The sequence below is a fragment of the Kineococcus esterisolvens genome, assembly GCF_050871405.1.
Lineage (GTDB): Bacteria > Actinomycetota > Actinomycetes > Actinomycetales > Kineococcaceae > Kineococcus.
The window spans coordinates 1-44,953 of record NZ_JBJLRI010000031.1 but is presented as its reverse complement, the minus strand read 5'-3'; the positions used below and the strand labels follow the sequence as shown (position 1 = coordinate 44,953).

Annotated in this window: 37 protein-coding genes and 1 pseudogene; 22 read left to right on the top strand and 16 right to left on the bottom strand. The window is 75.7% G+C overall.

The features are described from left to right. Nucleotides 1-220 precede the first annotated feature (220 nt). Both ACRYR8_RS11570 and ACRYR8_RS11565 read left to right on the top strand, forming a co-directional pair. Nucleotides 221-655 carry a PRC-barrel domain-containing protein gene (locus tag ACRYR8_RS11570; RefSeq protein WP_432484698.1) on the top strand — a complete coding sequence of 145 codons (435 nt, stop codon included), beginning with the start codon at nt 221-223 and terminating at the stop codon, nt 653-655. A gap of 51 nt (nt 656-706) precedes the next feature. Then, nucleotides 707-1,243 (top strand): DUF421 domain-containing protein, encoded by a 537-nt coding sequence (locus ACRYR8_RS11565; protein ID WP_432484697.1) that lies wholly within the window; start codon nt 707-709, stop codon nt 1,241-1,243. Between the two features lie 165 nt (nt 1,244-1,408). On the opposite strand, the gene ACRYR8_RS11560 is transcribed toward ACRYR8_RS11565, so the two are convergent. Then, nucleotides 1,409-2,557 carry a glutathione-independent formaldehyde dehydrogenase gene (locus ACRYR8_RS11560; RefSeq protein ID WP_432484695.1) on the bottom strand — a complete coding sequence of 383 codons (1,149 nt, stop codon included), beginning with the start codon at nt 2,555-2,557 and terminating at the stop codon, nt 1,409-1,411. A gap of 373 nt (nt 2,558-2,930) precedes the next feature. On the opposite strand from ACRYR8_RS11560, the gene ACRYR8_RS11555 reads away from it, so the two are divergent. Further along, complete coding sequence (locus tag ACRYR8_RS11555) at nt 2,931-3,338, top strand: phage holin family protein (protein ID WP_432484694.1); 408 nt, start codon at nt 2,931-2,933, stop codon at nt 3,336-3,338. 75 nt (nt 3,339-3,413) lie between these two features. On the opposite strand, the gene ACRYR8_RS11550 is transcribed toward ACRYR8_RS11555, so the two are convergent. Together ACRYR8_RS11550 and ACRYR8_RS11545 are read right to left on the bottom strand one after the other, a co-directional pair. Then, nucleotides 3,414-4,568, bottom strand: a complete 1,155-nt coding sequence (locus ACRYR8_RS11550) for a S1C family serine protease (protein ID WP_432484693.1) — start codon at nt 4,566-4,568, stop codon at nt 3,414-3,416. A gap of 132 nt (nt 4,569-4,700) precedes the next feature. After that, a complete protein-coding gene (locus ACRYR8_RS11545; RefSeq protein WP_432484691.1) occupies nt 4,701-6,575 on the bottom strand; it encodes a glycoside hydrolase family 15 protein in 1,875 nt (624 codons plus the stop codon). Nucleotides 6,576-7,002: 427 nt separating this feature from the next. Between ACRYR8_RS11545 and ACRYR8_RS11540 the strand changes: the two genes are divergently transcribed. Continuing rightward, a complete protein-coding gene (locus ACRYR8_RS11540; protein WP_432484690.1) occupies nt 7,003-7,311 on the top strand; it encodes a DUF6343 family protein in 309 nt (102 codons plus the stop codon). 52 nt (nt 7,312-7,363) lie between these two features. Here ACRYR8_RS11540 and ACRYR8_RS11535 read toward each other — a convergent pair whose 3' ends face one another. Beyond that, nucleotides 7,364-8,332, bottom strand: coding sequence for a TIGR03557 family F420-dependent LLM class oxidoreductase (locus tag ACRYR8_RS11535; protein ID WP_432484689.1), 969 nt, complete (start codon nt 8,330-8,332; stop codon nt 7,364-7,366). Between the two features lie 433 nt (nt 8,333-8,765). Here ACRYR8_RS11535 and ACRYR8_RS11530 point away from each other — a divergent pair, with 433 nt between their 5' ends. Next, nucleotides 8,766-9,686 carry an NADP-dependent oxidoreductase gene (locus ACRYR8_RS11530; RefSeq protein ID WP_432484688.1) on the top strand — a complete coding sequence of 307 codons (921 nt, stop codon included), beginning with the start codon at nt 8,766-8,768 and terminating at the stop codon, nt 9,684-9,686. Between the two features lie 21 nt (nt 9,687-9,707). On the opposite strand, the gene ACRYR8_RS11525 is transcribed toward ACRYR8_RS11530, so the two are convergent. Continuing rightward, nucleotides 9,708-11,639 (bottom strand): sugar phosphate isomerase/epimerase and 4-hydroxyphenylpyruvate domain-containing protein, encoded by a 1,932-nt coding sequence (locus ACRYR8_RS11525; RefSeq protein ID WP_432484702.1) that lies wholly within the window; start codon nt 11,637-11,639, stop codon nt 9,708-9,710. 195 nt (nt 11,640-11,834) lie between these two features. Between ACRYR8_RS11525 and ACRYR8_RS11520 the strand changes: the two genes are divergently transcribed. From ACRYR8_RS11520 to ACRYR8_RS11510, 3 genes are all read left to right on the top strand, one after another. Further along, nucleotides 11,835-12,500: an HAD-IA family hydrolase gene (locus ACRYR8_RS11520; protein ID WP_432484687.1), complete on the top strand. Its 666-nt coding sequence runs from the start codon at nt 11,835-11,837 to the stop codon at nt 12,498-12,500. A gap of 190 nt (nt 12,501-12,690) precedes the next feature. Beyond that, on the top strand, nt 12,691-13,668 hold the full coding sequence (dapA, locus tag ACRYR8_RS11515; protein WP_432484686.1) for a 4-hydroxy-tetrahydrodipicolinate synthase: 978 nt from the start codon (nt 12,691-12,693) through the stop codon (nt 13,666-13,668). Then, a complete protein-coding gene (locus tag ACRYR8_RS11510; protein WP_432484685.1) occupies nt 13,665-15,350 on the top strand; it encodes a ribonuclease J in 1,686 nt (561 codons plus the stop codon). The genes dapA and ACRYR8_RS11510 overlap by 4 nt, the downstream gene beginning before the upstream one ends. 84 nt (nt 15,351-15,434) lie before the next feature. On the opposite strand, the gene ACRYR8_RS11505 is transcribed toward ACRYR8_RS11510, so the two are convergent. After that, nucleotides 15,435-16,214, bottom strand: a complete 780-nt coding sequence (locus tag ACRYR8_RS11505; RefSeq protein ID WP_432484684.1) for a sporulation protein — start codon at nt 16,212-16,214, stop codon at nt 15,435-15,437. 313 nt (nt 16,215-16,527) lie between these two features. Next, nucleotides 16,528-16,956 (bottom strand): ChaB family protein, encoded by a 429-nt coding sequence (locus ACRYR8_RS11500; RefSeq protein ID WP_432484683.1) that lies wholly within the window; start codon nt 16,954-16,956, stop codon nt 16,528-16,530. Nucleotides 16,957-17,026: 70 nt separating this feature from the next. Between ACRYR8_RS11500 and ACRYR8_RS11495 the strand changes: the two genes are divergently transcribed. The 3 genes from ACRYR8_RS11495 to gdhA all read left to right on the top strand — a co-directional run bounded on the left by ACRYR8_RS11495 (nt 17,027) and on the right by gdhA (nt 20,775). Continuing rightward, nucleotides 17,027-17,686 carry a cyclase family protein gene (locus tag ACRYR8_RS11495; protein ID WP_432484682.1) on the top strand — a complete coding sequence of 220 codons (660 nt, stop codon included), beginning with the start codon at nt 17,027-17,029 and terminating at the stop codon, nt 17,684-17,686. An 86-nt stretch (nt 17,687-17,772) separates the two neighbouring features. Further along, entirely contained in the window at nt 17,773-19,326 is a 1,554-nt protein-coding gene (locus ACRYR8_RS11490) for an alpha/beta hydrolase fold domain-containing protein (protein ID WP_432484681.1), read from the top strand. Nucleotides 19,327-19,425: 99 nt separating this feature from the next. Next, a complete protein-coding gene (gdhA, locus tag ACRYR8_RS11485; protein WP_432484680.1) occupies nt 19,426-20,775 on the top strand; it encodes an NADP-specific glutamate dehydrogenase in 1,350 nt (449 codons plus the stop codon). Between the two features lie 39 nt (nt 20,776-20,814). Here the strand turns inward: gdhA and ACRYR8_RS11480 are convergent, their stop codons facing one another. Beyond that, entirely contained in the window at nt 20,815-22,062 is a 1,248-nt protein-coding gene (locus ACRYR8_RS11480) for a glycoside hydrolase family 27 protein (RefSeq protein ID WP_432484701.1), read from the bottom strand. Between the two features lie 144 nt (nt 22,063-22,206). On the opposite strand from ACRYR8_RS11480, the gene ACRYR8_RS11475 reads away from it, so the two are divergent. Further along, nucleotides 22,207-23,538: a Gfo/Idh/MocA family protein gene (locus ACRYR8_RS11475; RefSeq protein ID WP_432484679.1), complete on the top strand. Its 1,332-nt coding sequence runs from the start codon at nt 22,207-22,209 to the stop codon at nt 23,536-23,538. A 27-nt stretch (nt 23,539-23,565) separates the two neighbouring features. On the opposite strand, the gene ACRYR8_RS11470 is transcribed toward ACRYR8_RS11475, so the two are convergent. Continuing rightward, nucleotides 23,566-24,735, bottom strand: a complete 1,170-nt coding sequence (locus ACRYR8_RS11470) for a heparan-alpha-glucosaminide N-acetyltransferase domain-containing protein (RefSeq protein WP_432484678.1) — start codon at nt 24,733-24,735, stop codon at nt 23,566-23,568. Nucleotides 24,736-24,826: 91 nt separating this feature from the next. Between ACRYR8_RS11470 and ACRYR8_RS11465 the strand changes: the two genes are divergently transcribed. From ACRYR8_RS11465 to ACRYR8_RS11440, 6 genes and pseudogenes are all read left to right on the top strand, one after another. Next, nucleotides 24,827-27,694 (top strand): FtsK/SpoIIIE family DNA translocase, encoded by a 2,868-nt coding sequence (locus ACRYR8_RS11465; protein ID WP_432484677.1) that lies wholly within the window; start codon nt 24,827-24,829, stop codon nt 27,692-27,694. A 96-nt stretch (nt 27,695-27,790) separates the two neighbouring features. Continuing rightward, nucleotides 27,791-28,606, top strand: coding sequence for an NYN domain-containing protein (locus ACRYR8_RS11460; protein WP_432484676.1), 816 nt, complete (start codon nt 27,791-27,793; stop codon nt 28,604-28,606). 31 nt (nt 28,607-28,637) lie between these two features. Beyond that, the gene (gene rimO / locus ACRYR8_RS11455) at nt 28,638-30,116 is read left to right on the top strand and encodes a 30S ribosomal protein S12 methylthiotransferase RimO (RefSeq protein ID WP_432484675.1); all 1,479 of its coding nucleotides are present in this window, start codon (nt 28,638-28,640) and stop codon (nt 30,114-30,116) included. Then, nucleotides 30,113-30,694 carry a CDP-diacylglycerol--glycerol-3-phosphate 3-phosphatidyltransferase gene (pgsA, locus tag ACRYR8_RS11450; protein WP_432484673.1) on the top strand — a complete coding sequence of 194 codons (582 nt, stop codon included), beginning with the start codon at nt 30,113-30,115 and terminating at the stop codon, nt 30,692-30,694. Before rimO ends, pgsA begins: the two co-directional genes overlap by 4 nt. Further along, the gene (locus ACRYR8_RS11445) at nt 30,691-31,230 is read left to right on the top strand and encodes a CinA family protein (protein WP_432484672.1); all 540 of its coding nucleotides are present in this window, start codon (nt 30,691-30,693) and stop codon (nt 31,228-31,230) included. Before pgsA ends, ACRYR8_RS11445 begins: the two co-directional genes overlap by 4 nt. 205 nt (nt 31,231-31,435) lie before the next feature. Beyond that, nucleotides 31,436-31,774: pseudogene (locus ACRYR8_RS11440) on the top strand (helix-turn-helix domain-containing protein); the annotation flags it as partial. A 238-nt stretch (nt 31,775-32,012) separates the two neighbouring features. Here the strand turns inward: ACRYR8_RS11440 and ACRYR8_RS11435 are convergent. The 6 genes from ACRYR8_RS11435 to ACRYR8_RS11410 form a co-directional block, all read right to left on the bottom strand. Next, nucleotides 32,013-32,570, bottom strand: a complete 558-nt coding sequence (locus ACRYR8_RS11435; protein WP_432484670.1) for a GerMN domain-containing protein — start codon at nt 32,568-32,570, stop codon at nt 32,013-32,015. Continuing rightward, the gene (locus ACRYR8_RS11430; RefSeq protein WP_432484668.1) at nt 32,567-33,985 is read right to left on the bottom strand and encodes a sensor histidine kinase; all 1,419 of its coding nucleotides are present in this window, start codon (nt 33,983-33,985) and stop codon (nt 32,567-32,569) included. Before ACRYR8_RS11430 ends, ACRYR8_RS11435 begins: the two co-directional genes overlap by 4 nt. After that, nucleotides 33,982-34,659 (bottom strand): response regulator, encoded by a 678-nt coding sequence (locus tag ACRYR8_RS11425; protein ID WP_432484666.1) that lies wholly within the window; start codon nt 34,657-34,659, stop codon nt 33,982-33,984. The genes ACRYR8_RS11430 and ACRYR8_RS11425 overlap by 4 nt, the downstream gene beginning before the upstream one ends. A 100-nt stretch (nt 34,660-34,759) precedes the next feature. After that, the gene (locus ACRYR8_RS11420; RefSeq protein ID WP_432484664.1) at nt 34,760-35,359 is read right to left on the bottom strand and encodes a hypothetical protein; all 600 of its coding nucleotides are present in this window, start codon (nt 35,357-35,359) and stop codon (nt 34,760-34,762) included. 125 nt (nt 35,360-35,484) lie between these two features. Next, on the bottom strand, nt 35,485-36,405 hold the full coding sequence (locus tag ACRYR8_RS11415) for a DNA-formamidopyrimidine glycosylase family protein (RefSeq protein ID WP_432484662.1): 921 nt from the start codon (nt 36,403-36,405) through the stop codon (nt 35,485-35,487). A gap of 36 nt (nt 36,406-36,441) precedes the next feature. Continuing rightward, a complete protein-coding gene (locus ACRYR8_RS11410; RefSeq protein ID WP_432484700.1) occupies nt 36,442-41,268 on the bottom strand; it encodes an ATP-dependent helicase in 4,827 nt (1,608 codons plus the stop codon). Between the two features lie 163 nt (nt 41,269-41,431). Here ACRYR8_RS11410 and ACRYR8_RS11405 point away from each other — a divergent pair, with 163 nt between their 5' ends. Next, nucleotides 41,432-41,653, top strand: a complete 222-nt coding sequence (locus tag ACRYR8_RS11405; protein ID WP_432484660.1) for a DUF3046 domain-containing protein — start codon at nt 41,432-41,434, stop codon at nt 41,651-41,653. A gap of 16 nt (nt 41,654-41,669) precedes the next feature. Here the strand turns inward: ACRYR8_RS11405 and ACRYR8_RS11400 are convergent, their stop codons facing one another. Further along, complete coding sequence (locus ACRYR8_RS11400) at nt 41,670-42,653, bottom strand: SMP-30/gluconolactonase/LRE family protein (protein WP_432484658.1); 984 nt, start codon at nt 42,651-42,653, stop codon at nt 41,670-41,672. A 270-nt stretch (nt 42,654-42,923) separates the two neighbouring features. Between ACRYR8_RS11400 and recA the strand changes: the two genes are divergently transcribed. The 3 genes from recA (at nt 42,924) to ACRYR8_RS11385 (ending at nt 44,889) form a co-directional block, all read left to right on the top strand. Beyond that, nucleotides 42,924-43,964: a recombinase RecA gene (gene recA, locus ACRYR8_RS11395; protein ID WP_432484656.1), complete on the top strand. Its 1,041-nt coding sequence runs from the start codon at nt 42,924-42,926 to the stop codon at nt 43,962-43,964. Then, a complete protein-coding gene (locus ACRYR8_RS11390) occupies nt 43,961-44,503 on the top strand; it encodes a regulatory protein RecX (RefSeq protein ID WP_432484699.1) in 543 nt (180 codons plus the stop codon). The genes recA and ACRYR8_RS11390 overlap by 4 nt, the downstream gene beginning before the upstream one ends. A 95-nt stretch (nt 44,504-44,598) precedes the next feature. After that, on the top strand, nt 44,599-44,889 hold the full coding sequence (locus ACRYR8_RS11385; protein WP_432484654.1) for a putative quinol monooxygenase: 291 nt from the start codon (nt 44,599-44,601) through the stop codon (nt 44,887-44,889). Nucleotides 44,890-44,953 lie beyond the last annotated feature (64 nt).

Sequence of the window (44,953 nt, the reverse complement as noted above, 5' to 3'; positions counted from 1 at the left end):
GTATAAATTTATTCTTCAGGCAGACACACCTCCCCCCGCCCCCCCCCCCCCCCCCCCCCCCCCCCCCCCCCCCCCCCCCCCCCCCCCCCCCCCCCCCCCCCGAGACTAGGAGGAGCGCCCAGCGCCCGCAGGTCCGCGGGACGGTTCAGCCGGCGGGTACGGGGTGGGGGACGAGAGCACCCGAGGGGGCGGGCGCGCCAGCCCGGACAGGAGGACGGACGTGGCCGAGCACCCGGCAGGCGTGCTGACGCGGCTGAGCGACACCGGCAGGACGGTGGCGGACCCGGCGCAGGACGTGCGCGGGCGAACCGTCCGCGACGCCGACGGATCGGACCTCGGCACCGTGGACGACCTGATCGTGGACCGCGCCGACGAGCAGGTGCGCATGCTGCGCGTCGAGCACGGCGGGATCCTCGGCATCGGGGCGGAGGTCGTCCTGGTGCCGGTGGAGGCGGTCGTCGCCATCACCGGGGAGGAGGTGCGCATCGACCAGAGCCGCCAGCGGGTGGCGGGTTCGCCACCCTACGACCCGGAGCTGACCGACCAGTCGGAGTACTACGAGGCCCTCTACGGCTACTACGGCTACGCACCGTTCTGGGCGCCGGGGTACGCCGGGCGACCGTGGCCGGCGGGCCCCGGGCCGGGACCGCTGTGACGGCTGCGCGGTTCCCGGTGACGGCGCCGTGGAACGGGTAGGGGAGCGGGCATGTGGTTCGACTCCTGGTCCGACCTGGTGCGCGTCCTGGCCGTCGGGGCCTCCGCGTACGTCACCGTCGTGCTCGTCCTGCGCTTCTCCGGCAAACGGACCCTGGCCAAGCTCAACGCCTTCGACCTGGTGGTGACGGTCGCCCTGGGGTCCACCCTGGCGACCGTCCTGCTCAGCTCGGACGTGTCGTGGTCGGAGGGGGCGGTGGCGCTCGCGCTGCTCGCGGCCCTGCAGTTCGCCGTGGCATGGACGACGAGCCGCCTGCCGCGGGGGCGCAGCGCGGTGACGGCCCGCCCGACGCTGCTGCTCTCGCACGGCGTGGTGGACGAGGCCGCCCTGCGGGACCAGCGGGTGACCCTGAGCGACCTGCGGCAGGCGGTGCGTGCCAGCGGCAGCGGGGACCTGGCGGGCGTCGCCGCCGTCGTCCTCGAGGGGGACGGGACGCTCAGCGTCGTCCCGGCCTCGAAGCTGGGGGACGGTTCGGCGCTCACCGACGTCCCCGGGGCGGGGCCGGACGACCGCCCCGGAGGGCCCTGAGGGGCGGTCCGGGGCGGTCGTCCGGCCGGGTGACCCCCGGCGCCGCTGAGGAACCCGGTCGGGGGGAGGCCCGCGGCCGGAACGGCCCGCGAGACCACGACCGGCGCTGCCGAGCGCGTCGGGGGGCGACGCCGCGCCGCGGCGCTCGGTCGCGGACCCGTTCGGTCAGGAACCCTGTCCCGGGTGCAGGAGCACCTTGGTCCAGCCCTCCTCGCGGGCGTCGAACCGCGCGTACCCCTCGGGTGCCTGGTCGAGGCTCAGCTCGTGCGAGACGATGAACGACGGGTTCGCCCGCCCGGCGATGATGAGGTCGCGCAGCTGGCGGTTGTAACGCATGACGGGTGCCTGGCCCGTGCCCATGGAGAGACCCTTGGTGAAGAAGGTGCCGTAGTCCCAGCCGATGCGGCCCTGCTGGGCGCCCTCCGTCGCCGCACCCGGGTCCTGCGGCACGTACACGCCCACGACTCCGATGCCGCCGGTGCTGCGCACCACCTTGACGAGGTTGTCCAGCACCAGTTCGGGGTGCTCGTCGCCGGAGGGGTCGTGCGCCTGGTACCCGACGGCCTCCACACCCCGGTCGGTGCCGCGACCCCGGGTCTGCTCCATGATCTGCTCGACGGGGTCGGCGGTGGAGAAGTCCACGCCGATCGCGCCGATGCTCTCCGCCAGCGCGAGACGGTCCTTCTCCTCGTCGACGACGAACACGCGCGCCGCGCCCTTGATGAGCGCGCTGTGCGCCGCCATCAGCCCCACCGGGCCGGCGCCGAACACCGCCACGTCCTCGCCGGGCACCATCCCCGACAGTTCCACGCCGTGCCAGCCGGTGGGGAACACGTCGGACAGCATCGTGAAGTCGTTCTCGTGCTCGGTGCCCTCCGGCAGTCCCAGCAGGTTGAAGTCCGCGAACGGCACCCGCAGGAACTCCGCCTGGCCGCCGTCGTAGGGGCCCATGTTGGCGTAGCCGTACGCGGCGCCGTCCACGCCTTCGGTGGGGTTCACCCGGAGGCAGAACGAGGTCCAGCCGTGCACGCAGTTCCGGCAGGTCCCGCAAGCGATGTTGAACGGTACCGAGACGCGGTCACCGACCTCGATCCGCTCCACGCCGGCACCGACGGCCTCGACGACCCCCATGTTCTCGTGGCCGAGGACCTTGCCCTCCTCCACGGGGGTGCGCCCCTCGTACATGTGCAGGTCCGAGCCGCAGACGTTCGTCGTGGTGATGCGCACGACGGCGTCGGTGGGGTTCTCCACGCGGGCGTCGGGGACGTCCTCGACGGTGACGGTCTTCGGGCCGCGGTAGACGACAGCCTTCACGGTTCTCCTCCTGGGGCGTGGTGATCGGGTCGTGCGCTCAGCTCGTGCGTGGGCGGCCGGCCGGTCGGCCACCACCCCCCACTACCCTCGCCGCCGACGCCCATGCGCGCGGTGACGGGCGACGTCCGGTGCCGGGAGGGGACCTCGAGCGGTGGGCCCGCCGCACCGGGACGGTGAGCCCGGACACGGCGGACGCGGTCCTGTTCGAGGTCGGGTCGCGCGCATCCCGGTACGAGCAGCGCTCACGCCACCGGACCCGGCCGTCTCCAGCGGCGGCGGCGCGGGTGACCGCGTACGGTGCCGGTCAGGGGACGGGCCGTCCCGGGCTCTGGCCCGCCGCGGCCCGCGGGAGGAGCACGAGGAGAGGGAACCCATGACCGACCAGCCCAACCGCACCGCCGGTCAGCTCGTCGACGAGCTGACCTCCGACACCGCTGAACTCGTCCGCGCAGAGGTCCGGCGCGGCCAGCAGGAGATGCTCGCCAAGGCGAAGGAGGCGTCGAAGGGCGCCGCACTGCTGGGTGGTGCCGCGGTCCTGGGGGCGCTGGCCGCCGGGACGTCCGCCGCGTTCGTCGTGCGGACCTTCGGCAAGGTGCTGCCCGCGCCCGGTGCCGCGTTCCTGGCCACCCTGCTCTACGGCGGTGGAGCGGCGGCCCTGGCGGTCGCCGGCCTGGAGGAGATCAAGCGCGTCGGCTCCCTGCTGCCCGAGGAGACGCTCGCCAGCGTCCGGGAGGACGTGCGCGCCGCCCGTCCGGGCGCTGCGGCCGGCACCACCTCCTGAGCGAGAACGGGTGATCGGACCGGGGTGGCCGCACCCGCCCGGGTGCGGCCGCCCCGGGCCCCGGAGGCCGGGCCCTCAGCCGGCCACGGCCAGCTCGCCGAGCTCGACCTGGAACGTCTGCTCCTCGCCGCCGCGCTGGACCGTCACCTCGGCCGTCTCCCCCACCTCGAGGTCCGCCAGCAGCGCCGACAGTTCCGCGGTGCTGCTCACCCGCTGACCGTTGAGGGCGGTGATGACGTCGCCCTCGCGCAGCCCGGCCGCCTCGGCGGCACCACCCGGTTCCACTCCCACGACACCCACACCGGCCGCCTGGCCGGAGGAGTCCGCGACCGTGGTCACCGTGACGCCCAGGGCGGCACGGTCGGTGTCGGTCACCTCGCCGTCCTCGATGAGCTGCGGAGCGACGTTCTTGACGGTGTTGGAGGGGATGGCGAAGCCGATGCCGGGGGCGGCGCCACCCCCACCGGCCGGGCTCGTGGCGGCCAGCGTCGGGATGCCGATGACCTCACCCTGCATGTTCACCAGCGCACCGCCGCTGTTGCCGGGGTTGATGGCCGCGGAGGTCTGGATCGTCCCCGGCAGCGTGGCTCCCGCCGGTGCGGCCTCGCTCGGCGGCTCGGAGACGGTGCGGCCGGTGGCCGAGACGATGCCGTCGCTGACGCTGCTGGAGAGCCCCAGCGGGTTGCCCATGGCCAGCACGAGGGTGCCCACCTCCACGGCGTCGGAGTCGGCCAGCGTCGCCGGCTGAAGGTCGGGTGCGCCCTCCACCCGGATCACCGCGAGGTCGTTCTGCGGGTATGTGCCCACCAGGGTCGCGGGGTAGGAGGTCGCGGAGTTCGCGAACTGCACCTGGAACTCCGTGGCGGACCCCACGACGTGGGAGTTGGTGACGATGTTGCCGTCCGCGTCGAGCACGACACCGCTGCCCAGGCCGTTCGTGGTGCGGATCTCCACCACGGACGGCAGGACGTCCCTGATCACCTGCTGGTACGACTCCTGCAGGGTCTCCGCCGGCGAGCCCGCCGGCGAGCCCGCCGACGAGCCGGCGGACGTGTCCGCGGACGCGCCGGCGGCGGCGCTCGTGCCGGTCGGCGTCTCGGACCCGCCGCCGTCGGTGCACCCCGCGATCGCCAGCGGGACGAGCAGGAACGCCGCCAGCGCGGCGCGGCGGCGCCGGCGGCCGTGCGTCCCGTCCTCGTCGGGGCGAGCGGTGGGCGAGGTGCTGCTCACGGGAACTCCCATCGTGGTGCGGGCCCCGCGCCCGGCGCGGGACCTCCTGTGCCGACGTGACCTTCGCAGGACGTCGATCCTGCTGCCCGGCGTACCCGGCCGCCACCGGGCCGCTGCCGGGCCGCCCGGTGCTCAGCCCTGCGCGGTTCCCCGTTCGGCGCTGCCGCCGCGCGGGGCGGGGGTGTCGCGCCCGGACGGTCCCAGGTCGGCCGGGTGGCTGCCGCCGAGGTGGCGGGCGGTGTTCACCAGGCCGACGAGGCTGAACGCCTGGGGGGTGTTGCCCAGGTGCCGGCGCGCGACGGGGTCGTACTCCTCGCTGAGCAGGCCGAGGTCGTTGCGCAGGTCCAGCAGCCGCTCGAACAGCCGGCGGGCCTCCTCGCGCCGTCCCGTGCCGTGCAGGGCGTCGGCGAGCCAGAAGGTGCAGATCAGGAAGGTGCCCTCCTCACCGGCCAGCCCGTCGCCGCCGTCCGCGCCGGTGTCGTAGCGCAGCAGGAACCCGTCCCGCTCCAGTTCGCGCTGGACCGCGTCGACGGTGCCCACCACGCGGGGGTCGTCCCACGGCAGGAAACCGACCTCGGGGATGAGCAGGGTCGCCGCGTCCAGGCCGTGCGAGCCGTAGGACTGGGTGAACGTGCCCCGTGCGGCGTCGAACCCCTGCTGGCACACCTCGGCGTGGATCTCGTCGCGCACCCGTCGCCAGGTGTCCACGGGGCCGTCCAGGCCGAACCTCTCCACGGCCTGCACGCCGCGGTCGACCCCCGCCCACGCCAGCACCTTGGAGTGCACGAAGTGCCGCCGCGGCCCCCGGACCTCCCACAACCCGTTGTCCGGCGCCCGCCAGTTGCCCTCCAGGTGGTCCAGCAGCGCCTTCTGCAGGTCCCAGGCCGTCTCGTCCGGTTCCAGGCCGGCGCTGCGCGCCACGTGCAGCCCGTCGAGCACCTCGCCCCACACGTCGAGCTGGAGCTGGTCGGCGGCGGCGTTGCCCACGCGCACCGGCCCGGAGCCCTCGTACCCGCTCAGCCAGGGCAGTTCCAGCTCGGTGAGCCGCCGGGTGCCGTCGATGCCGTACATGATCTGCAGCTTCGCGGGGTCGCCGGCCACGGCCCGCAGGAGCCACTCCCGCCACGCCTTCGCCTCGTCGACGAAGCCGGTCCCCAGCAGGGCCTGGAGGGTGAACGTCGCGTCGCGCAGCCAGGTGAACCGGTAGTCCCAGTTCCGGGTGCCCCCGATCTGCTCGGGCAGCGAGGTGGTGGCCGCGGCGACGATGCCACCGGTGGGCGCGTACGTCAGCGCCTTCAGCAGGACCAGGGACCGGCGCACCGCAGCGGTCCACCGGCCGGCGGTGTCCGGCTCCCCGCTCAGCGCGCGCGGGTCGTAGCGGAAGCGGTCCAGCCACTCGCGCCAGTACGACTCGGTCCCAGCCAGGGCCTCCTGCGCGTCCACCGGCTCGGGCTCGCCGGTCCACGACGGCGTGTGCGTCAGCACGAACGGCACCCGGTCGCCGGGCCCGACCGTGAACTCGGCGCAGGTGGCCAGACCCTTCCCGTGCAGGGGCACGGGGGTGTGCAGGTGAGCGGCGTCGGGGCCGGCGACCGCGCGCACCCCGTCCGCGGTGCGCTGCACCCAGGGCACGACGCTGCCGTGGTCGAAGCGCAGCCGCAGGTCCATCGAGACCGGTACCCGTCCGCGGACGCCCTCGACGATGCGCACCACGTCAGGGGCCTGCCCGCGCGGGGGCATCAGGTCGACCACCCGCACGGTGCCCTCGGGGGTGTCCCACTCGCTCTCCAGCACCAGCGCGTCGCCGCGGTAGCGGCGCCGGGTGCAGTCCCCGGCCCCGGTGGGGGCGATGCGCCAGCGCCCGGCGTCCTCGTCGCCCAGCAGCGCCGCGAAGCACGCGGGGGAGTCGAAGCGGGGCAGGCACAGCCAGTCGATGGAGCCGTCGCGGCCCACCAGGGCCGCCGTCTGCAGGTCGCCGATCAACCCGTAGTCCTCGATGAGGGCCACCGGTACTCCTCTCGTCGGTGTGCTGCGGTGCCGTGGGCAGCCTCTCGCGCCGTCGCCGCCACCGCTCGGGGAGCCCGGCTGCGGCGGGGCGGCGAGCACCGGGACCGCCCCTCGCCTCGAAGACCGCCAGGAGCACCGCGGCGTGCCAGTCGCCCAGCAGCGCCTCGCGGGCGTCCACGGCCGCACCGCCCGCGGGGGAGGGGCGCGGCGGCGCTCGCGGGTGCGGTGGTCGGAGCGGTCCGCGAGTCGGCGGTGAGCCGGGTCGGTGGCACGGGCACCCCCTCGGGGGCGGGGGCGGGGTCGGGGTCGGAGTCGGGGCACGCACCGATCGGTGCACCCGGGTGCTTGCGTACAGGCAAGGGGTGTGCGCGCGGAAAGGTGCGGGACCAGCGCGCATGGCCCACCGCCCGGGGGGTACGGATCACGCATGAGCCCTGACGAGCGCCGTCACCGGACCAGCCGCCCGGCCGACCCGTCGGTCCCGCCGGGGCAGCCGCGCGGGCGCACCGGCGACGAGCCGCGCACCGCCCGGTCACCGCTGACCCTGCGCCTGCTGCTGGCGGCCTTCGGGGCCGTCGTCTGCGGTGTGTTCGCCGTGCTGTGGCTGACGGCGGACGAGCCGCCCGGCGGGAGCAAGGGCCCCGGCATCGTGCTGCTGGGGCTGGCCGTCGTGGCCGTCGTCGACCTGGTCGTCATCACCCTGCGCCTGCGCCGCGGCAGGACCCGGGGCCGCTGACGGCCCGCTGCGGGCGGGGCCCGCCGCACCGCGTCGTGCGGTGGGCCACCGCTCACGCGGAGGGCGTGAGGCGCCGCAGCGGGGCGGCCAGCTCGTTCGCGAAGAACTCCAGGAAGCCGTCGGGGTCCGGGCCGGCGTTCTGGGTGACGATGTGGTCGAACCCGGCGTCGACGTACTGCTGCGCGTTGCTCAGGTAGCCGCCCACCTCCGGGCCGACCGCGAACTGCGCCCGCACGTGCTCCGCGGTGACCGTCTGCGTGGCCGCGTCGAAGTTCACCGGGTTCGGCAGCTCGGACATCACCTTCCAGCCGGTCACCGCCCACCGGCTCTTCTCCAGCACCGCGTCGACCGCGCTGCGCTCGTCCGGCGCCCAGGCCATCGGGACCTCCGCGTACGCGGGGCCGCCACCACCGTGCTCCTTCCAGCTGGCGACCATGTCGCCCTTCGGCTCGGTGGCGAACAACCCGTCGCCCAGTTCCGCGGCGATCCGCGCCGACGCCTTGCCGCTGGCGGCGACGGCGATGACGGGCAGTTCCTCGGGCAGGTCGAACACGCGCGCGTCCTCGAGCCGCAGGTGCTTGCCCTCGTAGGTGCGGTACCCGCCCTGCCACAGCAGCCGGATGATCTCCAGCGCCTCGCGGAACCGCTCGTGGCGCTCGGCGACGGCGGGGAAACCCCGGCCGACGACGTGCTCGTTCAGCCGCTCACCGGCGCCCACACCGAGGGTGAAGCGGCCGTCGGAGATGATGGCCATCGTCGCGGCGGCCTGCGCGATGATCGCCGGGTGGTAGCGCACCGACGGGCAGGTCACGCCGGTGACCAGGCCGATCCGCTCGGTCTTCGCGGCGATGGCCGCCAGCAGGCTCCAGGTGAAACCCGAGTGGCCCTGCACGTCGAGCCAGGGGTGGTAGTGGTCGCTCATCTCCACGAAGTCGTAACCGGCCCGTTCCGCCTCGACGGCCTGCCGGATGATCTCCTTGGGGCCGAAGGCCTCGGTCGCCAGCTTGTACCCGACGCGCATGCGTTCCTCCGTGCTCGACTGCTCGGTGGTCCCGCTCGCCCGGTCCGCCGGTGCCCGGCCCGTGCTCGCCCGGTGTGCGGAGTGAGCGGTCACGCGGTGGACCGGGTGCGGTTCGACACCGGCGACCCTAGGGGAGACGTGATCGACCAGCACTCCGGGCGGACCCCCGACCACGTCCTCGCCCCGCTGCGCGAACCGCTCACGACCCACGGGCCCGCCGACCCCGGGCACGGCACCGTCGTGGGCCCCGGTCCCGTCGTTGTCCGCACCGGCGCCGTCGCCGACCTGCTCGCGCAGCACCGCTGGTCCAGGGCGCCTGAGGACGCCCACGGTCCGGCGCGCCGCGGGCTTGCCCGGCGGCGGGATCCGCGACAACCTCAGCCGTGACCGGCTGGCCGGTCCGGCGGGCGGACGAGGGGATCGGGTGGGCGTCGTGACCAGAGCGGTGCGCTTCGAGCGGTTCGGTGGTCCCGACGTCCTGCACGTCGTCGACGTGCCCGACCCCGATCCCGGCCCCGGGCAGGTGCGGGTCACGGTGCGCGCCGCGGGCCTGACCGCGGGCGAGTCCGCCGCCCGGGAGGGGGCCCTCGCCGAGCTGTACCCCACCGCGTTCCCCGGCGGCGAGGGCGCGGAGTTCGCCGGCGTCGTCACGGCCACGGGTCCCGGCGCCGGCTTCGCCGTGGGGGAGGAGGTCCTGGGCTGGAGCGCGCGGCACGACGCGCACGCCGAGGCCGTCGTCGTCCCCGCGGCCCACGTGGTCCGCAAGCCCGCCGGGCTGCCGTGGGAGGCCGCCGGGGCCCTGTACGTCGCCGGGGTCGCCGCGCACGCCTGCGTGTGCGCGGTCGGGGTGCGCGACGGCGACGTGGTGGTCGTGCACGGTGCCACCACCGACGTGGGGTCCTTCGCCGTGCAGCTGGCCCGCCTGTGCGGGGCGGGCGTCGTGGGCGTCGCCGAGGCGGGGCACCACGACTGGCTGCACGCCCACGGCTCGGACGCCGTGGAACCCGCAGCGGACCCGGGGGAGCTGGCCCGCCGGGTGCTGGCCCGCACCCCCCGGGTGGACGCCCTCGTCGACACGACCGGGGCGGACCTGCCGGCCCTGGCGGGCGCGCTGGGTGTGGGCGCCCCGCGCGCGCTGTCCACGCTGGACGTGGAGGCCGCCGTGGAGTTCGGCGGGGAGTCCGCGCCCACCGCCAGCCGCCGCGCGGAGGTCCTGGCCGAGCTCGCCCAGCTCGTCGCCGACGGCCGCCTGCACGTGCCGATCGCCGGCGCCTACCCGCTGTCCGACGTGCGCGCCGCGGTCACCGCCGCCGAGCGGCCCGGCCGGCACGGGCGCGTCGTGCTGCTGCCCTGAGAGCGGGCCCCGCCCGTCCCGTCAGGCCGGAGGCGCGCCCTGCGCCGCCAGCCGCACCGGCACGTTGGCCGCGCCGTACCCGCGGTACCCGCCGACGCGCTGGAGGACCTCCACGAACAGTTCCCGGCTCACCGAGCGGGTGCAGAAGTGCAGCAGCTCCCCGTCGGCGTCGCGGTCGTACATCACGTGGTTCTCCCGCAGTTGCCCGAGGAACTCCTCCTCGAGCCCGTAGCGCGCTTCGAGGTCGTCGTAGTAGTTGCCCGGCACGGGCAGCACCGCGCCCCCGTTGCCGCGGAACGCCCGCGCCGCCGCCAGCGCGTCGGCGGTGGCGAACGCGACGTGCCCGGCCGCCGCCGGCCGGCCGCGCAGCATCGAGGCGGTCGGCGCCACGGTGAGCGCGATGCGCACCCGCCCGCCCGGGGAGCCGAGGGTCCGGGTGCGCACCAGGCCGGCCGGCCCCGGCACCACCGACACCGGGTCGGCCTCCAGGCCCAGCACCGACGCCAGGAACAGGGTGGCCGCCTCGAAACCCGCGAACGGCTGCGGCAGCGCGACGTGGTCCACCCCGTCCAGCGGGACCGCTCGCACCGGGTCCCCCTCCGGCGAACCCGCCGGGGAGCAGGGCGTGAAGTCCGCCAGCCACCCGCCGCCGCCCGGGACGTCGTCGCAGAACTGCACCCACGTGCCGTCCGGGGCGAGCACCGAGGGGATCTCGGCCTCGCCGGGGCCCACGGCCCGGTCCACGACCGGGGCCAGCAGCGTGCGGGCCCGCTCGTGCAGTGCGCGCGCCCCGCCGCTCACACCGCCCGTCGCCAGGCCCAGCGCGGAGATGCGTGCTCGCACGTCGTCGTGCCGCTGGTTGAGCACCACCCGCGCGTCGCCGTTCGACCACAGCTGCAGCGGGCCGCTGCGGTGCTGCCCGGTGCACGAGAAACCCAGCTGCGTCAGCAGTTCGGTCACCGGGCCCGACGTCCCGGGGGAGGAGGACACCTCGGTGAACGCCCACGTGCGCACGGTCGGCGGCCGGGGCAGCGACGGCGGGGGTGAGGCGGGCGGCAGGCCGGGACGGTGCCGGAAGGTGCGGTCGCGCAGGTGGCGCAGCGAACGCATCGCGTCGACGGCCGTGGCCGTGGGGTCCGCCTGCCGGGCGAGGTCGTTGAACACCTCCAGCGACACCGGGCCGCGGTAGCCGCTGCCGACCACCGCGGCGTGGAAGCGCTCCAGGTCGAACTCGCCCTGTCCGGGGAAGCAGCGGTGGTGCCGGCTCAGCGGGAGCACGTCCATCGACAGCCGCGGCGCGTCGGCGATCTGGTAGAAGAACACCTGCTCAGCGGGGATCGAGGCGATGTCCGCCGGGTCGTCGCCGCGCGAGAGCACGTGGAACGAGTCCAGGCAGTTGCCCAGCGACGGGTGGTCGGCGGCGGCGACGAGGCGGGCCGCGTGCCGGTAGTCCGACACGTGCGCGCCCCAGGCCAGCGCCTCGTAGGCCAGCCGCACCCCGTGCGAGGCGGCCACCTCCGCCGCGGCGTGCAGCTGCTCGGCCAGCAGCGCGTCGTCGCGCACCGCGCCGGGGTGCACCGCCGAGCACACCAGGACCAGGTCGGTGCCCAGCTCCAGGGCCACCTCGCACTTGCGGTGCAGCCTGTGCGCGCTGCGCGCCACCGCCGCCGGGTCGACGTCGTCGACGTCGCGGAACGGCTGGAACAGCGACACCGACAGCCCCAGGTCCTCCACCCGCCGGCGCAGCGCCGCCGGGCGCTCGGGGCTGGCCAGCAGGTCCGGCTCGAACACCTCGACCGCGTCGAAGCCGGCCGCGGCCACCGCGCGCAGCTTCTCCTCCAGCGCGCCCGCCAGGCACACCGTGGCGATCGAGGTCCTCAGCTCGTGGGTGCCGGCCGGAGCGCCGACCCCCGCCACCGCCCCGGTCCCCGGCGCCGTCCCCGCGATCCCCATGGTCCCCACGTCCCCCCACGTCCTCCTGCGTCCCCACGTCCTGCGCGTCCCCCGACGCTCCCGGCACCCCCCGCACCCTGGCACGTGCGCCCGCGCCGCGGGGCCCGAACGGGCCGGTGCGCCCCCCGGACGGGTCAGGGCCGCGTCCGCGAGCGGCGCGGGTCAGCTCGCAGGGGTGGCCCGTAGGGTGCCACGGTGAGCCTGCCCGACCGCCCCTTCGCCGCCGTGCTCTTCGACATGGACGGCACCCTCGTGGACTCCACCGCCGCGATCGCCCGCTGCTGGACGACGTGGGCCACCGAGCACGGCATCACCGCCGAGGCGCTGGTGGCCGCCCACGGCCACGGCCGACCGGCCGCGGAGATCGTGCGCGACCTCGTCGGCGCCCGGCTCGCCGAGCAGGCCGCCGCGCGCATCACCGAGCTGGAGGTCGCCGACGTCGACGGCGTCGTGCAGCTGCCCGGCGTGCCGCAGTTGCTGGCCGCCGTGCCCGCCGGCCGCTGGGCCGTGGTCACCTCCTGCAGCCGGCCCCTGGCCGACGCCCGCCGGCACGCCGCCGGCCTGCCCGAGCCCGCCGTCCTGGTCACCTACGACGACGTCACCCGCGGCAAGCCCGACCCGGAGTGCTTCGTGCTCGGCGCGCGCCGCCTGGGCGTGGACCCCGCCGACTGCCTCGTGGTGGAGGACGCCCCCGCCGGCCTCGCCGCGGCGCGCGCCGCGGGCTGCGCCACGCTCGCCGTGCGCACCACCCACCCCACCGGGCCGCTGGAGGCCGACGCCGTCGTGGACCTGCTGTCCCACGTGCGCGCGAGCGCCGACGGCGCCGGCGTGCGCGTGCGGATCGACGGCCCGCGGGTGTAACGCCCGGCCCGCCGGCGGCGATGACACCCCCGGACCCGGTCGCTGCCCGGACCCCCGAGCGGGCAGCGACCGGGTCCTCGCACGTCCGCCCCGCCCCGCGCCGCTCCCGCCGCACCCTCCCGCCGGGTGCCGCGCGGCCCCGGTGGCCTCCGGGCCCGGGCGCGTCGGCGCTCGGCGGTAACCTCCCTGCATGCCCACCGCCACGGCCGCGCACCCTCCCCGCCCGTTCGGGGCGGTGCTGTCCGCGATGGTCACGCCCTTCACGACCTCCGGGGCCCTGGACGCCGACGGCGCCGCGGCACTCGCCGAGCGGCTCGTCGCCGAGGGGCACGACGGCCTGGTCGTCAGCGGCACCACGGGCGAGTCGCCCACCACCTCCGACGCGGAGAAGGACCGCCTGCTGCGCTCGGTCCTGGAGGCCGTCGGGGACCGCGCGCACGTCCTGGCCGGTGTGGGCACCAACGACACCGCCCACACCGTGGAGCTGGCGCAGGCCGCGGAGAAGGCCGGTGCGCACGGGCTGCTCGTCGTCACGCCCTACTACTCCAAGCCCCCGCAGGCGGCGCTGGAGCACCACTTCCGCGCCGTGGCCGACGCCACCGCGCTGCCGGTGATGCTTTACGACATCCCCGGCCGCTCCGGGGTGCCGATCGAGACCGAGACCCTGGTGCGCCTGGCCGCCCACGAGCGCGTCGTGGCGGTCAAGGACGCCAAGGGCGACCTCGTGGCGACCTCCTGGGTCCTGGCCCGCACCGACCTGGCGTACTACTCCGGCGAGGACGCCCTGAACCTCGCGCTGCTGGCGCACGGCGCCTCCGGCGTGGTCAGCGTCGTCGCCCACGTCGCCGGGGAGCAGTACGCGCAGATGGTGCGCGCCGTCGACTCCGGCGACCTGCTCACGGCGCGCACCCTGCACGCGCGCCTGCTGCCCGCCGTGCGCGGGATCATGAACCGCACCCAGGGCGTCGTCGCCGTGAAGGCCGCCCTGGAGCTGACCGGTGCGCTGCCGCACCGCGCGGTGCGCCCGCCGCTGCTGGCGGCCACCGAGGAGGAGGTCGGCGCCATCGCCGCCGACCTCACCGCCGCCGGGCTGCTGCCCGGCCCCACCGACACCTGGTCCACCCACCCCACGGTCGCGACCGCCCCGGTCGCAGGAGGAGCCGCATGAGCCACCCGCACCCCGAGCTGTCCGCCCCGCCGCCCCTGCCCGACGGCGCCCTGCGCGTCGTCGGCCTCGGCGGCCTGGGCGAGGTCGGGCGCAACATGACGGTGTTCGAACACCGCGGCAAGCTGCTGGTCGTCGACTGCGGCGTGCTGTTCCCCGAGGAGCACCAGCCCGGCGTCGACCTGATCCTGCCGGACTTCGAGCCCATCGCCGACCGCCTCGACGACATCGTGGCCGTGGTCCTGACCCACGGCCACGAGGACCACATCGGCGCCGTCCCCTACCTGCTGCGCATGCGCGCCGACATCCCGCTCGTCGGCTCGCAGCTGACGCTGGCGCTGGTCGAGGCCAAGCTCAAGGAGCAGCGGATCCGCCCCTACACCCTGGGGGTGAAGGAGGGGCAGACCGAGCAGCTCGGGCCGTTCTCCTGCGAGTTCATCGCGGTGAACCACTCCATCCCCGACGCGCTCGCGGTCGCGATCCGCACCGACGCGGGCCTGGTCCTGCACACCGGCGACTTCAAGATGGACCAGCTGCCGCTGGACGGGCGCATCACCGACCTCAACGCCTTCGCGCGGCTTGGTGACGAGGGCGTGGACCTGTTCTGCGTGGACTCCACCAACGCCGAGGTGCCCGGCTTCACCGCGCCCGAGCGCGACATCGGCCCGGTGCTGGAACAGCTGTTCGGCCGCGCCGAGCGGCGCATCGTCGTCGCCTCGTTCTCCAGCCACGTGCACCGCGTGCAGCAGGTGCTCAACGCCGCGGACGCCCACGGGCGCAGGGTCGCCTTCGTGGGCCGCTCGATGGTGCGCAACATGGGCATCGCCGCCGACCTCGGCTACCTGCAGGTGCCGCCGGGGGTCCTCATCGACCTCAAGCAGGTCGACGACCTGCCCGACGACCGCGTGGTCCTCATGTGCACCGGCTCGCAGGGCGAGCCCATGGCGGCGCTCTCGCGCATGGCCAACCGGGACCACCGCATCTCGATCAGCGCCGGCGACACGATCGTCATGGCCAGCTCGCTCATCCCGGGCAACGAGAACGCGGTGTTCCGCGTGATCAACGGCCTGATCCGCCTCGGCGCCAACGTGGTGCACCAGCAGAGCGCGAAGATCCACGTCTCCGGCCACGCCAGCGCGGGGGAGCTGCTCTACTGCTACAACGTCCTCAAGCCGCGCAACGTCATGCCGGTGCACGGCGAGTACCGCCACATGGTCGCCAACGCCGAACTGGCGATCAAGACGGGCGTGCCGCGCGAGCGGGTCGTCATCGCCGAGGACGGTGTCGTCGTCGACCTCGTGGACGGCGAGGCCAGCATCACCGGCGCTGTGCCGGTGGGGTACGTGTACGTCGACGGCTCCAGCGTCGGGGAGATCACCGAGGCGGACCTGAAGGACCGGCGCATCCTGGGCGAGGAGGGGTTCATCTCCATCTTCGTCGCCGTGGACTCCGTCACCGGCAAGGTCGTCTCCGGCCCGGAGTTCAACGCCCGCGGCTTCATCGGCGACGGTGACGAGCGGTTCAGCGGCATCAAGGCCAAGGTGGAGGCCGCCCTGAACGAGGCGTCCACCGGGGCGGTCGACACCTACCAGCTGCAGCAGATCGTGCGCCGCACCGTGGGCAGCTGGGTGAGCCAGAAGCACCGCCGGCGCCCCATGATCGTGCCGGTGGTCGTCAGCGCCTGACGCCCCCGCGCCCACGGCCGGCCCGCGACCTCCCGGCCGCGGGGCCGGCCGTCGCCGTCTCCGGCTCCCCGGCCGTTCAGCCGCTCACCAGCCCCAGCCGCGCCGCGCACCCAGCTCCCGCACCGCCCGGTCCAGCGCGCCGGCGACCCGGGCACGGTCGGTGTCCGCGTGCGACAGGCGCAGGCGGCTGACCACGTCGCGGCCCTCGGTGAGGAGGCCGCCGCGGCGGTCCGCCTCGAGCACCACGTCCACCCCCTGCGGGTCGGCCAGGAACGTCACCTCCAGCTCGTTGACCCTGCGCGCGCTCGCGGGCGGGGCGAACTCCAGCTCCTGGTAGAACGGCAGGTCCGAACCGCGCACGCGCCCCTTCTCCACGTCGGCGTGCTTGAACCGCCACCCCAGGGAACCCAGCGCCTCGACGACCGCCTGCTGCACCGGCAGCGGGGCGACGGTCACGGCGTCCAGGTCGCCGGGGTCCACGGCGCCGGCGATGACCAGCTTCGTGACGACGCCCACGTGCACGCCGCGCAGGTGCCAGCCGCCGATCGCCGTCACGGGCGTCTGCCACGGCAGCTGCAGCGAGAACGGCATCTCGGCGCGCTCGCCCGGCACCGTGGTGAACCCCGCACCGACGCGGGTGCGGCCGAAGACGACGTCCTCGCGCCACTCGGAGTCGCCGCTCTCCACCTCCACGCGCGCCTGCAGCCCGACGACGACCTCCTCGACGTCCTGAGCCACGGACCCGCCGACCACGACGACCCGGCCGCTGACGGTGCCGCCGGGCTGGGCGACGTCGCGGTCTAGCACCGTGTCCACCGATGCGGCCCCCGCGCCGAAGCGGGCCATGAGATTGCGCAGCGCCATGTCGTCCCTCCTCCCGGGGCCGACGGCCGGCCCTCACGGTGATCGACGGGCGGCGGCGCCTGCGCGTTCCCGCCCGGACGCACGGAAGGGCGGCGGGTGGGGATCCATCCACCCGCCGCCCACCAGGTCAGCTCAGGGGCGGCGCTTGCCGCCACCCGCGAGCCGGCTGACGATCTTCTGCACGACTGCGCCCTTGAGGACGCCGGAGAGCAGACCCACGACAACCCCTCCTCCACTGATCGGTACCGGTGTGGCTCGTGCACGAGGAGTACCCGCCGGCGGCCGGATCATGCGCGTGGGCGGCTGTGCCGGGTCAGTCCTCCTCGCGCGACTTCCGCGTCTCGCGGTCGTTGGCCCTGCGGATCGCGTCCACCAGTTCACCCTTGCCCATCGACGAGCGTCCGTGGACGTCCAGGCGCCGGGCGACGTCCAGGAGGTGTTCCTCGGTGGCGTTGGCGTCCACCCCGCCGGCGGTCTCGCGGTCGGTGTCCCGTCCGCCTCGCGCCTGCGCGTCCGAGGGACCCTTGCGGCCCTTCGGCTCCCAGCGGTCGCCGACCTTCTCGTGGGTGTGCTTCAAGGCGGCGTAGGCCGTCCGGTGGGCGCGCCGGCCGTCGCCGTACTCGTCCTCGGCGTGCTCGAGCGTCTTCGCGTAGGTGCGCTGCGCCTTCGCGTCCGAGCGGGCGATGGTGCTCGGCAGGTCCTCGGGGTCGGGGTTCTCCTTCTTCCCCCTCTTCTCAGCCATGCGGGAGGCTTACCCGCGGTGGGCACCGCCGAACCGCGGCGGCTCCGTCCCCGCCGAGGAGGAGGCCGGCGTGGACCGCACCCCGATCGACGTGAGCGTGCCGCTGGTACCCGGCAGGGTCCCCCTGTACCCGGGCGACACCGAGCTCGTCGTCGAGCGCCACCAGTCCCTCGCCGCGGAGGGCGCCAACGTCTCGAGGCTGTCCTGCTCGGCGCACTGCGGCACCCACGTCGACGCGCCCGTGCACTTCCTGGAGGGCGCCGGTGGCATCGAGACGGTGCCGCTGGACGTCCTCGTCGGCCCGTGCGAGGTCGTCGACGCCACCGGGCCCACCGGGCACCTCGACGCCACCGCCGTCCGGGACCTCCGGTTCCCCGACGGCACGGAGCGTGTCCTGCTGCGCACCCGCGGCGGTGCGCTGTGGGACGGCCCGGGCTTCAGCGAGCAGTTCCCCGCGCTGACCGGTGACGGCGCCGCCGCGCTCGTGGAGCGCGGCGTGCGGCTCGTCGGCATCGACTACCTCTCGATCGCCCCCTTCGACGACCCGGCGCCCGCCCACGAGGCGCTGCTGCGCGCCGGCGTCGTGGTCGTGGAGGCGCTGGACCTGCGCGGCGTGGCGCCGGGCGCGTACTCGTTCACGTGCCTGCCGCTGCTGGTGCCCGGAGCCGACGGCGCCCCGGCTCGCGCGTTCCTCGTCCCGGAGCGAGGGGCGGGCGCCGACCGGGTGTGAGACGGCGACGTCGGGGTACGGGCAGGGTGACGCGGGACCGCGCCGCTCGTGGTGCGGTCCGTCCCGCTCACGGAGCAGGAGTGAACGTGCCCCTGAACTACGAGACCCAGGCCGGCGACGTCGACCACCTCATCGCCGACGACCACGCGATCGTCGAACGGTTGTTCCAGCACCTCGAGGCCGGGCGGGGGAACCGCCGGGTCCTCGTGGACCAGGTCAGCTTCGAGCTGGCCCTGCACGCCTTCGCCGAGGAGACCGTGCTGTACCCGATCTGGCCGGAGATCGGGATGACCGACGAGCACGACGACGCCGAGCACGAGCACCAGGAGATCAAGGAGCTGCTCGTCACCCTGGGCCGGACCGAACCGGGGCAGGAGGAGTTCGAGCGCGCGCTCGCGGAGCTCATCCGGGTCACGCGCCACCACGTCGACGACGAGGAGCAGGAGGAGCTGCCGGAGTTCCGATCGAAGGCCGGTGCGGAGCGCATGGCCGAGCTGGGGGGGAGGTTCCTCGCCGCCAAGCGGCAGGCACCCACGCGTCCGCACCCGCACGCGCCCAGCGAGGGTGTCGCCGAGCGGATCGCCGGCGTGCTCGCGCGCCCGCTGGACCAGGTGCGCGACACGCTGTCCGGGAGGAGGAAGGAGATGGCCACCGACGCCTCCGGCCTGCTCACCCCGCAGGCGCAGGCGATCGTCGACGCGCACTCCTCCCTGGGCCCGCTGCCGCTGCAGACCCTCACCCCCGAGCGGGCCCGCGAGCAGCCCGGCCCCGACGACGCGGTCAAGGAGGTCGCGGCCGAGCGCGGCCTGGAGGGCCCCGAACCGGTGGGCTCGGTGGAGGACCTGCGGATCCCCGACGGCGCCGGCGGCGAGCAGACCCTGCGCGTCTACACCCCCGCCGACGCCGGGCCCGGCCCGTTGCCCGTCATCGTCTGGATCCACGGCGGCGGGTGGGTGCTGTTCGACATCGACACCTACGACGCCTCCTGCCGGGGCCTGGCGAACAAGGCCGGCGCCATCGTCGTCTCGCCGGACTACCGCCGCGCCCCGGAGGCGCCCTTCCCCGCCTCCCACGACGACGTGCTCGCCGCCTACCGGTGGGTCGTCGCCAACGCGACCACCTTCGGCGGTGACCCCGCGCGCACCGGCATCGGTGGGGAGTCCGTCGGCGGGAACATGGCGCCGGCCACGGTGCTGCAGCTCGCCGAGGCGGGCGAGCAGCTGCCCCTGGCGCAGGTCTGCGTCTACCCGCTGACGACGGCCGAGCAGTTCGGGGAGTCCATGGCCGACGCCGCCGACGGGCGCCCGCTGAACCGGGCGCTGCTGAGCTGGATGGCGATGCACGCCTTCGCCGGCCGCCCCGACGCTGCCCGGGACCCGCGCATCGACCTGCTCGGCCTGCCCGCCGAGCGGCTGCGGTCGATGCCACCCACCCTCGTCGTCACCGGCGAGCGCGACGTGCTGCGCAGCCAGGGCCAGGAGTTCGCCCGCCACCTGCAGGAGGCGGGCGTGGAGGTCGCCACCCGCCACTACGACGGCGTCATGCACGAGTTCTTCGGCGCCGCCGCCGTCCTCGACGAGGCCGAGGACGCCCAGCGTGTCGCTGCGGAGCACTTCACCCGCTCCTTCACCGCCGCCTGAGACCGCCCGGGCCCATCACCCGGCCGTTACGCTGCCAACGGCCCACCGGGTGCGTCCCGGGGAGCTCTTCCGCACCGTCGCAAGGAGAGGAACGCCGTGGTGGACCATGCAGTCCCGTCGAACGTCGAGGCCGTCTACGAGGACGTCGTCCGGCGCAACCCCGCCGAGGGGGAGTTCCACCAGGCCGTGCGCGAGGTCCTCGAGTCGCTGGCTCCCGTCCTCGCGCGCCACCCGGAGTACACCGACCTGAAGACCATCGAGCGGATCTGCGAACCCGAGCGCCAGATCATCTTCCGGGTGCCGTGGACCGACGACCGCGGCGAGGTGCAGATCAACCGAGGTTTCCGGGTGGAGTTCAACTCCGCCCTCGGCCCCTACAAGGGCGGGCTGCGCTTCCACCCCTCCGTCTACCTGGGCATCGTGAAGTTCCTCGGCTTCGAGCAGATCTTCAAGAACGCCCTCACCGGCATGCCCATCGGCGGCGGCAAGGGGGGTGCGGACTTCGACCCCAAGGGCCGTTCCGACGCCGAGGTCATGCGGTTCTGCCAGTCGTTCATGACGGAGCTGTACCGGCACCTGGGCGAGCACACCGACGTGCCGGCGGGCGACATCGGCGTGGGGGCCCGGGAGATCGGGTACCTGTTCGGCCAGTACAAGCGCATCACCAACCGCTACGAGTCGGGCGTCCTCACCGGCAAGGGCCTGACCTGGGGCGGGGCGCGGGTGCGCACGGAGGCGACCGGGTACGGCGCCACGTTCTTCGCCTCCGAGATGCTCACCGCCCGGGGGACCTCCCTGGAGGGGCGGACCGTGGTCGTCTCGGGCTCGGGGAACGTCGCCCTGTACGCCGTGGAGAAGGCGACGCAGCTGGGCGCGAAGGTGATCGCCTGCTCGGACTCGGGCGGCTACGTCGTCGACGAGGGCGGCCTGGACCTGCAGGTGCTGCAGCAGGTGAAGGAGGTCGAGCGGGGCCGCCTGAGCGACTACGCCGAGCGCGTCGCCTCCGCCCGCCACGTCGCCGGCGGCTCGGTCTGGGACGTGCCCTGCCACGTCGCGATCCCCTCGGCCACCCAGAACGAGCTGGACGCGGACGCGGCGGCGCGGCTGGTGCGCAACGGGTGCATCGCCGTGTCGGAAGGGGCCAACATGCCCTCGACCCCCGAGGCGCTGGAGGTGTTCCGGCAGGCGGGCACGGCCTTCGGCCCGGGCAAGGCCGCCAACGCCGGCGGCGTGGCCACGTCCGCGCTGGAGATGCAGCAGAACGCGTCCCGCGACAGCTGGACGTTCGAGCACACCGAGGCGCGGCTGGAGCAGATCATGCACGACATCCACGCCCGCTGCGCGCAGGCCGCCGACGAGTACGGCACGCCCGGCGACCTCGTCGCGGGCGCCAACATCGCCGGCTTCGTCCGCGTCGCGGAGGCGATGCACGCGCACGGCCTGGTGTGAGCCCGGGCGCCGCCCGGGCCCGCGCTCGGGGTGGCGCCCTCAGCCGGCCGGCGACAGCAGCAGCAGGGCCGCGCCGTGGGCGGGGACCTGCAGCTCCAGCGTGCCGGCGGTGCAGGGCAGTTCCCCGCCGGACCAGAGGTCCCGGGCGTGCACCGGTCCGTCCGCGACGCCGAGGTCGCCCGTGCTCAGGCGCAGCGGCCCGCTGGCCCCCTCTCCGAGCCAGAACACCGCCACGTACGTGCCCGCCTCCGCGGCCCGCGCCGTCCACACCACGAGGTCCTCGTCGCGGACCACCTCGCGGTTGTACGTGCTGGAGCGCAGCACCTCCAGGACCGCGTCGTTCGTCAGCAGCGCGCGGGTCCCGGCGGGGGTGTCCGGCAGGTGCCCGCCGAACATGAGGGGTGAGCGGGCGATGCACCAGAGGGTCATCAGCGTCCGCTGCTCGTCGTCCGTCAGGCGGCTGAGACGGTCGTCGCCGCGTTCGGCGCGGATGCCGATGCGGCCCAGCGGGAGCATGTCCAGGTCCGCCCAGCCGCCGGGGCCCTGCCCGGGGGCCCAGCGCGCGGCGCGCTGGAACTGCTCGCGCACGTCCTCCCAGCGGTCCCACAGGTCGTCGCTGACGCGCCACACCTGCGCGTGGGCGCGCAGGTGCTCCGCGCGCGCCAGCGACAGCCGCCGGCCGGGGGACAGCGACAGCACGACGGGGCGCCCGCTGCGCCGGATCGCCTCGGCGTAGGCGGCGACGTCCCGGTCGTGGTAAGGGTGCAGGACGTCGTCGAGCTTGAGGTAGTCCACGCCCCACGCGGCGAACTGCGCGACCTGCGCGTCGTACCAGGCCTGCCCGGCGGGGTGGTCCAGGTCCACCCCGACGTTGTCGGGGTTCCAGGCGCAGTCGTCACCGGGCACCGCGATGTCGCGGGCCGTGGCGTCCGTGCCGAGCACCGGCAGGTCCAGCTCCACGGCCCGGCGGGGGATCCCCCGCATGACGTGCAGCCCGAACCTCAGCCCCCGCTCGTGCAGGGCCGCGGCCAGCGGTGCGAACCCGGCCCCGCCCGCGGCGGAGGGGAACCGGTTGGGGGCGGGCAGCTGGCGCCCGTGCGCGTCGAGCACGGGGTCGGACACCGGCCGGTAGCCGTGGGACTGCGTCACCGGCTCGTACCACTGGATGTCCACCACGACGGTGTCCCAGCCGTGCGGGAGCAGGTGCTCGGCCAGGTGGTCGGCGTTGGCGAGGACCTCGGCCTCGGTGACGGTGGTGCCGAAGCAGTCCCAGCTGTTCCAGCCCATCGGCGGGGTGGGGGCGAGGCCCTGCGGGGCGGGGGCGGCGGTCTGCTCGGGCACCGGTGCTCCTCGTCGTTGACGGCGGTTGACCCGGAGCCTACGGTTCGGTGCGGGAAAAGGCTTTCACGACTCGTGCTCGAAGGAGAGACGATGGTTCAGCGCCGGTACGGCCTCGTGGGGTGCGGTTCGCGCGCCCGGATGTACGTCGGTGCGATGACGGGGGCGCACGCCGCCGACGCCGCGCTGATCGCCCTCGGCGACACCAACCCGGGTCGCGCGCAGTTCCACCGCGCCGCGGTGGTGGCCGCCGGGGCGCCGGAGCCGCAGGTGTTCCACCCCGACGACCTCGAGCGCGTCATCGCCGAGCAGCGGCTGGACCGCGTCGTGGTCACCTCGCCCGACCACACCCACGCCGACCTCGTCTCCCGCTCCCTGCTGGCCGGCGCGGACGTCGTGGTGGAGAAGCCCCTGACCACCGACGCCGACGGCGCCCGGCGCATCGTCGACGCCGTGCGGCGCAGCGGCCGCTCGGTGGTCATGACGTTCAACTACCGGTACTCCCCGCGCAACACCGCCCTCAAGCGCGTCATCTCCTCCGGTGCCATCGGCACCGTCACGTCCGTGCACTTCGAGTGGGTGCTCGACACCAAGCACGGCGCGGACTACTTCCGCCGCTGGCACCGCCGCAAGGCCGACTCCGGCGGCCTGCTCGTGCACAAGGCCTCCCACCACTTCGACCTGGTCAACTGGTGGATCGACGACGAGCCGCGGCGGGTCTTCGCCAGCGGGGGCCTGCGCTTCTACGGACCCAAGAACGCCGCCGCCCGGGGCCTGGGCCCGCGACCGGCCCGCGGGACCGGCGGCGACGCGAGCGACCCCTTCCAGCTGGACCTGCGCAGCGATGAGCTGCTGAAGGACCTGTACCTGGACAACGAGCAGCACGACGGGTACGTGCGCGACCAGGACGTCTTCAGCGGCGACATCGACATCGAGGACAACGTCTCCCTCGTCGTCGACTACGTCGGCGGGCCGTCCATGTCGTACTCCCTGAACGCCCACGCCCCGTGGGAGGGCTACACCGTCGCGGTCAACGGCACCGCCGGGCGCGCCGAGCTCAGCGTGGTCGAGCGCGGCGCCGTCACCGCCGAGGCGTGGCTGGACCCCAGCGCCGTGCCGGAGGCGCGCGACGAGCGTGACGAGCGACCCGTCGCCGAGCGCCTGCTCGTGCAGGAGCACTGGGGCACCGCCCGCGAGGTGCCCATCGAGAACGGGGAGGGCGGCCACGGCGGCGGCGACGTGAAGCTGCTGCGCGACGTGTTCGTCGGGCCCGGCGAGGACCCCCTGGGCACCCCCGCCGACTACACCGACGGCGTGCGCGCCGTGGCCGTGGGCATCGCCGGCAACGCCTCGCTGGCCACCGGCCGCGCCGTGACGGTCGAGGAGCTCGGCCTGTGGGGCGGCCCCGAGGCCCTGGAGCCCTGAGTCCCGGGGTCCCGGGGTCCCGGTGCGTCAGCGCGGCGCGGCGGGCGCCACCAGCCCCGCCGCGCCGCCCGCCGCCGCCGACAGCGCGCCCTCCAGCGGGCCGCGCCCGGCTGCCAGCCGCCACGCCGTCGCCAGCGCCACCCCCACCAGCACGTGCGCCGCCAGCAGCGCCGGGGCGTCCCCCGGGGCCGCCGCCAGTGCCAGCACGTGCCCGGTGTACACCGACAGGGGCATCGACCCGAAGGCCGCCACCGGCACCAGGGAGCGCGTGGCCACCGCCGGCAGCAGCAGTGCCGCGCCCAGCACCACCAGGGCCGTGCCCGAGGTGTGCAGCAGGTCCAGCGGCGTGCCCGAGTGCGGTTCGGCCACCGCCAGGAACCACGGCGAGGCCGTCGGCACCGTGCCGTGGAACGTCCACCACGGCGTGCCCGGGGCCGCGCCCAGCTCCGCGAGCCGCACCAGGCCGCCGCCCGGGCCCAGCAGCAGAGCGCTCGTCGTCCACGCCCCCACCGCCAGGGCCAGGCCCGCCCCCAGCACCCGCAGCGCCGCCGGCGCCCCGGCCAGGCCGGCGCGGGCCACCGCCAGGCCCAGCAGCAGGTACCCCGTCCAGCCGATCACCGGGTAGTACCCCGTCAGCAGCAGCGTGCGCAGCAGCTCGGCCGGGTGCGCCAGGTCCAGCAGCGTGGGCTGCTCGTACGTGGCGTCCAGCGCGTGCGCGGCGCGCACCCAGAAGGAGGCCAGCGGCCCCACCACCAGCCACGCGGCCGCCAGCGCCGCCAGGCGCCGCGCCGGCCACCACAGCACCGGCAGCACGAGCAGGAACGCCACGCCGTAGTACGGCAGGATGATCGCGATCCGGCTGCCGGCGCTCACCAGCGCCAGGCCCAGCAGTGCGACCAGCAGCCCGCGCACCGCCACGCCCAGCCGGGCAGCCGCCCGCGGGCGCGCCCCCGGCGGGGTGCGCCGCGTCGACAGCCCCAGCGACACCCCGGCCAGCACCGCGAACAGGCCCGAGGCGCGTCCGTCCGCGAGGTCGTACAGCCGCCCGGGCCACCCCGTCGACGACTCCGGCAGCACGTGCACCGCCATCATCCCGGCGATGGCCACCGCCCGGGCCAGGTCGACCCCCACCACGCGCGCCGCGGCCCGCCCGGCTGCGGGGGTGGGGGCCGGGGAAGGGGCCGGGGAGCTCGCCACGGGCACAGTCTGACCGGCGCGCGGACCCGGCGCGGCCGGGTGCGGGCGCGCCACCCGGCCGCAGCGGCCGCCCCTGGGTACGGTGAGGTCCATGGCCCCCCGCACCAACGCACGCTCCACCGCGCCGGAGAGGGGAGCCAGGGGCAGCGGGGGTCGCGCGCCCGCGCCCCGATCCGCGTCCGCGCGCACCCCCCAGGGAAGGGGCCCGACGGTGGCCAAGGCCGGAACCGCCAAGACGCCCGCCAGGACGCCCGCCAGGACGTCCGCCAGGACGTCCGGGCGGTCCTCGGCCGCCACGGCCCGTGCCCGCGGGGGCAGCCGCCCCGCCCCGGCCCGGCCCGCGCGCAGCGGCCCCAGCTGGCCCGTGCGCGCCGTCTCGGCGACCTGGACGGGCTGCGCCCACCTCGTCGGCGGTGCCGTGCGCCGCATCGGCAGCGGCGCGCGCGACCTGGACCCCGAGCTGCGCCGCGACGGGGTGGGCCTGGCGCTGCTGGGGCTGGCGATCGTCGTGGCCGCCCGCGAGTGGTGGGGGCTGCCCGGCCGCGCCGGGGAGGTGATCCACACCGTCGCCGCCGGCACCTTCGGCGAGGTCGCGCTGGCCCTGCCCGTGGTGCTGCTCGGCCTGGCCGTGCACCTGCTGCGCCACCCCGACCGCACCCAGACCACCACCCGCGCCGTCGTCGGCACCACCGCCCTGACCCTGTCGGCCGCGGGGCTGGTGCACCTGGCCGCCGACGCACCCTCGCCCACCGGTCCCGCCGGCGCCGACGTGGTCACCGACGCGGGCGGGATGGTCGGCTTCCTCGTGGCCGGCCCGCTGTCCACGGCGCTGACGAACTGGGTCACCGTCCCGCTGATGCTCCTGCTGGGCTTCTTCGGGCTGCTGGTGGTCACCGCCACCCCCGTGCACGCCATCCCCGCCCGCCTCCGCGAGGCCTACGAGCGGCTGACGCACCGCCCCCACCCGCCCGCCGAGGCGGGCGCCGGGGCGCGCACCGCCGCCTCCGGGCGCCGCAAGGACCTGCCCGCCTCCGCGCTGGCCCGTGCGCGCGCCGCCGCCGGCCCCCGGGACGAGGAGGACGGCGACACCCCGCCGCGCAAGCGCCGCCGCGACAGGGAGCGGGAGGCGCGCGAGCTGGAGGCCCGCGTCGGCGACGAGGCGTTCGAGCAGGCCGTCGCCACCGACGGCGCCGCGCCCGGTGCGCAGCCCCCGGCCCCCGGTCCGCGCCCGGGTGAGCGCCGGCCCACCCCCGCCGACCCGCCCGCCGCGGCCGCGGCGACGGACGGGCCCGCGCGGCCCGCGGTCGACGCCGCCGCCGTGCCGGCCGCCAAGCCCAAGGACCTGCCCGCCCCGCCGCACACGCCGATGCCGCCGCGCATCGAGCAGCTCGCACTGGCCGGCGACGTCACCTACGCGCTGCCGGAGCCCGCCAGCCTCAACCCCGGCAGCCCGCCCAAGGAGCGCAGCGCCGCCAACGACCGCGTCGTGGAGGCGCTGTCGGGGGTGCTGGACCAGTTCGACATCGACGCGCGCGTCACCGGTTTCTCCCGCGGCCCGACGGTCACCCGCTACGAGGTGGAGCTGGGCGCCGGCACGAAGGTCGAGCGCGTCACCCAGCTGTCCAAGAACATCGCCTACGCGGTGGCGAGCGCCGACGTGCGGATCCTGTCGCCCATCCCCGGCAAGTCCGCCATCGGCATCGAGATCCCCAACACCGACCGCGAGACCGTCTCGCTGGGCGACGTGCTGCGCAGCCAGGTGGCCACCCGGACCGAGCACCCGATGGTCATGGGCGTCGGCAAGGACGTCGAGGGCGGCTTCGTGATCGCCAACCTCGCGAAGATGCCGCACCTGCTCGTCGCGGGCGCCACCGGCGCGGGCAAGTCCAGCTTCGTCAACTCGATGATCACCTCCATCCTCATGCGGGCCACGCCCGACGAGGTGCGCATGGTCCTGGTGGACCCCAAGCGCGTGGAGCTGACGATCTACGAGGGCATCCCGCACCTCATCACGCCCATCATCACCAACCCCAAGAAGGCCGCCGAGGCCCTGGAGTGGGTCGTGCGCGAGATGGACCTGCGCTACGACGACCTCGCCGCCTTCGGGTTCAAGCACATCGACGACTTCAACAAGGCGGTGCGCGCGGGCAAGGTCCGGCCCCCGGAGGGCTCGCAGCGGGTGCTGCAGCCCTACCCGTACCTGCTGGTCATCGTCGACGAGCTGGCCGACCTCATGATGGTCGCCCCCCGTGACGTCGAGGCCTCCATCCAGCGCATCACCCAGCTGGCGCGCGCCGCGGGCATCCACCTGGTGCTGGCCACCCAGCGCCCCTCGGTGGACGTGGTCACCGGCCTGATCAAGGCGAACGTGCCCAGCCGGCTGGCGTTCGCCACCTCCTCGCTGGCCGACTCGCGGGTCGTGCTGGACCAGCCGGGGGCGGAGAAGCTCGTCGGCCAGGGCGATGCGCTGTTCCTGCCGATGGGCGCCTCCAAGCCGATGCGCGTGCAGGGCGCCTGGGTCACCGAGAGCGAGATCGAGGCCGTCGTCTCGCACGTGAAGTCGCAGCTCGCGCCCGCCTACCGCGACGACGTGGTGGCCCCGACCCAGAAGAAGCAGATCGACGAGGAGATCGGTGACGACCTCGACGTGCTGCTGCAGGCGACCGAACTGGTGGTCACCACGCAGTTCGGGTCCACCTCGATGCTGCAGCGCAAGCTGCGGGTCGGGTTCGCCAAGGCCGGCCGGCTGATGGACCTGCTGGAGTCGCGCGGCGTCGTGGGGCCCAGCGAGGGTTCCAAGGCACGCGACGTCCTGGTGCGACCGGAGGACCTGCCGGCCACGCTCGCCCTCATGCGCGGCGAGGAGCCGCCGCGCGCGCAGGAGCCGACGGCCGGCGGTGAACTGGAGGAGGTCGCCGCGGAGGGGCCCGAGGACGCCTGGGAGCTGACCCAGCGCTGAGTCGAATGACGACGAGTAGCAACTAGATGTACGACGCGTGACAGTAGACGGTGCGTTGCGTCGCAACGTGGTGACTCTCCGTGTAACTTGTGGGACATGGACTCGCCGCGCCCCCACGAGCCCGCTCGCGACCTCGACCTGCTCGTGTGGGACGCGCCCAACGTCGACATGACCCTCTCGGCCATCCTCGGCTCCCGCCCCGCCTCCTCCGACCGCCCGCGCTTCGACGCGATCGCCCGCTGGTTCCTCGCCGGGGCCGGCGACCACGAGGTCGAGGGCTGCGTGTTCACCAACGTCCAGCCCACCGCCGCCGTCTCCCTGCGCGGTTGGATCGAGGCGCTGCGCAGCTTCGGCTACGCCGTCTTCGCCCGGCCGAAGCTGCACCCCGAGGACGACGTCGACGACGCGATGCTGCGGCACATCGCCGAGCGCGCCGCCAGCCACCACCTGCGCCGCCTCGTCGTCGCCAGCGGCGACGGGCGCAACTTCCTCGGCCCCCTGGAGGAGCTGCACCGCGCCGGCGTCCGCTGCGTCGTGCTGTCCTTCGCGGAGGTCGCCGGCTACGCGCAGGAGTCCCCGCACATCGAGTTCGTCGACCTGGAGGACGTCCCCGGCGCCTTCCAGGTCTCCCTGGGCCGGACCCGGCTGTCCGCGCTCCCGCCGGACGGCGGCTGGTTCCGGCCCACGCGCTCCATGCGCGCGCTGCTGGAGGAGCCGCACCCGCCGGTGCCGTCGCCGGCGGCCGCCGAGCAGGGCGGTGAGCAGGGCGGTGAGCAGGCCGGTGAGCAGGCCGGTGGGCAGGCGCGTGAGCACGAGTCGCCCGGACCGGCAGCTGCCCACCCCCCGGCCGTCGGTGAGGTCGGGCGCGTCCCGCACCCCGGCCCCCCGCCCTCGCGGCTGCGCGCCGGCTAGGACACCACCCCGGACTGCGTACCCTGGGCACGTGCCAGGCCCCACCGCGCAACGCCGCTCCGTCGCCCTCGTCACCCTCGGGTGCGCCCGCAACGACGTGGACTCCGAGGAGCTGGCGGGCCGCCTCGCCGACGCCGGGTGGGACCTCGTCGACGACGCCGACGGCGCCGACGTCGCCGTCGTCAACACCTGCGGGTTCGTCGAGCAGGCGAAGAAGGACTCCATCGACACGGTCCTGGCCGCCGCCGACCTCAAGGAGTCCGGCCGCACGCGCGCCGTGGTGGCCGTCGGCTGCCTCGCCGAGCGCTACGGCAAGGACCTCGCCGAGTCGCTGCCCGAGGCCGACGCCGTCCTCGGCTTCGACTCCTACGCGGACCTCTCCGGCCACCTCGAGGCGATCCTGCACGGCGAGCGCCCGCAGGCCCACGTCCCGCGCGACCGGCGCACCCTGCTGCCGCTGGCGCCCGCCGAGCGCCAGGCCGCCCGGGCCGCAGCCCCCGTCGTCCTGCCCGACCTGCCCGCCGGGCTGGCCCCCGCCAGCGGCCCGCGCGTGGTGCGGCGCCGCCTCGGCTCCGGCCCCTGGGCGCCGGTGAAGATCGCCGCCGGCTGCGACCGGCGCTGCACCTTCTGCGCCATCCCGGCCTTCCGCGGCTCCTTCGTCTCGCGCCCCGCCGACGAGGTCCTCGCCGAGACGCGCTGGCTGGCCGAGCAGGGCGTCAAGGAGGTCTTCCTCGTCAGCGAGAACACCACCAGCTACGGCAAGGACCTCGGCGACCTGCGCGCCCTGGAGGCCCTGCTGCCGCAGGTGGCGGCCGTCGACGGCATCGAGCGGGTTCGGGTGTCCTACCTGCAGCCCGCCGAGGTGCGCCCCGGTCTGCTCGACGCGCTGACCGCCACGGACGGCGTCGTGCCCTACTTCGACCTGTCCTTCCAGCACTCCGCGCCGACGGTGCTGCGCCGCATGCGCCGCTTCGGCGGCACCGAGCCGTTCCTGGCGCTGCTGGAGCAGGTGCGCGAGCGCTCCCCGCTGGCGGGGGTCCGCTCGAACGTCATCGTCGGCTTCCCGGGCGAGACCGAGGCCGACGTCGACGAGCTGTGCTCGTTCCTGGAGCGCGCGCGCCTGGACGTCGTCGGTGTCTTCGCCTACTCCGACGAGGACGGCACCGAGGCCGCCGGCCTGGACGGGAAGCTGCCCGACGACGTCGTCGCCGACCGCGCCGACCGCGTCAGCCGCCTCGTGGAGGAGCTCGTGTCCCAGCGCGCCGAGGAGCGCCTGGGGGAGGTCGTGGACGTCCTCGTGGAGTCGGTCCTCGACGAGGAGGGCGACCCGCACGTGGTGGGCCGTGCCGCCCACCAGGGCCCCGACGTCGACGGCGAGACGGAGCTGGAGCTGCCGGCGGGCCACCGCGTGGCGGTCGGCGACCTCGTGCGCGCACGCGTCACCGGCGTCTCCGGCGCCGACCTGCTCGCCGAGCCGTTGGTGGGTGCCGGAACGCCGGGGCCGTCGTGAGCCGGGGCACCGGCCGCTTCGAGTGGCGCACCGCGCACCGGCTGCACCTGCCGAACGCGCTGACCGTGCTGCGGCTGGTGTTCGTGCCGCTGTTCGTGTGGTTCCTCGCCGAGGACGGCGGGCGGGACTGGCGCTGGCGGCTGGCCGCCGCGGGGGTGTTCGTCGCGGCCAGCATCACCGACCGCTACGACGGGCAGCTGGCCCGCCGCTGGGGCACCGTCAGCGACTTCGGCAAGGTCGCAGACCCCCTGGCCGACAAGGCGCTCATCGGCAGCGCCCTGGTGGTGCTGTCGCTGCAGGGCCGGGTGCCCTGGTGGATGACGGGGCTGATCCTGGCCCGCGAGGTCCTGGTGACCGCGCTGCGCTTCCTGGTCATCCGCCGCGGCGTCATCATCCCCGCCGACCGCGGTGGCAAGGTCAAGACGGTCGTGCAGACCGTCGCCGTGGGCCTGTTCGTCCTGCCGCTGCCGGAGTGGGCGCGCTGGCCGTGCCTGCTCGTCATGCTCGCCGCCGTGGTCCTCACGCTGACCAGCGCCCGCGGGTACTTCGCCGCCGGAGCGCGGCTGCTGCGCTCGTGAGCCCCGCGGTGCAGGGACCGCCCGGCTGCGCGGCGCGGGTCGTGGCGGCGCTGCGCTCGGCCGGGCTGACCGTGGCCACCGCGGAGTCCCTCACCGGTGGCCTGGTGTGCGCGGCGCTGGTCGACGTGCCGGGCGCCTCCGCCGTGGTGCGCGGCGCGGTGGTGGCCTACGCCACCGAGCTGAAGGCGTCGGTGCTCGGCGTGGACGCCGGGCTGCTGGCCCGCACCGGGCCGGTGGACGCCGAGGTCGCGCGGCAGATGGCGCGAGGGGCTCGCACCCGCCTGGGTGCCGACGTCGGCCTGGCCACCACGGGCGTCGCCGGTCCCGGGCCCGCCGACGGGCACGCGGCCGGCACGGTGTTCGTGGCCGTCGCCGCCGACGCCGTGCCCGGCGGTGCCGCGGCCCGCCGGCTGGCGCTGGCGGGGGAGCGCGCCGCGGTGCGGCGGGCGGCGGTCGACGCGGTCCTCACCGACCTCGCCGACGTGCTCGGCGGCGGCGCCCCGGGCCCGGCCGCGCAGCGGCTGGGGAACGGCTGAGGAACGCATCACAACGGCCCGCCGGCGGAACACGGGGGGTCCGCCGGGAGTTGAGCTGGACGTGCGCAACCCCCTTCCCGCCACGACCTCGACGCGTTCCCCGGGGTACGGTGGTGGTTCCACCACGGGCAGCCACCGAGGAGCGCCGAACGGACGACCGGCCCTCCGAGGCCTGCCCCCTCGACTCCCTGAGGGAGGCCGCCGCATGGTCGTGCTCCGCCGGACGATCGGTGACGTGCTGCGCGACGAGCGGCGCGGCCAGCAGCGCACCCTGCGCGAAGTCTCCTCCACCGCCCGCGTCTCGCTCGGCTACCTCAGCGAGGTCGAGCGCGGCCAGAAGGAGGCCTCCAGCGAGCTGCTCGCCTCCATCTGCACCGCCCTGGACGTGCCGCTGTCGCACGTGCTGGGCGAGGTGACGCGCCGCATCGCCGACGAGGAGGGCGGTCGCCGCCCCTACGCGGCCGAGGGGCTCGTGCCCGCACCCACCTCCCCGAAGGTCGCGCCCCGCGCCGCCGTGGCCACCGCCCCGCACCTGCCCCGCGTGGAACCCGCCCCCGCCGTGGCGGCGCACGAGACCGCGGCGGAGAAGCAGGTCGTGGACCAGGCCGTCGACGCCATCGTCGACTCCGCGCTGGAGGACCTCGTCGCCGGTCGTGGCGGGGAGTTCTCCCTGGAGCTCGACGGGCTGCCGGAGGAGCTGGAGCTGGTCCTGCGCCGCCGGCTGCTGCCGGCGGCCTGAGGCCCACCACCCCGGTCGCCGTGCGGGCCTGCCGACCGGCTGGTCAGGTGCCGGGCGGGTGGACCGACCGGTAGTCGTCGCGACCCACCGGTGCGCTGGTCAGGCCCTCGTCGGTGGGCACCTCCACCCGCGCGCCCTCCACCGTGAAGCGGACCGTCCGCACGCCCGGCAGCTCGGTGAGGGTCCACACCAGCTGGGCGACGGCGAGCAGCTGGTTGGCACCTCCGACGTTGGCGAAGTCCCGCCCTGCCGCCACCACGACCTCGCTGGGCGGCTCGATCGTGGCCAGGAGCTCCTGCGGGGCCACCGCGGTCCGCACCCCGCCGGCCACCTCCGAGCGGCGCGGCCCGACGACGAGCTGGTCCAGCACGGCCTGGGGGGTCGCGGTGTCGGCACGCCGTTCCACGGCCGCCAGGTCGTTGCCGCGCACGAAGTACACGCGCAGGACGAAGGCGCCACCGGTGCTGCCGCTGGTCGTCGGGGTGCTCCCCGCCGGCAGCGCCACCCGCGTGGGCTCCGCCTGTGCGCCGACCCCGCAGCCGGCCAGCAGCAGCACCAGCAGGGCCGCTGGGCCGCGCCCGTGGCGGTGGGACCTGCTCACGCGTCCTCCACGGGGACCGAGACGACGAAGCGGGCGCCCCCCTCGGGGCTGTCGGTCACGCTGACACCGGCGGCCATGCTGCGCAGGTGGCGCGTCACCAGCGACAACCCCAGACCCGCGCCCCGCGTGGAGGAGCGGTCCCCGCCGCGGCCGCGGGAGAAGCGCTCGAAGATCCGGTCGCGCTCGTCGCGGGGCACGCCGGGCCCGGCGTCGTCGACCACGACCAGGCCCCGGTCGCCGCTGCGCGAGATCGTCACGCGCGTGACGCCGCCGCCGTGCTGCTGGGCGTTCTCGACGATGTTGACGACGACCTGCCGCAGCCGCCGCTTGTCCGCGCACACGCGCAGCCCGCGCACACCGGGGTCCACCGCGGGCAGCGGGCGCACCGCTTCGGGCAGCGAGTGCGACACCAGGTCCACCAGCAGGACGCTCTCCACGGCGGCGGAGGCGCCGCCGGGGTCGGAGCGGGAGATCTCCAGCAGGTCCAGCACCAGCCGGTGGAATCGGCCCAGCTCCAGGTGCAGGAGGTCGAGCCCCTCGCGGGCGTCGGCGGGCAGGTGCTCGCGCCGCGCCTCCACGATGGCCAGGGCGGCCAGGATCGTCGTCAGGGGGGTGCGCAGCTCGTGCGCCACGTCCGCGGCGAAGCGCCCGTCGGCCAGCACGCGCTGCTCCAGAGCCCGGGCGGTGGCGTTGAAGGACTCCGCCAGCGGCACCAGGTACGGGTCGCCGCGCGGGTCGATGCGGGCGCCCAGGTCGCCCGAAGCGATGGCGGCGGCCGCGGTGGAGACCTCCTCGAGGGGCCGCAGCGCCGGGCGGGTGAGCCACCGGCCCATCAGCAGCGCGGAGCAGGGCAGCAGCACCCCGGCCGCACCCAGCCCCGTGCTCAGCGCGCGGAACGTGCGGTCCAGCTCTCCCAGCCCGAAGACCTCGAAGTACGCCTCGCCCAGCCCGGCCAGGGGGACGCCCACGGCCAGCGCCACCCCGCCGTCGACCTCGATGCGCTGGGTGGCGGCGCTCCCGGTCACGACCGCCTCGACCAGGTCCGCGGGCAGGTCCTCCGCGCCGACCGTCAGCGACGTCGTGGCCCACGCGTCGCGCCGCAGCAGCAGGGACGTCGAGCCCGACTCGCGCGGCAGCTGGGCCAGCAGGTCGGCGGCCGGCAGGCCCTGCGTGCGCAGACCACGCTCGACCTGCGCGGCGTTGGCACTGGCCTGCGCGATGGCCGAGCGCTGCCGCTGCACCAGCAGGTACTGCGACACCGTCGTCCACACCGCCGCGATCGTCACGGCGGTCAGCACCAGCACCAGACCCGTGACCAGGAGGGTCGCGCGCCCGCGCAGGCTGCGCCACCGCTCCGCGCGGCGCCCGGCGGGGGCGGACGTCGCCGCTCCGCGCGCCGCCCGGGCCGGGCTCACGGCTGCAACCGGTACCCGATCCCGCGCACGGTGACGACGTGCCGGGGGTGGGCCGGGTCGTCCTCCACCTTGGTGCGCAGCCGCCGCACGTGGACGTCCACGAGCCGGCTGTCGCCGAAGTACCCGTACCCCCACACGCGCTCCAGCAGCTCCTCCCGGGTCGTGGCGCGACCGGGGGCCGCCGCCAGCTCGCACAGCAGGCGCAGTTCGGTGCGGGTCAGGTCCACGGGTTCACCGCGGCGCAGCACCAGCCCGTCCCGGGAGCTGATCTCCAGGTCCCCGGCCTGCACCCGCGGGGACGGGTCCGAGGTGGGGCTGCGGCGCAGGGCCGCCCGCAGGCGGGCGGTGAGCTCCTTCGGGACGAACGGCTTGGTGACGTAGTCGTCGGCGCCGGACTCCAGGCCGGCGACCACGTCGTGGCTGTCGGCACGGGCGGTGACCACGATGACGGGCACGTCGCTGGTGCGCCGGATGCGCCGGCACGTCTCGAACCCGTCGAGCCCGGGGAGCATGAGGTCCAGCAGCACGGCGTCCACCGGGGCTTCACCCAGCCGCTCCAGCGCGGCCTCCCCGGTGTCCGCCTCGGTCACGTCGTACCCCTCGGCGGCCAGTGTCATGCGCACGACCCGGCGCACCATCGGGTCGTCCTCGACCACGAGCACCGACCGGGACACGGCGCCATCCTCCCGCCGGTGCGGGCACGGCGCACCCGCACCGGCACCGGCGAGACGGCGACGGTTCCCCGGTGGTTCCCGTCCGGTCGCCCGGGTCAGGTCAGGACGTCGACGGGGTGGGGGTGCTGGTGGGCGACCCGGTCGCCGTGCCCGTGTCGACGTCCGGCTCGTCCTCCGCGTCCACGACCGTGACGGAGGTGGCCGTGATGTACGGCTCGGCGTCGTAGTCGTTGAAGAGGTCGTCCTGGAGGTTCACACCGGTGTCCTCCTCGACCTGCGGCAGGTCGAAGGCCTCGTTCACCGTGCCGGTGACCTCGACCACGGCGCCCTCGGTCAGGCCGGGAACCTCGCTGGCACCCACGACGAGCATCGGGTCCACGGTGGTGTCGGCGGTGCCGGCGATGACGAACGCCTGCGGCGACACGACGCGGTCGATCTCCGCGGACACGGTGACCTCCTGACCGACGTAGGTGTCGACGTCGTCGTAGAACGTGCCGTCGTAGGCCCCGTCGTAGGGCGTGGTGGCGTCCTCCTGGGCACCTTCCTGGGTGTCGTCGTCGGCGTCCTGGACGTCCTCGACGGTGGTGCCCTCCTCCTCGCCGGCGGTGTCCCCACAGGCGGTGAGGCTGAGGGCGGCGAAGCACACGACCCCCGCGGCGGCGGTCCGGGCGGACGGGCGGGTGCGGAATCGGCTGAACACGGCTTCCTCCTGGTGGTCGGTGGTCCTCCGGCGCCCACCGGGTGGGCGCTGCAGGACCACCGTGACCAGCCGGCAGGGGCCGTGCGCGGTGGAAGGGGGGATCCCGCGGCAGTGTCACGGGACCGTCACCGGGGGCCGCTCCACGTGACGGGCGTGTGACGCCGGGGCGTGCGCGCGCCGTCCGGACGGGGCCGCCGGGCGGCGCCCAGCGGCTGCTGCGGGCGGCCGTCGTCGGTGGGGGCGGGGCCGGGCTGGCAGCGCGGGCAGTAGAACGCGGTGCGCTCCTGCGGCGGCGGGCCGACCAGCGCCACCCGCACCGTGCCGCCGCAGCGCAGGCACGGCAGACCCGAGCGGGCGTGCACGAAGTTCTGCCGGCCGCGACGCAGGTCCCCGGTGGTGATCTGGCCAGCGCGGTCCTTGTTGGCGTGCAGCAGGCGGTGCAGCAGGCCCACGAGCGCGGCGGGGCGCGGCAGGTCCTGCACCGCGCTCCAGGGACTGACGCCGGCGAGGAAGCACGCCTCGGCCATGTAGAAGGTGCCCACGCCCGCCAGCACCCGCTGGTCCAGCAGCGCCTCGCCCACGTGCCGGCCGGGCACCGCCAGCAGGCGGCGCTCGGCCTCGGCGGCGTCCCAGCCCGGCCCCAGCGGGTCCGGGCCCAGGTGGCCCACCAGGCCGGCTTCCGCGCTGGTGGGCACCAGGTCGAGCATCCCCAGCTCGTGCCCCACCGCGGTCCACTCGACGGTGGTCAGCACCGCCCGAACCCCGGAGGCCGAGCGGCGTCCGCGGCCGCCGGAGCCGGTGCGCTCGACGTACCAGGAGCCCTCCATGCGCAGGTGGCTGTGCAGGGTCAGGGGCGGTTCCCCGTCCGCCGCGTCGAGCCGCGTCAGCAGGTGCTTGCCGGCGCTGGCGACCTCCAGCACGCGCCGGCCCGACGGGTCGGCGGTGGCCAGGCTCGGCCAGCGCAGGTCGCAGGCGAGCAGCTGCCGCCCGGCGAGCGCCCGGTGCAGCCGCTGCGCGGTGCGCCAGACGACGTCACCCTCGGGCACGGGGGGCTCCCTGGACCCGGGCCACCGGCCCGCGCGTCACGTGCGGATCCGCAGGCCGCGCGGGGTGGCGCGGAAGCCGGCGGACTCCAGCGCCGCGCCCAGCGGGGAGCCGGCGGTGAGGACCTCCGCGCCGTCGGCGCGCTCGACGGTCAGCTTGCCCAGCGCGCCGTCGCGCACCGCCAGGGCCAGGGCGTCGGCCGCGGGCTGCAGCACCTCCGGCTCGGTGCTCCACGACAGCAGCGAACGGCCGCCGCGCTCGACGTACAGGGCGAGCGCGCCGTCCACGAGGACCACCAGCGCACCGGCCTTGCGGCCGGGCTTGTGCCCGCCGGCACCGGCGCCCGCCTCCGGGCGCTCGGGCCAGCCCAGGGCGGCGCCGTACGGGTTGGCCGGGTCGGTGGCGGCCAGGACCAGCGCTCCCGGTCGGGCCTCGGCCCGCTCGTCGCGGCGCTGGGAGGGGCTGTGCCCTCCCAGCGGGCGGGCGCTGTCGCGCAACCGGTCCACGGCGCCGCCGCCCGCGAACTGCGAGGCTCCCAACCCCTCGACGAAGTAGCCGCGCCGTGCCCGGCCGGCCTCCTCGAAGGCGGCCAGCACCCGGTACACGGCGGCGAAGCCCCCCGGCACCCGTTCGGCGGCGACCGCACCGCGCGTGAGCACCCCGTGCCGGTCCAGCAGCACCTCGGCGCCTGCGTGGGCGCGCACGGTCGCGTCGGTCTCCAGCTCCGGCAGCAGCGACCAGCGGCCCGCGGCCGAGGGCGGCCCGCCGCGCGGGGGCAGCTCGGCACCGCGCAGGCCGGCGCCGGGACGGCGCACGCCGCCGTAGCGGGCGTAGCGCGAGCGCGGTGTGGCCCGCTTGGTGCGGTGGGCGGCGCGGCCGCCGCCCAGCCGGTTGCGCAGCGGCGCGAGGGTGTCGTTGGTCAGGCGCCCGGCCCACACCAGGTCCCACAGGGCGCTCGCCAGGGCCACGTCGTCCGTGGACCCGACCGCGTCGGCCAGGGCCCGGAAGAAGAACGCGCCCCCTCCGGCGAGGGCCTCCAGGACCGCCCGGTGCAGCTCGGTGTCCGCGACGACCTCGGACTCCGCCGGGTCCGGCAGGGTCATCGGCGCCAGCTCCGCCGGGTGCACGGAGACCCACCCGTCGTCTCCGGGCAGGCTGCCGTGCCCGGCCCACACGACCTCCCCGGCGGCGGTCAGCTCATCGAGCATGGCGGGGGAGTAGCCCTCCACCCGCGAGGCGAGCACCAGCGGTTCCAGCGCGCTGGCCGGCACCACGGCGCCCGCGAGCTGCTCCACGGCGCGCAGCACGCCGTCCACGCCGCGCAGCCGCGAGCGCAGGCCGGTGCCCACGCCCTGCCAGGTGGGCAGGAAGCGCGCCAGGTCGCGCGGGGCGACGGGTTCGACGTCGGCGCGCAGCGCCGCCAGCGACCGGCGCCGCAGGACCCGCAGCACGTCGGCGTCGCACAGTTCCAGGCCGGTGCCGCCGGGGCGCAGTTCGCCCTCCACGAGCCGGCCGGCGGCCTGCAGGTGCCGCAGCGCGTCGTGGGCGACCGCGCGCCCGATGCCGAAGCGGGCGGCGGCCTGCGTCACCGTGAACGGGCCGCGGGTGCGCGCGTACCGCCCCAGCAGCTCGCCCAGCGGGTCGGCGACGGGCTCGGTGAACGCCTCCGGCACCCCCACCGGCAGCGGGGTTCCCAGACCGTCGCGCAGCCGGCCGGCGTCCTCGATCGCGGCCCAGCGCTCCTCGCCGGCGATGCGCACCCGCAGGGCCCGGCGCGCCTCCTCCAACGAGACCAGCCAGCGCGCCACCTCGCCCTCGGGCACGGTCACCGGCTCCTCGTCGGGTGCCGAGCGGCCGCTGCGCGCGGTGACCTCGGCGGTGCTCAGCGGCCCGAGCACCCGCAGCAGGTCGGCGACGTCCTCGGCGTCGGCGCACCGGCGCGTGGGCGCCAGCCGCTGCAGCTCGGCCTCGGTGCGCTCGACCGCCTCGGGGTCCAGCAGGTCGCGCAGCGCCGCGCCCTCGCCGCGGCCGAGCAGCTCGGCCAGCAGGCTCGGGTCCAGCGCGAGGGCGGCCGCGCGGCGCTCGGCCAGCGGGGAGTCGCCCTCGTAGAGGAACTGCGCGACGTAGCCGAACATCAGCCCCCGCGCGAACGGCGAGGGCTGCTGCGACTCGACCTCCACCACGCGCACCTCCCGGGCGGCGAGGTCGCGCATCAGCTGCTCCAGGCCGCTCACGTCGAAGACGTCGGAGAGGCACTCGCGCACCGTCTCCAGCACGATCGGGAAGCTCGCGAAGCGGCTCGCGACCTGCAGCAGGGAGGCGGCGCGCTGGCGCTGCTGCCACAGCGGCTGGCGGCGGCCCGGCTGGCGGCGCGGCAGCAGCAGGGCGCGAGCGGCGCACTCGCGGAAGCGAGCCGCGAACAGCGCCGAGCCGCCGATCTCCGCGGTCACCAGCTCGGCGACCTCCTCGGCCTCCAGCACGAGCAGGTCGGCCACGTCGGGGGTCTGCCCCTCGGGCAGGTCCACCTCCGGCAGGCGCAGCACGATGCCGTCGTCGGCGGGCATGGCCTGCACGTCCACGCCGAAGCGCTCGCGCATGCGCGCACCCACCGCCAGCGCCCACGGGGAGTGCACCTGCCCGCCGAAGGGGGAGTGCACGCAGATGCGCCAGTCGCCCAGCTCGTCGCGGAAGCGCTCCACGACGATCGTGCGGTCGTCGGGCACGTGCCGGGTGGCCTCCTGCTGCTCGGCCAGGTACGCCACGAGGTTGTCGGTGGCCCACTCGTCCATCCCGGACGCCAGGACCCGTTCCCGGGCTGCGGCACCGGTGTACCCGCCGTCCAGCGAGCCCAGCTCGCGCACGAAGGCGCCCAGCGCCCGTCCCAGCTCCGCCGGTCGACCCAGCGCCTCGCCGTGCCAGAACGGCAGCCGGCCCGGCTGGCCCGGCGCGGGGGTGACGAGCACCCGGTCGTGCGTGATGTCCTCGACCCGCCACGCCGAGGAGCCCAGGGTGATGACGTCGCCCACGCGCGACTCGTAGACCATCTCCTCGTCCAGCTCGCCCACGCGCCGGCCCGGTCCCTCACCGCTCGCCAGGAACACGCCGAACAGGCCGCGGTCGGGGATGGTGCCGCCGCTGGTGACCGCCAGGCGCTGCGCACCGGGGCGGCCGGTGAGGGTCTCGGTGACGCGGTCCCACACCAGCCGCGGGCGCAGCTCGGCGAACTCGTCGCTGGGGTAGCGCCCGGAGAGCATGTCCAGCACCGCGTCCAGCACCGGGCGCGACAGCGTGGCGAACGGCGCGGCACGGCGCACCAGCTCGTGCAGCTCCGGCACGGTCCACTCGTCCATCGCGACCATCGCCACGACCTGCTGGGCCAGCACGTCCAGCGGGTTCGCCGGCACCCGCAGCTCCTCGATGCGCCCGTCGCGCATGCGCTCGACGACCACGGCCGTCTGCAGCAGGTCGCCGCGGAACTTGGGGAAGAGCACCCCGCGGGAGACCGCGCCGACCTGGTGGCCGGCGCGCCCGACGCGCTGCAGGCCGCTGGCCACGCTCGGCGGGGACTCCACCTGCACCACCAGGTCCACCGCCCCCATGTCGATGCCCAGCTCCAGGCTGGAGGTGGCGACGACGGCGGGCAGCCGCCCCGCCTTGAGCTCCTCCTCGATCAGGGCCCGCTGCTCCTTGGACACCGACCCGTGGTGGGCGCGCGCCAGCACCGCCGGGGCGTTCGCGGCGGCACCGGCCCCGCCCATGAGCTCGGCCGGTACCCGGCGCGCAGGCCCGCCCGGACCCGGTGCGGGCGCGCCGCCGCCCTCCCGGTCGTCGCCGCCGTCCTCGCTCGTCCCCGCGTCGGGGGCCAGGCGCTCGTCCCAGACCTCGTTCAGCCGCGAGGTCAGCCGCTCGGACAGCCGGCGGGAGTTCGCGAACACCAGCGTGGAGCGGTGCTCTGCGACGAGGTCGACGATGCGCTCCTCCACGTGCGGCCAGATGCTGGCCCGGCGCGGGTCCCCGGCGGCCTGGCCGGTCAGGTCGTCCTCGTCGGCCGGCCCGCGGCCCGAGGAGTCCAGCTCGCTCATGTCCGGCACCGGCACGACCACGCGCAGGTCGAAGCGCTTGGTGGAGGGCGGCTGCACGACGCTCACCGGGCGCCCGCCGGAGACCCACTGCGCGACCGTCTGCACGGGGCGCACCGTCGCGGACAGGCCGACCCGCTGCGCCGGCTGCCCGCCGGCAGCGGTGACCAGCGCGTCCAGCCGCTCCAGCGACAGGGCCAGGTGCGCACCGCGCTTGGAGCCGGCCATCGCGTGCACCTCGTCGAGGACGACGGTGCGCACCCCGCGCAGCTGCTCGCGCGCCTTGGAGGTCAGCAGCAGGAACAGCGACTCGGGGGTGGTGATGAGCACGTCCGGCGGGGTGCGGGTGAACGAGCGCCGCTCGTCGGCGGGGGTGTCGCCCGAGCGCACGCCCACCCGCACCTCCGGCACCGGCAGGCCCAGGCGCTGCGCCGCCTGCCGGATCCCCGTCAACGGGCTGCGCAGGTTGCGCTCGACGTCCACCGCCAGCGCCTTCAGCGGCGAGACGTACAGCACCCGGCAGCGCAGGTCGCGGTCCTCCGGCACCGGTTCCGCGGCCAGGCCGTCCAGGGCCCACAGGAACGCCGAAAGCGTCTTTCCCGAGCCGGTGGGTGCCACGACGAGGGCGTGCTGCCCGCGGCTGACGGCGTCCCAGGCGCCCAGCTGGGCCGGGGTGGGCGCTTCGAAGGCGCCGGTGAACCAGGCGCGCGTGGCCTCGGAGAAGCGGCCCAGCACCTGCGCCGCGCCGGGCGTGGCGTCCGGCCCCGTGCCGGGGTCCGCGTCCACCGGGGCGGTGGTCTCGGGGGCGGGTCGCTCGGCACGGGGGGACACGCCCACATCCCAGCACCCGCCTCCGACACGCGCCGCCCGGCGCTCCCGCACCGGGCCGCCCCCGTTCCCGTCCCACCCGGTCCCGGCGGCGCGGCGCGCGTCGTGACACCCTGCCCGCGTGCGAGTCAGCGAGTTCTGGGCCCTGGTGGAGGACGAGTTCGGCGGCGCCTACGGTCGCTCCCTCGCGCACGACCAGGTGCTGCTGGCCCTGGGGGAGCGCACCCCGCTGCAGGCCCTGGAGGCCGGTGAGGAGCCCAAGCGCGTGTGGCTGGCGCTGTGCGACGCGATGGACGTGCCGCCGGAGCGGCGCCTGGGCAGGGACCGCCCGCCCCGGCGCTGAACCGCGCGGCGCGCCCTCAGTCCCGCAGCCACCACAGCCCGGCACCGGTGGCGCGGGTGCGCAGCCGGTACAGGCTCGTGGACGCCGCGATGAACACGTCGCCGCCCTCGGGGCCGCCGAAGCAGAGGTTCGCCACGACCTCGCCGACGACGACCTCCAGCAGCCGGGTGCCGTCGGGTGCGAGGACGGTGACGGCGTCGCCGTTCGAGGTCCACACGTTCCCTGCGGTGTCGACGCGGAAGCCGTCGGCCAGCCCGCGGTCCACCGCCGCGAAGACGCGGCCGTTCTTGGCCACCGGCCCGCCGGGCCGCGCGTCCGGCCCGCGCCCGCCGGGGGTGCCCCGCCGCACGTCGTAGACGCGGATCAGCCGGTTCGACCCGGCGCCGGGCGTGGCGGCGGCGGAGGTGTCGGCCACGTACAGCAGGGACTCGTCGGGGGAGAACGCCAGCCCGTTGGGCTCCTCCACGTCCGCCACCACCACGCGCAGCTCACCGGTGGCCGGGTCCAGGCGGAAGACGAGGTTGTCGCCGTACTCGCGGAAGCCCTCGTACCCCTCCTCCGGCACGCTGATGCCGTAGGGCGGGTCCGTGAACCACACGGCGCCGTCGGAGGCGACCACGACGTCGTTGGGGGAGTTCAGGCGAGCCCCCGCGTACGCGTCCGCCAGGACGGTCGTGGAGCCGTCCCGCTCGCGCCGCTCCACCGAGCGCCGCCCGTGCGAGCAGAAGACCTCGCGGCCCTCGCGGTCCAGGGTGCGGCCGTTGGTGAACCCGGCGCGCTCGCGGTCCACCCGCAGGCCGTCGGCCTCGTCCCAGCGCAGCACCCGGTCGCCGGGGATGTCGCTGACGAGGACGGCCTGTTCGCCCGGCAGCCACAGCGGGCCCTCGGCCCACGTGCTGGCGCTGCCCAGGTGCTCCAGGCGGGTCCCCTCGTCCAGCAGGCCGCGCCCGCGCTCGTCCAGGACCTGCGGCTGCCCGGGGACCGGGGTGGTGCTGCTCACGTGCGCTCCGTCGCTGCTCGTCGGGTCCCGCCGCCCGGCGGGTGGCGGCAGCCTAGGCGGCCGGCGGGGCGACGCGCCCGGGACCGTGCGGGACTGGGCGTCGAACACCTGTACGGATAGGATCGCGGGTGTTCCACAGGGGGCCGTCCGGTCCCGCCCTCCACACGCCGGGCCGCGTGCGCCGTTCGTGTCGGAGGCGGGTCGTAGCGTTCCCCGGGTCGGAAGAACACACCGGGCCGAAGTGTCGGCCACCCCAACCCGAGGTGAGACATGCCCGCTCCTGCGGACCGCGAGAAGGCCCTCGAATCCGCCCTGGCCGCGATCGACAAGTCGTTCGGCAAGGGTTCCGTCATGCGCCTGGGCGACGAGAGCCGCCCGCCCATCGAGGTCATCCCCACCGGGTCGATCTCCCTCGACGTGGCGCTCGGCATCGGCGGCCTGCCGCGCGGGCGCGTCGTGGAGGTCTACGGCCCGGAGTCGTCCGGCAAGACGACCGTGGCCCTGCACGCCGTCGCCAACGCGCAGAAGGCCGGCGGCATCGCCGCCTTCATCGACGCCGAGCACGCGCTGGACCCCGACTACGCCGCCAAGCTGGGCGTCGACACCGACGCGCTGCTCGTCTCCCAGCCGGACACCGGCGAGCAGGCCCTGGAGATCGCGGACATGCTGATCCGCTCCGGGGCGCTGGACATCATCGTCATCGACTCCGTGGCGGCCCTGGTGCCCCGCGCCGAGATCGAGGGCGAGATGGGCGACAGCCACGTCGGCCTGCAGGCCCGCCTCATGTCGCAGGCCCTGCGCAAGATCACCGGTGCGCTGAACCACTCCGGCACCACGGCGATCTTCATCAACCAGCTCCGCGAGAAGATCGGCGTGATGTTCGGCTCGCCGGAGACCACGACCGGCGGTAAGGCGCTGAAGTTCTACGCCTCGGTGCGCCTGGACGTGCGGCGCATCGAGACGCTGAAGGACGGCACCAACCCCGTCGGTAACCGCACCCGCGTCAAGGTCGTCAAGAACAAGGTCAGCCCGCCGTTCAAGCAGGCCGAGTTCGACATCCTCTACGGCCACGGCATCTCCCGCGAGGGCGGCCTGATCGACCTCGGCGTCGAGCACGGCTTCGTGCGCAAGTCCGGCGCCTGGTACACGTACGAGGGCGACCAGCTGGGCCAGGGCAAGGAGAACGCCCGCGCCTTCCTGCGCGACAACCCCGACCTCGGCGACGAGATCGAGAAGCGCATCAAGGAGAAGCTCGGCATCGGCGCCCGTGTCGACGCCCCGGCCGAGGCCGAGGCCGAGGTGGCGTTCTGAGTCGAGGCCCGCGCGGTCAGCGGCCTCCCGGTCCGGACGAGAACCCGGACCGGGAGGCCGACCCGCACGACGTCGCCCGCGCCATCGCGCTGCGCCAGTTGACGATGGCGCCGCGCACGCGTGCCCAGCTCGCCGAGAGGATGGTCGCCAAGGACGTTCCCGAGCAGGTCGCCACCGACGTGCTCGACCGGTTCGAGGAGGTCGGCCTCGTCGACGACGGCGCGTTCGCCGAGGCGTACGTGCACTCCCGCTCGCGCAGCCGCGGCAAGCGCGCCCTGGCGCAGGAGCTGCGCCGCAAGGGCGTGGACGAGGAAACCGCGCGCGACGCCCTGGAGGGCGTCGACGCAGAGACCGAGGAGCAGGCGGCGCGCGACCTGCTGCGCCGGCCCCTGGCCGCCAGTCGCGGGCTGGACCGCGCCACCCGCCAGCGCCGGCTCGCCGGGGTCCTCGCCCGGCGCGGCTACTCCCCGGGGCTGGTCATGCGCCTCGTGCGCGAGGCCCTCGGTGAGGACGAGGCCGCCGAGGCGCTGGAGGACTGACCCGCTCGACGGCTGAAGCGCCCGAGGGCCCCTGCAGCGGGTGTGGCCCGTGCTCACGTGACTACCCTCGCGGCAGACCGCGACGAGGAGGACCCGTGAGCATCACGTCCCTGCTGGACCTGCGCCTGAAGCCCGAGGCGCTCGCCGACGCCCCGGCGATCATCACCGAGACCCTCGCGGCCACCCGCGAGTTCGCGGGGTGCCTGGAGGTCCAGGTCATGCGCGACACGGCCGACGAGACGCACGTGCTGGTGCTGGAGCGTTGGGAGTCGCTGGCCGCCGACGACGCCTACCGCGCCTGGCGGGCCACCCCCGAGGGTGCTTCCCGCCTGGGGGAGCTGCTGAGCGCGCCGCCGACCCTGACGCGCTTCGCCCCCGACGCCTGAGGCGCCCACCCCACCCACCGGTGGGCTCGCACGCAGGAGGGCCGCCACCCCGCGCGGGGTGCCG

Bases quoted from the DNA above. Each gene is read 5' to 3' on its own strand.
- ACRYR8_RS11505 (WP_432484684.1), bottom strand. From the start codon at position 16,214: ATGGCGCTGCGCAATCTCATGGCCCGCTTCGGCGCGGGGGCCGCATCG.
- ACRYR8_RS11480 (WP_432484701.1), bottom strand. From the start codon at position 22,062: ATGGGCTGGAACAGCTGGGACTGCTTCGGCACCACCGTCACCGAGGCC.
- ACRYR8_RS11460 (WP_432484676.1), top strand. From the start codon at position 27,791: ATGGACTCGCCGCGCCCCCACGAGCCCGCTCGCGACCTCGACCTGCTC.
- ACRYR8_RS11465 (WP_432484677.1), top strand. From the start codon at position 24,827: ATGGCCCCCCGCACCAACGCACGCTCCACCGCGCCGGAGAGGGGAGCC.
- ACRYR8_RS11555 (WP_432484694.1), top strand. From the start codon at position 2,931: ATGACCGACCAGCCCAACCGCACCGCCGGTCAGCTCGTCGACGAGCTG.
- dapA (WP_432484686.1), top strand. From the start codon at position 12,691: ATGCCCACCGCCACGGCCGCGCACCCTCCCCGCCCGTTCGGGGCGGTG.
- ACRYR8_RS11565 (WP_432484697.1), top strand. From the start codon at position 707: ATGTGGTTCGACTCCTGGTCCGACCTGGTGCGCGTCCTGGCCGTCGGG.
- ACRYR8_RS11500 (WP_432484683.1), bottom strand. From the start codon at position 16,956: ATGGCTGAGAAGAGGGGGAAGAAGGAGAACCCCGACCCCGAGGACCTG.
- ACRYR8_RS11535 (WP_432484689.1), bottom strand. From the start codon at position 8,332: ATGCGCGTCGGGTACAAGCTGGCGACCGAGGCCTTCGGCCCCAAGGAG.
- ACRYR8_RS11475 (WP_432484679.1), top strand. From the start codon at position 22,207: ATGGTTCAGCGCCGGTACGGCCTCGTGGGGTGCGGTTCGCGCGCCCGG.
- recA (WP_432484656.1), top strand. From the start codon at position 42,924: ATGCCCGCTCCTGCGGACCGCGAGAAGGCCCTCGAATCCGCCCTGGCC.
- ACRYR8_RS11510 (WP_432484685.1), top strand. From the start codon at position 13,665: ATGAGCCACCCGCACCCCGAGCTGTCCGCCCCGCCGCCCCTGCCCGAC.
- ACRYR8_RS11540 (WP_432484690.1), top strand. From the start codon at position 7,003: ATGAGCCCTGACGAGCGCCGTCACCGGACCAGCCGCCCGGCCGACCCG.
- ACRYR8_RS11525 (WP_432484702.1), bottom strand. From the start codon at position 11,639: ATGGGGATCGCGGGGACGGCGCCGGGGACCGGGGCGGTGGCGGGGGTC.